Raw genomic sequence first — 57671 nt, forward strand, 5'->3', positions numbered from 1 at the left:
TTGAAATCGCATAAGGAAATTACCTATGCGCACGATAAAGTGGCCAATTTAAAATTTATACCCACATCGGTAATAGACGGCAATGTGCACGAACTGCTTTCGAACAACCGAATAAACACCTTGATAGAAGACCTAAGGCAAGAGTACGACTATGTCATCCTCGATACCCCGGCCGTGGGTCTGGTCTCCGACTTTTTATTGCTGTTGGATGCCATAGACATCAACCTATTTGTGGTTCGAAGGAACATCTCCAAGGTTCATTTTTTAAATGATTTGGAGAATTTAGTCCCAAAAAACAAAAAGAAGAAGAGCTATATCATATTCAACGATGCTCTTGCAAATAATCATAAATATGGTTATGGTTCTAAATATGGTGTAAACGAAGAAAAACAATTGGTTGACAAGACATTGTCGATTTGATGACATATATCTTTTACTTCTCTAAGTATTCAATTCAATAAAAAGAATGATAAGTAGGCTAATATTTGATTCAGACTTAAGAAAGTTTCCTGAATATCTGTTTTTATTCATTTTGTTGAGTTATCCCCTATTTTCATTCTTCTCATGGGAATTTTTAGAACTGGATACTATGAAAGCATTGGGTTTGGTATGTGTATCCCTCGTATCTATTAAACTAATATTGATTTATAAATCCAATGAAACCTTGTCGGTACCATATTATCTTATCTTCTTTGGTCTTTTTACAGGTTATACGATTATTTGTGATATGTTCAAAACACAAATTTTTGAAGGCCGGGAGTTAAAATATTTTTATTCGGAACCTATATGGTTAACCTTTATTGCTTTAATTATTGTTGAAAATGTAAGCTATCCCCATAAACTAATGGTGATTGCAAAACACGTTCTAGGTTTCACGCTGGTGATTGCTGCAATTGTTTCCGTTATACAAGTATCCAACCCGCTATTCTTAATTAATAATGATGTATTGATAGATGGTCTTCCTTTTGAGAGGATCAAGCAATACTACGAGAATGCTACTGTAAGCGATGTTGGGTCAAGGGCGAATTTAAGCAAGGTCAATAGGTTTTTGGATGGTTATAGGTTATCTATTTTTTCGTATATAAGTGAACTTTCAGTGGGGATTGATACAGTGGCCATTTGTAGTATTTTAATCTCATGGAAACCTATAAAAGTAGTCAATACGGGTGTGGCGGCTTTATCAACAACCATCATTAGTTTCTTATCTAGCTCGAGGTGGATCATGTTAAATTGTGTCATCTGTATTAGTCAAATAATTTGGTCCAGTAAGAATAGGCTTCTAAGTCTTTTTTATTTTTTTATTTCCCTTGTCTTCTTGATTTTATTTTCGATAGCTGTGGCTTCTTATATGGGGATGGATGTTGAAAAGTATTTTTCTGAAAGATTGATGTCGGATAGCGCATTGACTAGATTGCTTGCTTTTGAGGTTTTTTTTAAAGTGTTTCCCGATAACCCCATTTTTGGGACAGGTGGAGTGGATACCGAAAAAATGATACGTCTAATAGGGGGTAGGAGTTCTCAAATACATGTAGGGTTTTTGAAGCTCTTATACTACTATGGTTTATTTGGTGGTACGCTTTATTTAAGTTTTATGGTTTCATTGTTAACGAGGCTTTATAAAAGGGCAAAATTCTCAGGTTTTTGGGGTGGTTTCTATGCCCTTTTAACGTTTTTTGTCGCCAATCTTACCCTTGTTGAATTTAGTCTTTTTTATTACGGGCCTCTACTGGCTATAATTTTTTCCAATCATTTTTATCGGAGAAAGAAGTTATGTGAGGGTGGGGAGAGCTTTGGTTTAAGAGAAAGTATTGACAACTTATCGATATCAGGATGACTGGATTTGTTTCTAAAGTTTTTAGTAAAATTCTACGCTTTATTAATCGAGGTCATCAGAGATCGGTTAAGGCCAAAAAGAATATTATTGCATCCTTTCTTATTAAGGGAATCAGTATTCTTATTGGCTTTTATATGGTTCCTTTGACCATAGGTTACGTGCAGAAAGAACAATACGGAATATGGTTGACGATTTCGTCTGTGGTTGCTTGGTTTGCTTTCTTGGATATAGGCCTTGGCCATGGCCTTCGTAATAAATTGTCCGAGGCTATAGCCAAAGGCGAATGGAAAAAAGCCAAAATTTATGTTAGCACCACATATGTCATTTTGGGGATTATTTTTCTTTTGATTTTTGCACTTTTTTTTGTCGTTGAGCCATGGTTGAATTGGCAAACAATATTAAATACCCAATCTGTTGAACAGGGAGAGTTGAGGTTAGTGGCTATAACTACATTTTTGTTTTTCTGTGTGAACTTTGTTTTACGACTTATTGATTCTATTTTCTACGCTTTTCAAAGGCCGGCTTTTAAGGGGTTTATTAATTTAATGAGCAACGTTCTAACGCTTTCAATAATAATAATCCTTACTCATACGACTGAAGGTAACTTACTTTACTTGGCACTCACCTTAGGAATATCTCCTATGGTTGTCTTGTTTGCAGTAAGCCTTTTTATGTTTAATAGTGAGTTTAAGTCGATTGCCCCATCCATAAAATACGTTAAGAGAAGTTATTTTAATGATCTTATTTCATTAGGCGTTCGTTTTTTCTTGGTCAACATATCGGTGGTGATAATTTTTGCTACTGACAATATGATTATAACCCAGTTGTTTGGTCCGTCCGAAGTACCTGCCTATTCTATTGCTCATAAATATTTTGGCTTAATAACAGTGGGCTTTTCGTTTATTTTGGTACCCATGTGGTCGGCTTATACCGAGGCATATGTGAAAAATGATATTGATTGGGTACTCTCTGTGGTTAATAAGTTGAAAAAGGCATGGATGGTATTAGTGGTCATAGCTATAATTCTATTGGCTATTTCTAAGCCTTTTTTTAAGTTATGGGTGCCGGAGATAGATGTGCCTTGGCTCTTGAGCGTAATGATGTGTATATACGTAATCGTATTGTCATGGGGTAATATTTTTGTGAACTTTGTGAATGGTGTAGGTAAAATCAGGCTTCAAATGATAGTTGGTATTATCGGCACCATAGTCAATATACCTCTTTCGTATTTTTTTGGTGAAATCTTGGGTTTGGGATCTGCGGGTGTAATTGGTGCCAGTATTGTAAGTATTGCTTACGGACCGGTATTGGCTCCTATCCAGTTCAAAAAAATTATTAAAGGAACAGCGTCTGGGATTTGGAATAGTTAGAAGAAAACAGGTTTAAATAATTTAGGATATGCGCATATTATGGTTTTCAAATACACCTTCTCTTGCAGCTAAAAAAGTTTCAAAAAATACAGATGGAGGAAGTTGGATAGAATCTTTGGAGAAAGAGCTTGCTTCGTTTCCAGATATTGAATTAGGCATTGCTTTTAAAAGGCAGGTAAGTTCCCTTGAAGAAATTAGGGTAGAAGGGTCGAGAACAAGGTATTTTATGGTGCCACAGTATCCAATAGGTAAATTTAAACAGTGGGTTGACCGTTTTCTGATAAGGCCTCCGTCGCGTAAATCACTTCCTCATTACTTAAAGGTCGTCGAGGATTTTAACCCTGATCTTATACTCTTTTTCGGAACAGAGTTTGATTATCCGCTTATTATCCCCAAATTAAAAGTACCGTCTATAATATGGTTTCAGGGTAACTTGACCGTTTATAATGAGATGTACGAAAATGGAATTAGAATTAAGGATACATTTACTTCTGAGACAATTAAGCGGTTATTAAAGTGTCATACTATTTATCACGAACATAAGCTGTTTGTTCGTAGAGTAGAGAGAGAAAAGGAAATTTTTTCGATTGCTGAGAATTTTATTGGTAGAACTGATTGGGATAGGAGACTTGTACGGGTTATGGCCCCAAAGGCAAACTATTATCATAGTGAAGAAGCTCTACGGGAATCATTTTGGAAATACCAATGGAAGCTTCATGAAGGACGAGAAAAATTCGTTGTTTCGACAGTAATAAGAGGCCAATTGTATAAAGGCCTTGAAACTGTTTTTAAAAGTGCAATTTTATTGGAGAACCTTTTGCCCAAGAGAATAGAATGGAATGTTATTGGTATAAAAGATGGTGTCCCTTATGCTAAAGCGGCCAAAAAGAAGGCAGGATATACCAAAAAAAATACGAGCGTAAAATTATTGGGGCCTAAGTTTGGGGATGAACTGGTACGACAGTTAATCGCCACGGATGTTTATGTCCATCCATCGCATATCGAAAACAGTTCAAATGCTATTCAGGAAGCCATGCTTTTAGGAATGCCTGTAGTAGCTACCAATACAGGGGGTACGCAAAGTATAATGGACGATAATAAAGAAGGTCTTTTGGTTCAAAGCAAAGATTCTTATGCTTTGGCAGGAGCCATCCTTGAATTGTTCGAATCTCCTTCTAGAGCTGTTGAATTAGGGAAAAATGCTCGTTCAGTTGCGTTAAAACGTAATGATAACAAGAAAATATGTAAAGAACTTATAGCAACATTCAATGAAGTCATTGCCCAATACGGACAATAGGATTTCGAAGTTTCACTCGGAATAATATAGCTTTAGCCCATAACCTCTGGGGACGTCGGGGATTGTAAAAAGAAGTATTTGTTCGGTAATTATTAGAACAACCGAATATATTAAATGTTAATAAAAAAGGAAATGAGTGGAAAAGGAAATGCGAAGGGTAATTCAATTGTTTTTTTGGGGGATACGGGTTTTCCAAATGGATGGGCTGCGGTCCAACGCGTTACCTTGTTGGGAAGGTCACTAATTAATGTAGGATGTGAGGTAAGGGTGGTATGTCGGCTTGGGGTGTGGAAGAAAGATTTGAAGACAGATTATGGTAAAGAAGGCGTTCATGAGGGTATCCCCTATAAATATACGGTCGATAGTCCTTTTAGGCCTGATAATTCCTTCGTGCGGAAATATCAAAAAGCAAAAGGTTTGGTTGGTGAGTTTTTCTATCTAGTTGAATTGAAGAGAAAGGGAAAACTGGACGCCGTTATTCTATCTACACTAAACTTCAATGACTCCCTTAGATATAAAATATACTCCATTATAATGGGCTTTCCAATTGTTTTTAATTTTGTGGAAATGTCTTCTGCACTCAAAAGAAGGTCTTCATTATCAATGAGAATCTCTGATTGGTTAATGGAAAATTGGCTAATCAAGAGATTTGATGGTGTAATGCCAATTAGCGATAAACTTTACGATTTTTATTCGGATTTGGCGCCGACTAAACCAATATTGAAGGTGCCGGTTATTTGCGACTACAATAAGTTTTCTGGAATAGATAAATCTGGTTCGGAGCCGTATTTTTTATACTGTGCAAGCATTCAATTTAAGGAAGTTGCGGAATTTGTCTTGAACGCTTATCAATCGTCGAAAAGTTTGGAAAAGGTTAAATTATACCTTTTGATTAGCGGAAAGCAAATAGAAGAAATCTCGGCTTTTCAGAAAGATATTATTAAAAGATTTCCCCTAGGTAACGTAAAACTATTTTCCAATATCCCTTATCAAGAATTAGTACAGCTTTTTATTGATGCGCAAGGCCTTCTTATCCCCTTAAGGCCCAATGAAGAAGATGCAGCAAGGTTTCCTCATAAAATAGGGGAGTACCTGGCAACTGGTAATCCTGTGGTGACAACAAGTGTGGGGGAAATTAATACGTATTTTAAAGATGGGGTCAATGCTTTGGTTTCCAAGAATTATGATGTCAAGGAATTTGCCTCCAGGATGGATTATATACTTGATAATCCGAAAGAAGCTAAAATTATTGGAAAACGGGGAAAAGAATTAGGATTGAAAACATTTCATTTTGACAATTATGGTGAAAGCATTAAAAATTTCATTCGTGATTTGTTATAGCTAAGTTTCTGATTTTGGGTGTTGTGTTACTTTAACATAAGTTCCAAGGCATGGGTAATCATTGTTTGATTGGTTTTAAAACATGATTTATGAGGGGGGTAATTGTTCTCGAAGGGTGTCGTTCTTGCAAATGACATTAATTATAGTGTTTTTATAAAATGTAAAGTAGCATATGAAAAAAGTTCTAATCGATATTTATCACCTGCCCCAATACAATATGTTCCGGAACACGATCAGGAACTTTGACCCTTCGGAGGTCGATATCTACTGCGTCAACCGGGGAAAGCTCTTGCCCGTAATCCAGTACGAACTTCCCGAATACAACATCATCTGCATCGGGGATTACAAACACAATAAGGGCATGTTCTCCATGGTCTTTAAGATCATCCTGCCCCGCTTGCTAAAGTTGTTCAAATTGATCAGGCCTTCCAAATACAGGTACGTGATCACCGCCCACTACCAGGCCAATTTTATTGCAAAACTAAAGGGCATACCCAATGTGGCCTTTATCGACGATCCCAGGCGCTTTGTATTTCCGCTTTTAAAATTCTCGGCAGACGAGGTCTACCTGCCCCCATTTGAAAAGAAGTTCGAAGGGGTAAAGTATTTCAATGCATTGAAAGAGTGGTCGTATTTATCGCCCAGGTATCTGAAACCCGAGGCCTCCGCCTTGGACGAGTACGGTCTGGAACCCAAAAACTATATCTTCATCAGGGAGGTATCCACCGAAACTTCCAACTACCTGTCACAAGATCAAGGCGCTATTCTGTCCGTGGCGGATCAATTCCCAAAAGACCTAAAAGTGGTCCTTTCCTTGGAGAACAAGGAATTGGTCGACCGGTTTCCGAAAAACTGGATCATTTTGAAGGAACCGGTTAAGGATATCCATTCGCTGATGTATTACAGCCAGGTGGTCATCTCTTCGGGGGATAGTATGGCCCGGGAAGGGGCCATGTTGGGCGTACCTTCCATCTATGCGGGTATTAGGGACATGCCCGCCAATGTGATCATGATCAAAAAGGGGATGCTCTTTAAACTCGAGCCCCCCGAAATTGTGGAAACCGTAGCGAAAATCAGGAATGGGGAAATGGCATTTCCCGAGCCCGATGTCTTTAGGCAAGGACTTTTGGAGGAATGGGACGATGTGACCACCCTTCTGTTGGATAAATTAAAATAAAGGAAATCAATCAAAAAGAAACAATATGGATATATCAATTTTTGGATTAGGGTACGTAGGATGTGTTAGCTTGGCCTGTTTGGCCGAAAACGGCCATCAGGTAATGGGGGTGGATGTGGTACCCCATAAGATCGACTTGATAAACAAGGGGAAGGCGACGATCATTGAAAAGGATATCGACGAAATACTTAAGTCCAACTGGGAAAAGGGCAGGATCTCGGCCACGCAGAACTTCAAGGAAGCCGTTTTAAAAACGGAAGTCTCCATTATTTGCGTAGGAACGCCCTCGGATGTACACGGGCATTTGAACCTGAACGCCATCTATGAGACGGCCGAGCAGATTGGCGAGGCCCTTAAGGAAAAGGAGGGCTTTCATATTGCGGTCATCCGAAGTACCGTATTGCCCGGGACCAACAAAAAAATCGGCGAAATTATTGCCGAACGTTCGGGCAAGGAGCGCAATGTGCATTTTGCGGTGGTCTCGAATCCGGAATTCCTAAGGGAGGGTTCCGCGGTCAAGGATTACTACAATCCCCCGGTAACCGTCGTTGGAACCGATAGCGAACAGGCCTCCAAAAAAATAGCCGAGATGTACCAGGGGATCAATGCCCCTATCAAGGAGACCAACATCGAAATCGCCGAACTGATCAAATACGTGAACAATTCCTTTCACGCCCTTAAGGTGTCCTTTGCCAATGAAGTGGGCAATATCTGCAAAAAGATGAACATTGATTCGCATGAGTTGATGTCGCTTTTCTGCATGGATACCCAGTTGAACCTGTCGCCCTATTACCTAAAACCGGGTTTTGCGTTCGGAGGTTCGTGCCTGCCCAAGGATTTGAAGGCCTTTAAGACCATGGCCCACGATTTTTATTTGGAAAGTCCCGTGCTCAACTCCATCCTAGATTCCAATGAAAACCAAAAGAACCAGGCCCTGGACCTGGTGCTTAACAGAAACAAGAAGAAAATTGGTATTTTGGGACTGAGCTTTAAAAAAGGCACCGACGACCTGCGCTACAGCCCTGTAGTCGAATTGGCCGAAAGCCTTTTGGGCAAGGGCTTTTCCATTGCCATCTACGACAAGAACGTAAACGTTTCGATGCTTTCGGGAACCAACAAGGCCTATATCGATAAGCACATCCCCCATTTATCGGACCTTATTTCCGATAACCTCGATGAAGTGCTGGAAGCTTCGGAAACGGTAATCATTTCGCACAACGAGCCGGAGTTCAAGGACATCAACCTTAAATATGCCGACAAGCATTTTATCGACCTTGTCAAGATCAAGGACAATACCCCAAGTGCCAACTACGAGGGTATTTGTTGGTAAATTGATTTGCCGCCCTTAATCTTGGGGGCGGCCCCGTTTATAGGTTCTAGTATCACCGTCCCACGAAAGGGAAGGGTGTTCGGTCCTATTAGAAAGGTCAAAGTTTGTTGTAGACCTCGAGGTACTGATGGGTCATATGTTCAAGGTTGAAATGTGTCTTTATTCTTGATTTGCCCTTTTGCCCCATTTCCGATGATTTTTTAGGGTCGTCTATCAATTCGAGTATTTTATCGGCCAAGATCTGGGGCGATTTTGGGGGGATCAAATAGCCTGTTTCATTGTTGATGACTATCTCGTCGGTGCCCCCTCCTCTTGTGGCAATTACAGGTTTGCCGAGGGCCATATATTCTAATATTGAATTGGAAATACCTTCTCCGTGCAATGTACTATTGGTGCAAAGTACCCCAATGTCGATAGTGTTTACGACAGATTCAATATCCTGTATGGCACCGGTAAAAATCACCTTGTCTTCGATTGCTTTGGGCACAAGCTTTTTGATTTGCTCGAGGTTGGTCCCGCTTCCTATGGCCAGAAAAGTAATGTCTTCACGCTTTGCCAGAACGATTTTTGCCGCCAATATATAGGTTTCGTAATCCTTTCGGTTCGCAAAGGCCGCTATTTTAGCAACAACCTTTTTGGTCTTTATATTGTATTTTTCCTTTATAGCCCGGGTTTCTTCAAGCCCTTGGGTACGTCTGAAGTCAAAACCGTTCTTAATGGCGGTGCTTTTTGATATCGGGGCCCTGTAGGCCTTTAGGCCTGCAGATGAATTGCCGATGATCAAATCGGAAAACACAAACGACAACTTGGCCAAAAGGAGTTCCTTTTTCCAAATGCTACTGTAGTTGGGGGCTTTGGCAATGTTTCCGTTAACAAGTTTTGTTCTGCGGAGTTTGCAAACGGGTATGGCATATAAAGAACACATGGTAGACCAGGAATGGATGATATCCGGACCAAATTCTCTGCAAATTCGGAACAACTTGAAAAAAGGGGTAGGGGCGTATTTGGGCTTCCTCTCGATTACATGAACTTTTACGGCCAATTCACCAATAATCGCATACTCTATTTGGTTCTTGAAGATTACTATTTCAACGGCTATGTCTTTTTCATGTAAAAGTCCTTTGACCAACTCCAGCATTCGCCGCTCCTTACCACCTTTTCTAAGATTGTCGATTAAAAAAAGTATTCTCATTTCAGGTCTTCCAATTAATTGGTTAAAAGTGGTAAATAGTCGGTTCTGGCAGAAAAAAGGGAAATATAGCAATCTCTTTGGTTAAAATCATGCTATCCCACATTATAATTGTGCAAAATATAGAGCTGTTTTTTGCCTTTATTACAAAGACGCCAAAAGCTATGCATTAATATGGGTAATTGCGCTAATTATTTAGATTAACCAAAGTCTAAACGCTATTTTAGTAACAAATTATTTTTGTTCATGAAAGAAGGAGTAAAGCATGTCGTTTTTCTTGGGGAAACCAGGTTCCCTTACGGTTTGGCATCTGTTCAGAGATTGATTTTAATGAGTAAGGCTTTGCTCTATGCCGGCGCCAAGGTCACTGTGATATGTAGAAAGGGCGGGTGGAATGAGAATCAATACCCTGAAATAGATTACAAGGGGGTATACGAAGGAATAAACTATATCTACACTTCAAAAAGTGTTTTGAAACCAAAGGGTTTTCTGAAAAGAAATATTAACAAGCTTAAGGGGATTTACGGGGAGTATAAATACATCAAAAACTTACGGGCGCGTAACGATATCAGCGTTGCTATAGTTTCCAATAGAAAGTTGGTACATGTGCTTCGATTTTTGTTGTACTCCAAAATTTTCGATTTTCCTGTGGTAACCAATTTGGTGGAAATGGCCTCTGCCATGGATGGGAGATCGACGCTTACCAAAATTAACGACTTTTTTCTCGATAAATGGGTTTATAGGTTTTTTGATGGAGCAATGCCTATTAGCGACAAACTGGTGTCTTACTATAGTAAAACTGCTCCCCGAAAGCCATATTTGAAGCTCCCGATACTATGCGACTATGAGAAGTTCGACTTGCCAAAAACAAGCGAGGCCCCATATTTTCTTTACTGCGGAAGTATTAATTACATGGAGGTAATCGAATTTATCTTGGAATGCTATAAGGCCCTGGACAGTACCGAAGCAAAGATGTATATGATCGTAAGTGGTGGTACGGAACGGGAAACCCGCGAATTGCAGGATAAAATTAATTCCCGGTTTAAAGACGAACCTGTTCAACTCTATACCAATATTCCTTATGGGAAACTAGTGTATCTATATAACCACGCCATCGCCTTGCTTATTCCTCTAAGGCCTACCTTACAGGATACTTCTAGGTTTCCACATAAGATTGGTGAATATTTGGCTTCGGGTAATCCCGTAATTACCACAAATGTAGGAGAGATCAAGAATTATTTTCAAGACAAGGAAACGGCTTTAGTGGCAAATGCCTTTGATATTGCGGATTTTACGGAGCAAATGAAATTTGTGCTTAAGGAGCCTAGAAGGGCTAAGGAAATAGGTAAGAACGGGAAGAAGCTAGGGCTTAGTAATTTCGATTATCACATCCATGGTTCGAGAATGATGGAATTCATCGATAAATTACCAGTAAGCAAATGACGGGATCAGCGTCAGACCGATATGGATTCTGAATAAATTCTTTCCAATTCCGCACTTACTTTTTCCGGGGTAAATCGGTTATGGGCGTAATGAATATTGTACTGCCCCATGGTTCTTATACGCTCTTGGTCGTTTACCAGTAAGCTGACTTTTTCCGTAATCTGTTGCGGGTTTTTCATTTCGACAAAATAGCCCATTTGCCCATCTTCAAAGAAATCTTTGATTCCACCTACGTCGGTAGAGATGACGGGCAAGCCTGTGGCCATGGCCTCCAATATGGAGCAGGGAAGCCCTTCACCGTGATAAGAAGGCAATAGGTAAATGTCCGACTCATAAAAAACGTCGGCTTTGTCTTTTCCGGTTATCCAGCCCAATAATTCCACTCCTTTCATTTTGCGCGATTGAACGTATTCCGTTACCGCAGGCAGTTCCCCTCCGGTACCCGCAATTTTTAATTTTAATTGGGGAAACCTTTTTTGAAGGACCTCAAAACTCTCCAAGGCTTCATAGATACCTTTGACCCGTTCGATACGGGAAAGGAATAAGAGGGTGATCCCGTCATTTTCATGGTTCGATGTTTCGGCCTTCTCAAACTTGTTTTCCATCTGAAAAAAGATGGGGTCGGCGACGGTGGTTATGGGGTAAATGGGCTTCTTATACCCGTATTTTCCCAATTGATCGGCAAATTCCTTTCCTAGAACGATCATAGAATCGGCTTTGCCAAAAGTGGCACGAAACCAAGGTAGGATCTTTTGCGTTGTTTTTTTCTCGAATTCCCACTGCCAACCGTGCCAAAATACGGTCATTCGCGTACCGGTCAGCCGACATATTAATGCAAAGACACTATCCCTAAAGAACGACTTCATGTTCATGGAGGGGTTGAGGTGCACCAAATCGTATTTGTTTTTTTTGAGTTTTCGATAGAATTTCCAAAAATCGGAAACTAGTCTAGTTATGACCCGTAGCTTTCCCTCTTTTTTACCTTGTGCCCCGTAGAAGAAAAAGTCTATATCGCTCGTGAAGTGATTTAGCAATGAGGCGAAATAGGTTTGCTTTCCCCCTGGGGTCGAAAGATTGGGCGAATGTATAAGTATCTTATTTTTCATGGCTCACTTTTATCTTGGTGGTCAGTTGAAGGTTTCCGGTCAGTTCAATTTTGCTATAAATGACCGAAGTAGGTTGTTTTTGTAAAAAGGAAGGGGAGAACCAGCCCAGGAGAGGACTTTCCGAGCCCCTCAGGACCTCGGTCTTTAGGCGTTCGTCCAAAAGTATGCTTACCGTCCGTTCGCCGGGATGCGCTATCGTAAATCGGTCGGGAGCCTCCTGTTGCACCGTAACATCGGGGTGCAGGTGCAGCGGATATTCATAGACATGGGTTTCGTCGTTCGCTACCTTTAGGTCGTCGATGATCGTAATGCTATCGTTTTTTTTGTCGAATATATAGGTCCTCGTATGCTTGACACCCTGTTGATCGTACCCGTTGTGGCTTCCCTTTAACACGATTTCTTCTGGGCTATCCTTAATTTCCAATACCTCGGCCTGGTAGTGGTTGAGCCACAGGCAGGGACCTCCATTGACCGATTGGTCCAAACCGTCAACGCGAATGGTGTTGTGGGCCAGGGTTCCCTTAAAATAGGCCCTCCATTCGGGAAAGGAATGGTAGGTATAGGTGCCGGGGTCTACGATGTAGGGTTTTCCGTCGATGTTGAGAAAGAAAGACAGGGCGTCGGCGTGGCCATGGGCGGCAATGGAGAGGTAGCCCAAGGGGGCGATGTCGACGTGCAAGTATACCTCGCGGGCATCGCCTCCCTTTTTTATAAGAAAATGCCCCTCGTTTTTGTACAGCCGTGTTTCCGGTTCCGTTTTTTCGGGAAGGGCAAGGCTGTCGAATACACCCTGTCCCTCCTCGCCGAACAACACCTGGTTCTTCAGGTCGAATACCCGTCCCTTGGCCTTGAATTTGGGGTCGTTGAATACGATGGCCGCCGAGGTGAGCAAAGACCTGAAATTGTTGAAATGGGTTTCGTCGGTGGGGAGTGAAATCACTTTGCCGTCGTCGTCGTCACCGTAGTAAGGTACGTTGCCGCCCATGTCCATCAAATGGTAGATGTAGTCGAAAATGGATTGAAGCGTTTGCCTATATGCTTCACTGAAGCCGTGTCCCGATCGTTCCCCGATCAAAAAGGCAATGAGGAAGAAGTCGGTAATAAACTGGATGTATTCGGAGGCCTCTTCCTTGTTGATCCCATTGGCCGAATGTTGTTTTACGATTTCCTCTTCCAAAATGGCCTGGCCTTTTTTGATGTGCCGATCACTGTCTTTGAACGACCAATAGCAGCCGGCAATAAAGAGTCCGCTGGCCTCGGCTATCAAATGGTTGTTCGACGAGGAGTATTTCGATTCGTAGCGGTAGGCGTGCCGGGCATGCAGTTCGATCAGGGGAAGCCAAGTCGTTTCTACAAATTTCTTGAATTCGGAATCGCTTGCCATCAATTCGTTGGCCTCGATCATTTCCCAGCAGAAGACCCAGTTGATGATCCTGATGTTAACTTCGATGTTCGAATACCAGTTTACCCCGTTCAAATAGGGGTTGGCTTCCTTCCATTCCTCTATATGCCTAACGAAGAGGTCGAGGTATTTTTTTTCCTTGCTTTGTTGGTACTTAAGGCAGATGTGCAGGAGGTATTGCAGGCGGTTGACTTCCCAAACGACCTTTACATTGCCGTTTTTTCCGCTTCGGGTATCGATGTCAAAGGAAAATTTTCGGGGAAACTCCTTTCGAGTTGTCAAGTCCCTGTGCCAGTCAATGGACTTTCGGTAGTTTAATCCGTGCCCGAAAATGGAATAGTCGCGAAGCGTAATTTCCCGCTCCGTCTTGGGTAGAAAGAAAAGCGTGCCGGGCAAACGGTCTATGCTGCCCTTGGGCAAATGGCTCATTTTAGACCGTTGGTCCCATTTCTTTTTTAGGGCGGTCCGTACCCGGTAAACGATCTCGGGCGGCGACATGGTCCGTATTCTGCTCAAATACCAATCAAGACGGCTTTTCTTCTGTTTAATTCTGGCTTTTGGCAATTTTTTTGTTTTGTAGGTTAAAGATTGTAAGGGGCAAGAATATCTGCCTCTTCACGTTTTTCATTTCAGATGGCTAATTTAAAGGTGATTAATGGAATGGGACATGCTTTTTTAATATATACTATTAAATTTATGTTATTAGGGGTAAATGGTATCCAATTATGAAAATTTGGAAGGGGATGGAAACTTTTCGAACCGGAAATATAAAATTGGTGAAGGGAAATAAGGCATTTAATCCAAATGTTGCAACAAAAATCATGTGATTTTTTTGTTCAGGGAGTTTTACATTTGATGAAGAAGGTCCTATGACCAAGGATGATCGATTTAGGTTTGAAGGCTTTGGTGTAGGCTAACATTGTCAATTATTGGCTTAAGATTCTAAAGAGGTAATTCCGTTCGTCGATAAAACCATAAGCCTTGCGGCTTTTTTTTGGGGTTTTTTATGCCTTTCGTCGAAAATAGTAAACATCTCGACGTTTTTACCGTTAAGATTGGGAATCCTGTTGTCTCCAAATCTTACATTATGGAAAACGTATGCGTTAGGTGTTATAAAATTCAAATGGTAGTAGTATTGGCTCTTTTCTTTGCGCTTTCATTTTCATGTTCCGATGAGGACGTGCAGCAAGATGCGATTGTAACGTCCGATGATCCTGTAAGCGTATCGTCAATAAATATACCTGCCACGGAAACCGATTCCGTGGATCAAGAGCGGGACGATACCTCCCGGCTTCCGGATATTCCCAACCTTCCGTGTTCCACGGGTAGTAAGGCGGCCGATGAAAGTGGGGCCAAGGTATGGTGTTGGGACGATGTTTCCGTGCCCGACGAGGGTTTTTTCGACGACCATAAATTGTTTATAAGCAATCATTGCAGCCCTGGTATGGTCAAGGCGACCGATGGGCGACTTTACTTTAAGGTGAACCCGACCACCCCGGAGGCTCCTTCGTCCTGTGGGGATTATAACTATAGGGCCGAGATACGGGAGCATCCTTCGGATGTCGACTATCCCATAGGTACCGAACAGTGGTGGGGCTTCGATTATAAATTCGGTGATGATTATGTGGCCGATGAATTACCTTGGATACTTTGGCAGACCCACGGCAGCTTTAGCAACCCTTCTAGTCCCATGACCAACTTACAACTTGGGCCGACAAACTTTGAGGGCAATGTCAACCCGGTAGGTGAGTTGTTTGTCGTCAACAATACCCCGGTGACCGGTAGAAAGTTTACCCCGGTAGGAATTGTACCCAAGGCCGGCCAGACCCTAAAGATCGTTATCCACTTGGTCTGGGGCGACGAAAGCAACGGCCTCTACGAGGTATGGGTCGATGGAAAGCAGGTCTACAAAAAACAGGAACGCACGGTCTATTCCGAAAAGCCTTACGGTGGCTATTGGAAAATAGGGATTTATAAGTGGCGCTGGAAATTGGATGAAAATGTAAGGGCCTCTTCGGAAAGAAACATATCGGAACTGAATACTTCGATCGGTACCCTGCGTACCATTATGCGCCGACCGGGCGATGCCGATTACGGTACCGACGCCTATTCGCTGGTGGTTTCCGATTAAGCCTTCCACAGGGATCCCCGAGAATAAGACACCCCTAGGCCGAATCGGGGGTCAGGTTAATGCTCCCTTTTTATAAGTGAAAAACTGGAACTCATCTTGTTATAGGTATACCAAACGTTAAAGTTAAGTGCATTTCGTCGATTATTTGGGTTGTTTGTCGACCATTTGAGCAACTAATGCCGTATATAGCGGCATAATTTTAAGTCGTTGAACTCCCCAGAAAGCACTACTTATGAAAATACGCCAAACTAATACCTTGGCCAATCGCCTATACTTTATTATCATTACTTTTTTGATGATTTTGTCCTGTAGCAAGGATGTCGACACCCTGCGGGAAGCCGTATTGGACAAGGATGCCCCGGAACTCGTTGAGTCGGGGGAAGACGCCGAAGATCCTTCGGACATTACGGAGGAGGAAGGTGAAGCCTTAAACGAGGACGAGGGTACCGGCGATAAGATCGAATATGAAACCCGTGTAGCCGTATTTAGCGCAATCCAAGATGCCTATCTGCAAAACGGAAAAGGCTACGACCAGTCGCTTGTTCGCTTGGAGGAAGGTCGTAGAACGAGTTACCTTATGTTTGATTTAAGCCCCTTGGACTCCATCGGTGGAATCATCGTCGAGGCCAATTTGGAGTTTGTCGTGACTACGGATGACGGGGACGGCGAAATTATCGTGTTCAAAGGGGAGTCGAACGATTGGACGGAAGACAGCCTTTCCGAAGCCTCGGCACCCGATATGGGAGTCGCCTTGGGCAGTGTGGATCAACCATACCGCGTAAATACCGAAGTGCGGATTCCCTTGGATACCTTGGGCATAGAACCGGGGTATACCAGCCTTGTATTGGATCATAAGGACGGGGACGACTTGGCCTTCGCCTCAAAGGAAAGCGATAAGGGAGGGAGCAAGTTGGTCGTGTCTTACGAGGTGCCCGTTGGAACGGAAATACTGGATTTGGAAAGTCTCGGCCTTACCGAAGGAAATGGCGAAGATCCCAATGGGGAAGAAGAGACAGTGGACGAGACACTTGTCGAGGAAGAGCCCGCCCAAGAGGAAACCAGGGAAGAAGAACCTATAGGGGAAGAAACGGTGGACGAGACACCTGTTGAGGAAGAACCTGCCCAAGAGGAAACCAAGGAAGAAGAACCCGTTGATGGGGAGCCTGTCGAGGAAGAAACCGTGGAGGAAGATCCTATTGTGGAGGAGCCTGTCGAGGAAGACCCTGTCGAGGAAGGGCCCGTTGAGGAAGAGAATCCCGTAGAAGAGGAAGACCCTGTCGAAGAAGAGCCTGTCGAGGAGGAGCCCATTGAAGAGGAGCCTACACCTCCGGTAAGTCCGGCCAACGAGGCGCCGATAGCCGTTGCCAGTGCCACGCCCAACAAGGGGTCCCTGCCCTTGAAAGTTAACTTTAACGGGGGCAATTCGTCGGATGACAAAGCCGTGGTTTCGTACCAGTGGGACTTTAAGGACGGCCAAACCGCTACATCCCAAAATCCGGAGCACACCTTTACCGAGGCCGGAACCTATGAGGTCGTATTGCAGGTAAGGGACGAAGAGGGACTTTCCGCTTCGGATCAGGTTGTTGTTGAGGTTTCGGCTCCCGAAAATGAGGCGCCCACGGCAAAGATAGGTACCAATAAAAAGTCGGGCGAGGTACCCTTGGAGGTTCGTTTTACGGGTAGCGGTTCGAGTGATGATCACGGTATCAAGAGCTATGCATGGAACTTTAAGGATGGAAAGACCTCAAGCTCGGCCGACCCCGTGCACACCTTTACCGAGGCCGGAACCTATTCGGTCGAACTTACCGTAACCGATGAAGAAGGACTTACCGATAAGGCGAGCGTATCGATAACCGCCGAGGAACCCGAGAACGAAGCCCCGGTATCAAAACCCTCTGCCAATACCCAAACGGGCGAGGCCCCGGCCGAAATCCGTTTTACGGGCAGCAATTCAACGGATGATAACGCGGTTACCGGCTACAAGTGGGATTTTGACGACGGATCGACTTCTACGGAGGCCGATCCCAAGCACACCTTCGATACACCTGGAACCTATTCGGTGGAGTTGGAAGTGGTCGATGAAGAGGGCCTAAAAGATACGGAGCGCCTTACCATTACCGTCAATGCACCGGCGAACGAGGCCCCTGATGCCAAGGCTTCGGCCAGTGTGCTTTCGGGCGAGGCCCCCCTAAAGGTCGATTTTACCGGAGGGAACTCCAGCGACGATAAGGGTATCGTAAGCTATTTTTGGGATTTTGGTGACGGAACCTCCTCAAGCACCGATCCTTCCCATACCTTCAACAATCCGGGAACCTATACGGTAAAGCTTACGGTAAGCGATGAAGAGGGGCTTCAAGATACGGCCTCCCTTACCATTGAGGTCAACGAGAGTGTGTCACAGGGAAACTTGCCTTGCGGCACCGGTAGCGGTCCTGCGGATCAAAGTGGCGCCAAGGTCTGGTGCTGGAACAATACAAGTGTTCCGAGCGGTGGTTTCTTTAGCGACCACGAACTCTTTATCAGCAGCCATTGCAACGACGGAATGGTTACCAAATCGGGCAGCCGTCTTCGCTTTAAGGTAAATCCGACTACCCCCGATGCTCCCTCATCGTGTGGCGACTATAACTATAGGGCCGAAATACGGGAGCACCCGGCCGATGTCGATTACCCCATCGGTACCGAACAATGGTGGGGCTTTGATTATAAGTTCGAAAGCGGCTATAAGGCGGATGAGCTACCTTGGATTCTATGGCAGACCCATGGTAGTTTCAGTAGTCCTAGTGAGCCTATGACCAATCTTCAATTGGGGCCAACTAACTTTAATCGAAATAGTAACGCTGTAGGGGAACTTTTTGTCGTAAATAATGCGGCGCGGGGCGATTATCGTGCGTATGTGCCAACAGGTATTGTACCTAGATCTGGACAGACCCTGAAAATAGTGATCCACATGGTGTGGGGAGATGGAAGCTCTGGAAAGTTCAGGGTGTGGATAAACGGGGTAAAGGTGTATGATAGAAATGAAAGAACGGTATATTCCCAACGACCATATGGCGGATACTGGAAGCTGGGAATCTATAAATGGCGTTGGAAGGACAAAGAGAATGTGGAAGCTTCCGCTGCACGGGGCATAACCGAATTGAATACCTCCATAGGTACCTTGCGGACCATTATGCGACAGCCCGGGGATACCGACTACGGAAAGGATGCCTACAATTTGGTGGAGCCCGATTAGCAGTTTTAAGGGGCTAGGGGGCAAAAATAGTCACCTTATCCAAGAACTTTTATGGGCCTGGCTTTTTAAGCAAGGTCGAAGACATAACATTGACGATACCGAAATAGTGTCGACTATGTAGTTGCCCTGATTTTATTAAATTAGGCCTCAATTCTGTTTCAAGGGCTACCGATTTCTTTGGGCTTATTGATTTTGATGCTGAGTATCCGAAAATATACAAAGGCATAGAAGCAGAGCCATATCGGTACAACGGGGATCAGGTAGCGCCCCCTGCCGTCCAACAGGGTATGGCCGCCTAGGTAGATAAGACTGATCGCCATAAGCACGACCAGTTCTTTCGGGATCGTCCTAAACCGGGTCACGGCAGGGTAAATGCCCAAAAGGGCCAAGACCACGATAAATATGTTCGGAATCAAATAGCCTAGGGTATCCAGGTTTTGCAAGCGATAGGAGAATGGGAAATGAAAGAAAATACGCGACACGTTGGCTATCGTGTTTTTGAGGTATTTTTTTGGGTGCTTTTTCATGTTTTCGATAGCCTTCGCTTTTAGAATACTATCTTTTTCGATCCAGGTAAGCGAGTCTATACTGCTAAAAAGGGCTTCGTGGTTTTTCTTTAGTACATCCATGTTCGCCACGACCTCACCACGTCCTGTAGGCGTATCACCGTTCAAGACATGCCGTCCTGAAAACCAATTGCCCCATTCGTTTTCAAAGGGCGTGGCCCGCGAATAGAGGGTAATGCCCCCATGGGTGCCCAAGTAGAAAAACTTGCCCGTTAGTTGATAGTTATGTATAACATAGGGACTCAACACGGCCATCGCCCCTAACAAAATAAAGGTAAGCCCTTTGAGTCGATAGGCCTTATAGGTCCTTTTCCAAAAGAGGGTAGTTAGGCAGAGCGACAAGGCGGCGAGTATGACGTAGGCGAATATAATCTTGGTCAAGGCCAAGTAGCCCAGTAGGAAGAGGGCGATCACAAAGTGTCTTTTGTACTTGCCTTCCTTATGGTACCAGGCGATAAAATGATAACAGAACCCAATCAGCAATAACATCATCAACGATTCGGCATACATCAGGTTGGCCCACCGCAGTAGGGGCGGATAAAGACCGAACAAATAGGTCAACACCAAGGCCGGTCTGTCGGGAACGTACCTCCGCAAAATCAATAAGAGGTATACGGCGGCCAAGGACAAGAACAGGATGTTGACCAGGCGCATGTAAAAAAACGGGATGTCGAGCGCAATCGGAACGGATAGCAAAATCGGATAACCCGGACCGTCTAGAATATTGGGGTTGGTGGCATCGGCATAAAAGCCTTGGGTAATGTTTTTGGCGTGGGTATAAAAATGATTTTCATCTGCTATGGTACGGGTTGAATAAGTCGAGGGTCTTGATAGTATAGCAAGGCTTAAAAGTAGAAATAAAGGCAGTAGTACCTTGAATAAACGTTTTGGTCGAATCTGGGTTTTATACATGGTTAGGGCGTTGGTTCTGTATGGTTTTTTTTAAGATTTGGGAGTTCAAATGAAACAACTCGTCAAAATACCGTTTCTTCTGCAGGGAGATAAAGCCCAGTCCCAAGAGTTGGATCGAAATGATCATGGTTATTCCACCGACAATAAAGGAGTAGGGGCGCTGTCTGAACACGTCGGCCACCGCCAGTGAAAAACGGTCTTCGAAGCCCTGGGCCAGTTCCGCGGTCATGGGGTAGGCGTAGTAGGTATTGATAAATATCCATACAATGATATAGATGGAAAGCAAGAAGACAAAGGTACCCAGTATCCAGAAGAACATGTAGGGCCTAAAGATGAAACTGTTGGCAAGTCCGTTGAAAATACCCATTACGATCCTAAGGCTCGAGGTCCGGGCCTTGCCCAGTTCGCGCTGTGCCGACCAATCGAGGTGGGCCGGGATCTCGGTTACCCTTGCCCTTAAGATATAGGCCTTGAGCAAAATTTCGGAATTGATATCGAAGGTACTCGATTTGGTATTGAGCGAACGGATAAATTCGCCTTTATAGGCGCGTACCATACCGGTAAAGGTACAGATGTCAAGTCTCGAGGCGGCCCGCATCATGCGGTTAACCGTTTTACTGAGCAAAAGCCGCAAACGCGGTACGGCCGTGTTTTTGCCTCCCTTCATATAGGGGGATGCGATGACCATGTCGGATTGGGTCTCGGTGATTTCGGCCAAAAGCTGGCCCACGTGTTCGGGGGCGTAACTCAAGTCGATGTCCAGTACGATCACATAGTCGCCGTGGCTGTTCCTAAAGCCAGTTCGCAGCGCATTGCCCAGGTTTCGATTGACGATATGGTGGTGTGCCGTCAGGTTGGGGTAGGTTTGGGCGAGGCCGTCGGCCAATTCGCCCGTACGGTCCGTACTCCCGTCGTTTATGATCAGCACTTCCCAATCATAACGCTCGTTTAGCGTATCGAGATAACCGTAGAGGGTCGCAATATTTGTTTCGATGATCGCTTCCTCGTTAAATGCGGGCAATATGAGGGTGACAAGTGGCTTTTTGGGGTCGGCCTTGCTTATATCTGCTGCTACCATGTTTGATTCGGTTTTAAAAGGGGGAAGTTCTTACCGTTTTTTTATGCGGTATAATAGGATCCTATTAAGACAAAATTAGGAAAAATATACCGGCATTGTATTGGAATATCGCTGAAGAGATACTTCTTGGGGACGAACAAAGTAACCTCGCTTTTATTTGGGTACGTTAACCGTTTTGAGCATTTTTTCTTCCTTGATCTTCGCCACATGGCCGTTCATATCGGTCAGGGTAAAATGCTTGGCCAATTTTTTCATCACTTTCTTAAAGATGAACACCTTGCGTTCGCTCGACACGTTCATGCCGGGGAAGAAGGCCAGACTCGAAATCTGGTCGCCGCCGATCAGGTCGAGCGGATGCAGCAAAAAGCTGGGCTCGGTCTTGGTGACCTTGCATAAAAAAATGGCGATGTTCAGGTAGAGCATCATCAAGGGGGTCGAGATGTTGCTGATATAGATCAGGTAGCTCAGGTGAAAGGGAATCCTGAACACGGGCATGGTGGTCACCGGCAGCTCGATTAGTTTTTGGTCGTTTTTTGTTTTCCAGTAATAGGGCTTGAGCCTTCGAAAACCGTCGGAGAATTTTCCGAAGATTTCCTTTCGGTCTTCCTTTTCCTCCTTCGAAAGGTTCGAGGTACTGAAATAGTACAGCCGGGCCAAGGGGCCGATAACGGTGGGCAGGGTAGAGGCGTCGTAGGCATAGCCCTTTTCGGCCAATACCTCCAATAAGGTGCCGCTCCAGCTAAAGCCCGGTCCCCTAAATCCGGTGGGGGCCTTGCCCGTTACCTTGTGTATGATGTCGTGTGCCGTGTCGATCTCGGCCTTCATTTCCTCCTTGGTGTACAGGTGGAGCCATGTCTCGTGTTTGAACGAATGGTTGGCTATATCGTGGCCCGCGTCGGCAATTTGCTTCAGGTATTTGTGGTTCTTTTCGAAGGCCGCATCCTGTCCGACGATAAAGAACGTGATCTTCAAATTCAGTTCGTCCAAAACCTCCAATACGTGGGGCACAAAGATATCGAGGTAAGAGGGGTAGTCTTCCCATCCCTCTTCCCCGTGTATTTTCATATAAGACCACTGGTTGTCCATATCCAGTGAAAGACTCAAATAGGGTTTGCTCATCTTAGGGTTTTAAAAAATTTCAACTTCATTCTTGTTCAAGCTCTTTTTTAAAGCCTTCCATAAATCGTTTTACGTGGCCCGCCACCGAATTGTTGTTCAGGGTGTCGTTGACGAACTGCGAGGTGTTGAGCACGTAAAAATCCTTGTTTTTTGTTTTTATCTCCGGTATGTTTTCCGAATAGTTCAGTACCTGTAGGGGCTGTACCCTATAGGCCTTGTGAACATGGGCCGAAACGATCGTCTTGGGGTCGAAGTCGGGATAGAGCCGCGCTACGCCTTCGAGGAAAATGGACTTGAGTTCCTCGTCCGATTTTTTCCAGAAAGGATCGTTTCCGCTGATATACTTGGGAAAATACGTCAGGTGTTTGCCGGCCGTTTGGTCGGGGTCTACCAGCGAGCTCATGCCGATTACCCCTGTAAAGGGAATTTCCTTATCGGCGATGTTCAGTACGTAGTAGGGCGACAGTGAGGTTTCGGTTACGAGTACCAGGCAGATGACCCCAAGATATTCGACCGGAACGTCGGTTTTGGAAGCCTCGAACAGGGCGGGGTCCGCAATCTTTTCGATCACGTTCAAGGGGGTGGTTGCGATTACCTTGTCGAAATATTCCTCTACACCGTTGTTGGTGATGATCACGCCGCCATTTGGGCCGGGTTGGATCGCTTCCACCGTACAGTTCAGTGCAACTTCCGAACCCTTTTCGCCCAGTGATTTTTGCAGGGCGTCGAAAACGGTCTTGTAGCCGCCTTGCACATAGCCCATATGCTCTTTCTGGGCGGCCGAACTGCGGGCCTTGAAGAGTCGTTTGATATAGGTCCATATAAAGACGGCCGACACTTTTTCGTGGTTTTCGCCCAGCTTGGCCAGGAGCAGGGGCGACCAGAATTTTTCATAGGTGCGCCTTCCGCCCATCTTGATCAGCCAGTCCTTTACCGTGATCTTTTCCAGTTTTTTCCAATCCTTGATCTTGGATCCGTAGAAAATGGTAAAGGCCAGCATGGCCTTGTCCCATAGGTTCAGGGCGGGAAAAAGCAAGAATTCCTTGGAGCTGCTGATGGAGTAGAACTTTTTTTGAACGTAGTAGCCCGTATACGAACGCCTCCAGCACAATTGGTCGCCAATGCCCAGGTCTTCGATCAGTTCGATCAAAAAGGTATCGGTGGGCAAGATCACATGGTAGAACCTGTCCCATGTGAAGATGCCATAATCTTCGTGGGTAGACAGGCCGCCCATTTGTCGGTCGCTTTCAAAAACTTTTACGGTGGCATTGTTCTTTGCGATCTCATGGGCCAATGTCAGTCCCATGAAACCGCCTCCCACGATGCCTATCTTCATGATGCCTCTACCTTTGTTGAAGTAACTCGTTTTTGCCATTCGAAGGTGCGTTTAAGACCCTCCCTCATCGAGGTTTTGGCCTTGACGCCCAGTATGCGTTCCGCTTTGGAGGTATCGGGTACCCTGCGCATGACGTCTTGGTATTTGCGGCCCGCTGAAATTTCGTTGTAGGGAATCAGCTTAATGGTCGAATTGCAGGGTTCGCCCGCGATTTCCTTGAGCATTTGGGCCAGTTCGAGGATGGTGATCTCCTCATTGGCCCCGATGTTGAATATTTCGCCGTTAGCCTCCGGTTTTACCGTGGCGGCATAGATGCCTTCGACGGTATCGTCTACATAGGTAAAGGTACGGGTTTGGAGTCCGTCGCCGTGAATGGGAATTTCCTTGTTGTTCAAAATGCAATCGATGAAGACCGACTGTGGTCCGCCCCACCAAGATAGGTGTTGGTTGGGGCCGTACGAACCGAAAAACCGCAGCAGGACGACGGGTATGCCGTAGTCTTCCATATAGGCCAGGGAAAGGTGTTCGTCGTAGAGTTTCGATACGGCGTAGCCCCAGCGGGGTACCTTCGAATCGCCGATCACGCAGTTGCCGTCTTCGACAAAGGGCAGGTCGGGGTTCATTCCGTATACGTCGGAGGTAGAGGCGAGTACGAACTTGCAATCGAGGCGGCGGGCCAGCTCCAGCATGTTCTCACTGCCTTTGGTATTGATTTTTAAAGTGTCCACGGCATTGCCGTACCTCGGGATCTTAAAGGCGGCCAAGTGGACGATCACGTCGATGTCGCTGTCGATTCCCTGAAAGGTCGTCTGGTCTAGGATGTCTTTCTCGATAAACCGGAACCGATCGTGGGTCAGGTATTCGTGAATGTTCTCCATTCGGCCCATCGAAAGGTTGTCGATACCGATAACTTGATGGCCTTCCCTAAGAAGTTTGCCCAAGAGGTTCGAGCCCAGAAAGCCGGCTACCCCTGTTACTAAGATTTTTTTTGAGTCGTTTGTCATGTGGTTTGGTCTGTTTCGGTTAAATCATCCTTTACTGGTCGGGCTGGTAAATTCTGACAAACCGCTTATTGCGGATTTTGATTTATAATGGTTAAACGTGTTTACAAGAACGAAAGTAAGGGTAGGGGGTCAATTTTTACAAAATACTAGATGAAATACAAAAAACGATGCACGTGTAGCAAAATCACGGTCTGATCGATAAATTGACAGGGGGGTGACGGCCATGAATATACAAAAAATAAGAATGTCGAACCAAATGGCCCAAGGGCGTATATCGGTCTTGCTTTCAAACGTTGTCGTAGAAACAAGGTTTTGTTTTAAGAAGAAGGGACGATACTTCCTTGAAAATCACAAAGTGAGCCCTTGTTGTACAGGTTAAAGGTTTGTTAAAGGTTTGTTAATTTTTATGGGTGCCCCGTATGCCCAAATTGCACTTTTCCAAATTTTTGACAGCGGTTGATCGTCGATTATTCAACATAGTTGGAGTTGCACTTTGGATTATATATTTTAGGTGACACCAGCATTGGTCGACCTGGTCAAGGCCGCTTTTTAACTTCTGAAATAGTCTTATTTTTAGCCAATCAAAAGTATCGGTGGCCTTGGGTAAAAAAATCAAAACGATGGTCTTTTTAGGTGTAAATACCGTATTGATTCTAGGCTTGTTGTGCTTTTTGTTGTTGGATGGATCATGCTTGGGATGGGCCGGTGATAAAGTGGGGTGCCCGCTTTTTGCCAACGCGGGCAACTTTTGTTCTACAAAGGGCAGTCTTTGTGGTTAAGGAAGGTGTCTTATAAAAAACTGTTGAATGAGCATAAAAGGTTCTTCTTTAATAATACCGATATCGATCGTTGTTCACTTGATCATCATCAACGGAACATTGTATCTTTTGACCCCCGATACCTATACGCAGAACCTCAATGCCCTGTACTACAATTTTTCGTGGCTGTTGATCACCAACGCCCTCGATTTCTATCCCACCAAGCGAAAGGAGACCTTTTTTACCAACATACACAAGATGCTGAACCTGTACACCTTGTTCGGGCTGTGCTATTTCGCCATTTTCGGCTTCAGCAATACCGCCAAGGGGTCGACCCTGTTCCATGTAGAGGTCTTGTTGGTAATCTTTCTTTTGCTTACCCTCTACCGCATTTTCTTTTACTGGGCAATCAGAAGGTACCGGTTTCACGGGGGGAACTTTGTCAATGTATTGGCCATTGGCCGGGACAAAAACCTGAAAAAAATTAGAAAGGTCTTTGACGACCCCTACCTCGGCTACCGCTACAAGGGCTTCTTTGACGACAGTCCCTCCAAAAGCCCCACTTATTTGGGAAAGGTAAAGGACGCCTTTGATTATGTGGCCAAGAACAGCATTGACGAGATTTACTGTATGGCCTCCAAGTTTTCGCAAAAGGAGCTGCAGCGCCTTATCGATTTTGCCGATAACAACATGATCAAGCTCAAGGTAATCCCTGATAACAAGGAGGTCTTTACCCGGGCGATGACCTTGGAAATGTTCGATGAGATTCCCGTGTTGAATTTCCGTAGGCAACCCTTGGATACCGACTATGCCAAAATCGTAAAGCGCATGTTCGATTTGTTCTTTTCATCCTTGGTCATTGTCTTCGTACTGTCGTGGCTGGTGCCCCTTATGTACGTGTTGATCAAGGCGGAGTCGCCCGGACCTTTGTTTTTTAGGCAAAAGCGGCACGGCTATAAAAAGAGGGTTTTTTGGTGCTACAAGTTCAGGTCGATGGCGCCCAATGCCGAATCCGATTCCAAAATGGCCACCAAAAACGATATGCGGGTCACCAAGATCGGCAAGTTTATCAGAAAGACCAGTATCGACGAGCTGCCCCAGTTCATCAATGTGTTTTTGGGCGATATGAGCGTGGTAGGGCCACGCCCGCATATGGAATTGCATACGGAGGACTACCAGGGTTCGGTAGATAAGTATCTGGTACGCCATTTTGTAAAGCCCGGTATCACAGGCCTGGCCCAAATTCGGGGCTACCGGGGTGAAGTGGAAAGAAAGAGCGACATTCTTAACCGCATCCGTTTGGACGTGCTCTACATTGAAAAATGGACGCTCTCCCTCGACCTGCACATTATCTTTAGTACCATGCGCAACGTATTTGCGGGAGAAGCCAAGGCCTATTGATATGGAAAAATGGTATGTCTTACAGGTAAGGGCCGGCTATGAAAAAAAGGTCGTGGAAAGCTTGCGAAAACAAGGAATGCAGGTATACTGCCCCTTGGTAAGGGAGGTGCGTATATGGAGCGACCGCAAAAAGACCGTTGAGGTTCCCCTGATCAAATCGTACGTGTTCCTTAAGTGTACCGAAAAGGAGCGCAACCGTGCCTTTGCGGTTCCGGGAGTGCTGCGCTACCTCTTTTGGTTGGGCAGGCCGGCCGTAGTAAGGGAAGGGGAGATGAAGGTGCTCAAGGAATGGGTAGAAGAGGACAAGGTAGACGATGTGGCCTATGCGAAGTGGAAGCCCGGTACCAAGACCGTCATCGAAAAGGGCCCCTTAAAGGGGCGGGATGCCGTAGTACGGTATATAGGGGGCAATAAGGTGTCTTTGGTCTTGGAAGATCTGGGCCTGGTGGTTACGGCTAAACTAAAGGAATTCGTATGAGAAAGGTCGGCGTCGTTCATCCATGGGTTTGCCCTTTCGAATAGATATGATATACGGAGGTTTTCCTTATGGGAAGGTTTCCGGTTTTTTTTGCCCTGTAGGGCTGGTCGCCCCCTGGGGCGGACCCAAATTAAAGTCGTTTTGTTTGTGTGTCCTCTGTGACAGGCAACGGCGGAGCCGTACCTAAACGCAAGGCAACGGCGGGGCGACCTTAAAAGGCAAAGCTTGGTTTTACGAATAGCATTTTGAAATTGATCAGAGAAGAAGATACCGTACAGGTTATGGGATACCCCGTGTTCAAGGGAGATTTGGCAAGGGTGGACTGGTCGGTCGCAAAGATGACCGTCAATACCATCAACCAATATTCCTATTGTATAGCGGAAGAAGACCCCGGGTTTAAAACGGCCCTAAAGGAATCGGGTATTCTGTTGCCCGATGGGGTGGGCATTACCCTGGCCTCGCGATGGCTCAATGGCGAGAAAATAAACAAGATAGCCGGGGCCGATATTCACCAATACCTCTTGCAATACCTGCAGGAGACGGGGGGGCGATGTTTTTATATGGGCTCTTCCGAACAGGTGTTGGCAAAGATTGTGGAACGTATCAAAAAGGAGTATCCCAAGGTTAGGGTAGCTACCTATTCGCCCCCGTATAAAACGACGTTTAGCGCAGAAGAGAATACCGCCATTATCAATGCCATCAATGCCTTCTCGCCCGACGTGGTGTTTGTGGGCATGACGGCGCCCAAACAAGAGAAATGGGTGGCCCAAAACCAAGACCTGATCCAAAAGGGGGTCATTTGCTCCATTGGGGCCGTATTCGATTTTTATGCGGGTACGGTACAGCGGCCGGGCAAGGTGTGGCAAAATTTGGGCCTGGAGTGGCTGGGCAGGTTTGTAAAGGAGCCCAGGCGCATGTTCAGGCGCTACTTTTATTACGGGCTGGTCTTTGCCAAGTATTTGGTCGCTTATAAGACCGACAAAAAAGGTGTACAGGTCGATTGAACCCGTTTCAACGGCCTTGCCAAAGCAATTTATATAGATGTCAACAGCACAAAGGGTTATAAAAAATACCGGCTTTTTGTATGCCAAGATGGGGATCACCATGTTTATCTCCCTCTATGTTACCCGTTTGGTGCTCAATGCCCTGGGGGCCTCCGACTTCGGTATTTTCAACGTGGTGGGCGGGGCCATAGCCATGTTGGGCTTTTTGCATGCGGCCATGTCGAGCGCCACCCAGCGCTTTATGTCCTTCTACGAGGGACAGGGCGATAAGGAAAAACAGAAATACATTTTTAATGTAAGCACGGTACTGCATTTGGGCATCGCCCTCTTGTTGGTCGTGGTCTTGTTGATCGCGGGCTACTTTTTCTTTAACGGCATACTCAACATTCCGCCAGATCGGGTGTTTGCGGCCAAGGTCATTTATGGGGCCTTGATCCTGAGTACGGCCTTTACGGTGCTGAGCGTACCCTATGAGGCGGTCTTGAATGCCCACGAAAACATGCTGTATTACAGCATCGTAGGGGTGGTGGAATCGTTGTTAAAGCTGGCAGTGGCCCTGGTTATCGTCTCCTATGCCGGAGACAAATTGGTGTTGTACGGCATTCTGATGGCGGTAATCCCTTTTATTATCAGGACCATTATGCAAATATACTGCCATAAAAAGTACGAAGAATGCGTAATTGCCCCCAAACGCTATTTTGAAAAGGGCCTGATGAAGGAAATGACCTCCTTTGCGGGTTGGAGTTTTTTGAGCTTAACTAGCGGCATGGTGACCCAGTATGGTATGGGGCTTGTGTTGAACAATTTCTTTGGCGCTGTGCTCAATGCCGCCCAGGGTGTTGCCAACCAAATATCCGGACAGTTAATGGTGTTTTCGAATAATATGTTAAAGGCTGTAAGTCCCGTAGTGGTTAAAACAGGGGGGGCTGGCGATAGGGTTAAAATGCTCGATACATCGCTTTCAAGCTCAAAATTTTCAATTTATATGGCCGCCTTTTTTATGATTCCCTTTATGATTGAAGCGCCATATGTCCTAAAAATTTGGCTAAAGAATATTCCCGAATGGGCGATTGTATTTGTAAGGCTACAGTTATTGAGGGTGCTTTTAGAGCAGTTTACCCACCCTTTGATAATCAGTATTCAGGCACAAGGTGATATTAGGAGCTTTTCTATATACACAAGTTTGGCGAATATTGTGCCACTCTTTCTGACATGGTGCTTTTTTGAGATGGGCTACCCTCCCTACTTTCTTTATGTTTCATGGATTTTTATGTGGGCAATTGTAAAGGGAGGTCTAATTTTGCATTTTGCCAAGAGTAAGTGTGGGCTTTCATTTTCAATGTTCAACAAAAAGGTGGCGTTGCCTGGCTTTTTTACTTGTGTATTGATGGTATTCACCGGTTTATTACCGGTTTTTTATTTAGAAACTGGGTTTCTAAGGTTGGTTCTGGTAGGATGTATTTGTTGGGGAACCTTCATTCTTTTACAGCATTTTATATTTTTGGATAAATCTGAAAAAAAAGTAATTAAAGCCTTGTTCCTTGCAATTAAGCAGAGGTTCGTTCGTAGTTGATCGCGGCGGCGATTTAAGCCTCGATGTTTTATTTATGGCTTTGCAAAGGCGAAAATATTTAGAACGTGTTTTTTGAAAAAAGTGGGGAGCGAGTTGCTTGTATTGTAATACTACTTTTAGGAGGAAAGTATAGGCTTCATTTTTTATTTCCGATTATCTAGGCAAATGTAAACGGGAGGATTCATCCTGTGGCACTCTTAATATTTTAAACCTAAATGAATAAGACGACGATTTTGGCAATTAAGGCATGTAAAAAGATATACCAAAGCATTTTTAATGGTCCAAGTATGTCCAAACCCGACTGCGAACAAGATGCGGATCGGGCCTCTGATTTGATCTATAAGGCCTTAACCAAGGATGGGCCCTGTATGATCGCCCGTTTTGGAGCTTTTGAATTAACTACGGTCGTTAACTATCTTGGGGTGAAAAAACAGGATCGAAATATTCTTAAGTTTATAAAGGGGAGAAGCATCCAATGGTGGTGGAACAAAAAAACCTTGTTTCATATGCAAAACAACGCAGGCTTTTTCCCCCCGACGGAAGAAAAGATCGCCCAGTTCTGTGAACTGATGTTGGCCGATATGAAGGGCGTGGACATCTTGGGCAGTTGGGTGGCCAACGAGCAGTATGTGGTGGGGCAAATGAAGGCCCGATTGGTCCATCTCCGCCTCTTGGAGCCTTTCTATGCCACCAAGCCATGGACCCGGGCCTTGCAAGGAAAAAAGGTATTGGTCGTCCATCCCTTTACGGAGACCATCGCCCGCCAATATGAACGACGTAAACAACTGTTCGCCAACCCCGATGTTTTGCCCGAGTTTGCCTCCTTGGGCCTGATCAAGGCGGTACAGACCTTGGGCAAGGGCGACGATGCCTTTGCCGATTGGTTCGCGGCCCTGGAATGGATGAAGGACGAGATCGACAAGCACGACTACGACATCTGTTTGATCGGCTGCGGGGCCTATGGCTTTCCCTTGGCCGCCCATGTTAAGCGCCAGGGCAAAAAGGCCGTACATATAGGGGGCGCCCTGCAACTGCTCTTTGGGATCAAGGGCAAACGTTGGGAAGATCCGCGGTACGGGGTACGGCAATGGGGCATTCCCGAAGGTTTTTATACGGATTTAATGAACGAATACTGGGTACGGCCGGGGGAAAAGGAAAGGCCCAAGACCGCCGACCAGGTCGAAGGGGCTTGTTATTGGTAAGCACATGAAGTATTTAAAAAGAATAGTATACATCCCCTTGGGTATCTGGGAAGGCGTAAAGGCCTTTTTAAATCGCCACGCCCGGGATGTGGAAAACCGAAGGCGTTTCCCCAAGGCCATTATCGATAAGGGGGCTACCTTTACCTCCGATGTGACCATAGGGGAAGGCTCTCATGTTTTAAGCGGTTGTACCGTGAATCACAGCTGTATTGGCTTTTATACCTATATCGGCCGTAATTCTCTATTACAGAATGTGACCGTAGGCAATTATTGTTCTATAGCCCATGAGGTAAATATGGGTCTAGGTCGTCATCCCATTGATTTGATGACGACCTCGCCTTTGTTCTATAGAAAACAAAATACATTTCGAAGGACCCTGGTCGATAAAGATTTGGATTTTGAGGAATATGCCCCGATCAATCTTGGACATGACGTTTGGGTAGGGGCCCGGGCCCTGATTATGGACGGGGTAACTGTAGGCACGGGTGCCATAGTGGCGGCCGGGGCGGTAGTGACCAAAGATGTGCCCCCCTATGCCATTGTCGGTGGGGTGCCTGCCAAAATCATTAAGTACCGCTTCCCGGAAGTGGAAAGGGAGCGGCTTTTAAAATCGGAATGGTGGAACTTAGCGCCCGAAGCGGCATTAAAAATGATGAAAAAAGATATTTATTTTAAATAGATATACTATGCGCCATGATAATCGGGCGTAGTTAAAAGAATTTTATGAAAATTAGCGATGCCGTTCCATATTTAATGTTGATAGCCTCTGCGCCTGCCATATTGCAAGGGCTACAGCTAGAGACTACCGAATTAAACATTATTTGGTGGAGCATCTTTACCTTTTTTTTATGGATGGTGATGCGGTATAAAAAGTACTTCTTTACGGAGACTTCCTTGCCGCTTTTGATCAAGGTCTTTTTGGGGATGGTGGTGTTTCAGGCCGTTCACGGCCTGTTTCTGGCCCAGGGCTATTGGGATTATAAGGTATTGGTACGTAATATTTTTATTTTTTCCTTGCCTCTAACCATTCTTATTTTTACTTCCCCCCTTTTGTTGCGCAAGACCTTACACGTTTGGTTCCTCTACGCCACACCGGCCTTTTTTATACTCCTCCCGTTAATGAATGCCCACGCCGTAGGCATGTATTGGGTGCCGGTCATGTTTATGCTCCTGTTTATAAGCGCCTTGCCCAAAGGGCAACAGGCCTTTTTATTGTTGCTTTTGAGTTTTGTCTATGTCTTTAGTTCCTTAGAGGCCCGTTCCGCCATGATCAAATATACCGTGGCCCTATTGCTGGGCCTAAGCGTTTATACCGGCATGTACCGCTTTAGGGAGTTGTTACAGGTAATACATAAGGGTCTAATGATTCTTCCTTTTGTGCTTTTGATTTTGGCTCTTACGGGTGTTTTTAACATCTTTAAATTGGACGAATATGCCAAGGTCCTTTCTGATGTAGAAGTGGTCGAAGCTGATGATGAGGCAAAGAAAGGGGTGTTGACAGCGGATACTAGGACTGAACTTTATGTAGAGAATATTGCCAGTGCCTTAAAGCATAATTACTTTTGGCATGGGCATTCCCTGGCCCGAGGCCATGAATCTGAATTATTTAAGCATGTGGATTTGTACGGTAGGGGGGAAAGGCCCTCTTCTGAGGTATCTATCCTCAATATCTTTACCTACTTCGGAATCTTTGGGGTACTGGTCTACTTTGGTATTTTTTATATGGCCTCTTATAAGGCCATGCTCTACTCCAACAACAAATACATGCGGGTATTGGGTGTCTTTGTCGCCTTTCGCTGGGTCTATGCCTGGGTGGAGGACTTTAGTAGTTTTGATTTGAATTATTTATTGATTTGGATTATGATCGGGATGTGTTATTCCACTAGGTTTAGGGGCATGAGCAATAGTGAGTTTAGGCTCTGGGTACGAAAGGTTCTATGGCAACGCAAATTAGTTTTACAATAAGGATACGGGAATGATTGTCATCATATACAAGGCATTGCGCAAAATAATTTTCTGGGTACAAAATCGGGTAAATAAGCTGGTAACCCTATTAATACTAAAAGGCAATAATGTGGGTTATGCTAAATTTTCAACCAATGGAATTCCCTATGTCATGGTAGCCCGGGGTGGAAAAATGAGTGTTGGAAATCATTTTTCAATGAATAACGGTATTAACGGGTCGCCGAATGGGTGCAGGGGAAAATGTGCCTTTTTTGTGGATAAAGATGCCGTACTAACAATCGGTGAAAACGTAGGGGCAACCCAGGCTACCATACGCTGTCATTCTAAAATTACCATAGGAAATTATGTTAACATTGGAAGGGGGGCAAAAATTTTTGATACGGATTTTCATGCTCTGGATCCTAAGTTAAGGTCAAGCAAGGACGATCTTTTACATCGTAAAGAAGCCCCAGTGGTCATTAAGGACCGTGCCTTTATTGGGGCCTATTCCATTATCTTAAAAGGGGTCACCATTGGGGAAAACGCCATTGTAGGTGCGGGTTCCGTCGTTACCAAATCCGTCCCCGACAACCAAATCTGGGCCGGGAATCCGGCAAAATTTATAAGAAGTATATAAATGAAAAGCATTGCTGTATTGTTAACGGTCTTTAACCGCAAGGAAAAAACGCTAAAGGCCCTACAAAAGCTATTTGCCAATGAAATACCCCCCAAGTATGGGGTAGAGGTATTTATGGTAGACGACGGCTGTACCGACGGGACGCCCGAAGCCGTGGCCGACCGGTTTCCCCAAGTGCATATTGTTGAGGGTAACGGGCAGCTATTTTGGAACCGGGGCATGCACCTGGCCTGGGAAACCGCGGCCCAAACCAAGGACTACGACTTTTACCTCTGGCTCAACGACGATACCTTTCTTTATACCGATGCCCTGGCCCATGTGTTGGAGTGCTCCGAAGAAATGGGGCACAAGGCCTTAGTAAGTGGTTTTTTATGTTCCGAGCGGGATGCGAACAAAACTACATACGGGAGTTGGGTGAATGATAAAATGATCGATCCCATTGGAACGATTCAAAAGGTAGACATTATTAATGGGAATGTGGTTTTGGTGCCCAAGGTGATTTATAAGGAGGTAGGGCAATTGGATCCTGTCTTTCCCCATGCCATTGGGGATTTTGATTATGGTTTACGGGTGCAAAAAAAAGGCTATACCTGCTATACGACCAAAAAATATGTAGGTACTTGTGAAAACAACCCCAAACTGCCCAAATGGTGCTATGCCAGCACTCCCTTTAAAGAACGTTTGAAAGCCTTGTACTCGCCTTTGGGCTATGCCCATCCCAAGTATTTCTTTATTTATGAAAAAAGAAATTTTGGTTGGCCAAGGGCTGTAAAACATTTTGTAACCATTCATTTACGCGTATTGTTTCCCCAATTATGGACATAACCCCACCCTTTGTTTTTCAGGTAGATTCGGATATTGTACAGGACGTATACAAACATCGTGACAATTTTAAAATTGTGGTTGATGAAACTAGTAAAGATTGCTCTACCTGTGCGATTTATTTTAGTAGCAACGATATCTACTACCCCAATGAGGAAGCTGTGTTTAAAAAGCGTATTGTGGAAAAGGATGCCTTTGAATGGTACGGTACCCGTATTGCTACTGCCTACAAGCATATTTTTATACGGGATGTCTTTAAGCAATGGTATTTGGAAGGCATTAACAGCGACTTAAATTCCATTGAAAAAGTAGCGGCCTTTTTAAGGAAGGAAACAGCAGGTTCTAAAATAATTACTTTGGGCAGTTCCGCCGGAGGTTTTGCCGCAGTACTTTTTGGCTCCTTGCTCTACGCTGACCGAGTATTGGCTTTTAATGCCCAATTTGAAGTTAAAACATTGTTGTCGACGAGTTCGCCAAGTATTGATCCAATCCTGTTTAGGAAAAAAGATACGGAACTGTTTAAGTACTTCGATATAAAGTCAATGATTAATGGTCAAGTGCCTATCTATTATTTTTATTCCAATGCTAGCGAATGGGATGTAAAGCAGTATAGACATATAAAGGATGTGGGCACTGTTTGCTTGATTCCGTTTAAAACGGGACATCACGGTATCCCCTTTATAAAAAATGCCTTACCCGTTGTAATTAATCTTGATGATGATAAATTGAGGGAACTGTCTGGGCGTACCCATCATCCAATAGTGTTTAGTATAAAGATGATCGGCCTTTTTGAAGTGATAAAAGGGGTTTACGGGCAAGTTAGATCCAGGTATTTACGAAGAAAGTGATTTTACAATGGTGTGGAACCGTAACAAATTGTAGGTGTGACAAAAAAAAGAAAAGTTTTGGTGTTTCATCCGGCTTTGGCCCCTTATCGCATTGATTTTTTTAATGCCTTGGCCGCTAACTTTGATGCAACATTTTATTTTACAAATGCCAATCTTCTTGACCAACAATTTGACCAAGATCGTTTGAGAGGGCAATGTGAATTTAAATTCAACCTGCTTGAAAAAGGCTTTCAAATAGGAGGCAGGCAAGTTAGGTTAGGTATTCGAAAAATAATAAAGCGAGAAACGCCCGATGTAATCATCTGTAGTGAGTACAGTCAAATTACGATGTCTGTTTTGATGCTTCGCTATACAATGCGACTCTCTTATAAAGTATTTACCATTAGCGATGATAGTATAGCGCTTTCAATTGAAAGAAAAGGAATTAGGAAATTTCTAAGAGATCAAGCTTCAAAGAGTATTGATGCCATTATTTTTCCCAGCGATGCCGTTGGAGAATGGTACCGTCAAAATGTGAACGGTAAGACCAAGTTGTTGACCTTGCCTATAATTCACGATAACGGTGTATTCCGATCCAAATTGGCAGAAAGCCTGCCCCAGGCACAAAACTACCTTCATAAATTTCAATTGATGAATAAGAAAGTATTTCTGTTTGTGGGGCGACTTGTAGATATTAAAAATGTTGATTTTTTAATTAGGGCCTTTGCCAAGAGTGGGGTGGGCGAAGAAACGGTGTTGGTTGTTGTGGGCAGTGGTCCGGAAGAAAAGAATTTAAAAAATAGGGCCAGGTCTTTACGACTGGAGAACGTTTGCCTATTTCCGGGGCGTTTTGAAGGAAACGATTTATTTGCTTGGTACACTATAGCCGACTGCCTTGTTTTACCCAGTTATCAAGAGCCATATGGTGTGGTCGTAAATGAGGCCTTATTGGCAGGATGTAAGGTGCTTTGTTCGAATAGGGCCGGCTCAAGTGATTTGGTCAATGCAAAGAACGGTTACCTGTTCGATCCTTTTGAAGTTGATGAGTTGTCTTCCTTGATTGCCAAGGTTGATAATGGGTTAATACCAAAAAAACAGCTAAGTGGTCTAAGGCCCGATTTAATGCGATTTTCTTTAAAAGACAGTATTGCAAATATTATTAAGGGCATTGAAACAAGTTAGGCAGATATCAAACAAATAGATTATAGGGCGAACACTTCTATCTTAATTGGTTGAACAGGAAGAATGTATCTTTTATGAAGGAAAAAAATAAGGTTTTGTTCGTTTTGCATCTGCCACCACCGGTTCATGGAGCCTCGGTAGTTGGTCAAAACATTCAAAATAGTAAATACATTAATTCTACATTTTACAGTAGGTACATTAATCTATCAGCTTCTTCGAAAGTAGAGGAAGTCGGGAGTTTGAGTATAAAAAAACTATTGTTTTTAATTTCAAATTGGATACATTGTATCTCTGCAATTATACGTTTTAAACCCACATTGTGTTACATTACTCCTACTTCCGATGGTTGGGGTTTCTACAGGGATTTTCTGTTGGTACAATCTATTAAGTTGTTTGATGTAAAAATAGTGATGCACTTTCATAATAAAGCATCCAAACAATGGGTCGAAAGGGGGATAAACCGGTGGCTGTTAAAGCATTTTTTTAAAAATGTGAAAATAATCTTGTTAGGGAAAGAACTATACGAAGAGAAGTCTTCTTTTATTAGTGAAAATGATGTTTTTTTCTGTCCAAATGGAGTACCTTCTGTAAATGATAAGATTTTAAAAACCAATAAAAAAATTGATAAAACAAGATTCCTCTTTTTGTCCAATATGATGGAGTCAAAAGGGGTGCTAATACTTTTGGATGCTTGCAAGGAGCTTTATCGAAGGGGGTATGATTTTAGGTGTGATTTTGTTGGGGGGTGGAAAGATGTAACAGAAGAGTTGTTTCAAAATAGAATCAAAAAGTACAACCTGCAAGACAAAGTGTACGCACATGGCCCTAAGTATGGTGATGAAAAAAAGATGTTTTTTGAAAATGCCGATGTCTTTGTTTTTCCAACATATTATCATGGAGAATGTTTTCCATTGGTTTTGTTAGAGGCTATGGATTATGGCTTGCCGTGTTTGTCTACGGTAAATGGGGCAATTCCATCTTTGATCGATGACGGGCTTACGGGTTTTACCGTACCTCAGAATGATTTAAATGCATTGGTGTTAAAAATGATCTGGTCTATTGAAAACCCTGAAAAGATGATAGAATTGGGTGTTTTTGGAAAGGAAAAATTTGAAAGTTATTTTACCCTTGAACAATTTGAGAAAAACTTAACATCAATTTTTCAAGAATGTATAAAATCTTAGTAAATGCATATGCCTGCTCCCCACATACGGGTAGTGAACCGGGGATGGCCTGGAATTGGTGTGTGCATTTGGCCCGGCACTGCGAACTGCATATCATTACGGAGGGTGAATTCAAAGAGCATATTGAAGCAGCCCTATTGCAACTCCCCGAAGCAAAAAACATGCACTTTTACTATAACCCTGTTTCGGATAGGGTACGTAAAATGTGTTGGAACCAGGGCGATTGGCGGTTTTATAGGCATTATAAAAAATGGCAGTACAGTACCTATCTGATGGCTTTGGAACTGATAGGTCAAAAACAAATAGATATCGTTCACCAACTCAATATGATTGGGTTTCGAGAGCCCGGGTATTTGTGGAAAATTAAAACTGTACCCTTCGTTTGGGGCCCCGTAGATGCCAAGATGGCCTTTCCAACTGCCTATTTGGCCCAAGCCGACTTAAAAACAAGAAGTCTATTAATTTTAAAAAACTTCATTACCAAGTTACAGTTACAATATTCTAAAAGAGTACACCAGGCTGTAGGGAAGGCATCGGTGGTAGTGGCAGCTTCCTCCAATTCAAAACAAAACTTTAGCGACTATTTGGGTACTGAAGCTTTTCTATTAAATGAAACAGGTTGTCGTGTAAATGATATACCCTTTCAAGAAAAGCCCGATAAAACCACATTGGACTTATTGTGGGTAGGTAAAATGGATTTTAGGAAACAGTTGAACTTGGCCATTCAAAGTTTGGCTAAAGTACAGTCTCAAAATATTAAGCTACATATTGTCGGGGGTGGTGATGCCGGACCTTATCAAAAATTGGCTGTGCAATTAGGTGTCGAAAATTATTGTATTTGGCATGGAATGTTGCCTCATGACGAAGTACAGGCAATGATGCAAGATTGTGATTTATTGTTTTTTACCAGCGTGGCGGAAGGTACACCCCATGTGGTATTGGAGGCTTTGGCAAATAGTTTGCCGGTGCTTTGTTTTGATACCTGCGGCCATGGAGATTCAGTAAATGACAAAGTAGGTGTGAAAATACCCCTCACTTACCCCTCGGATTCTATTGAAAAATTCGCTGAAAAGATAACTTTACTATTAAAAAATCCTCAGGTATTGGCGCAACTGTCGAGGAACTGCGGTGTCCGTCAAAAGGAGTTGTCCTGGGATAATAAAGCCCAACAAATGTTGGGCTTGTATAAAAGGGTCGTTACGGAAAAAGCTAAATAATACTCGTCCAATCCAGTTCGTGTAGGTCGGAGTATTCCCAATTGCCAAAGCGGCCAAAGGGGATAACACCATGGGCCTTTAAGGTTTCCAGGCTTTGTACCGACTGTGGGGCCTCGACCAATTCCAAGGGATAGCCCATGGGCGAAAACAGTTCGCGTGCAAACTGCAGGTCCTTTATTTCGGGGATCAGTTCCTGTACCCGGGCCTGAATCTTTTCGGTAGTGGTTTGGCCGTACACATCGCCCCGTATCTGGGCCATAAGCAGGGAGTCGCTTACCGAAAACAGACGTAGGATCTCGGAGTTGAGGTCGCAATCGTAAATGATCTTGTTTTCCTCGAAGCCTTCGGTATAGGTAAAGAACTTAAAATAGGCGGCCGCGCTTTCGTGGTCGTGGTCTTGGGGCAGGCCGCAATGCCCCAGCAAATGGTGAAGGGGTATGGTAGAGATCAGGTGCTCGTAGGCAACGGTGTGCCCGTCCGTATGCACCTCCCTTTGTTCGACATCGATTCTTTGAAGGTCGCTAAAGTTGAGTACCTCGGGCCGCAGGTGCTCTACGGCATATTTGAACAGCGATTTACCGTTGATATAGCCCACCCGGGTATTGCCCTTGTTCGATATGTAATGCCGGTTGATCTTCGATTGCACCTGGCTAAAGGACCGGTGCAGCATGGTGGGCCCCCATTGTTTTAGGCCGAGGCACAGGTTACGGTCTACCCCCTGCTTTTCGATCATAAAGTCGGCAAGCGAGCCCTTTTTTACCGCTTGCAGATCGGGGTCGAAATTGGCCAGGTCGGAGAAGCTGACCGTAATGGGATTTTGTTCGGGGACCCCCTCAAAAAGGTCCGATTGGTACAGCTCCGATTCCTGCACCGGAAAAATGGGCAGGGGACTAAAGGAAACACCATCGTGGTCGATGGTGAATATGGGATCGACCCTTTCGTCGCGTAGAATTAAAATGTCGTCGTGGTCGTTGTTCTTAAGTAGTTTGTGGTAGGCTATCAATGAGGCGTAGCCATAACCCAATAAACAATATTTTACCTTGACTTGTTTTTTGCCCATAAGATTCAGATGCTGGTTTTGTAATGTGTTCTTGGTCTGTTTTGAAGTAGTAGAGGCACGTTCTATGGTTGAATTTGGGCGCTAATATAAATTGCTTTAACAAAAAAAAGCCCATCTTTCCCGATAATCTGTCCAAAGCACGGATTTTATGGATGAAATCTTGGTCGATGTCGATCATGCCTTGGCCGATTTGATCGTTTTCAAGATTTTTGCACGAACCTCGATCGTTAGAGGGGTTTAAATGAGATGATTAGTATATATAAAAATGAAGAAGATTTTACTGAGTGCCTACGCCTGTTCTCCCTATAAGGGGTCGGAATGGTCCGTGGGCTGGTCCTGGGTTTCGGGGCTTGCCAAAAAGGGATACCGGGTATGGTGCCTGACCAATGTGGAAGACCTGGAGGATTGCGAAAAGGAAAAACGGGCCCTAGGTTTCGACAACCTGGTCTTTGTGCCCGTAAAACTGCCCTTCGGCCTCGACAAGCGCTGGTTGGACAACAACTCCAAGACCATTTACGCCCATTACTACCTGTGGAAGCGAAGGGCCGCAAAGGTGGCCGAGCGGCTGCATGCCGAACACCGTTTCGACATTGCCCAGCACGTGAGCTATGGCAGCTTTCAGCAGGGCAGCCCCCTGTACCGGCTCGAAAACTGTAAGATCATATTTGGCCCCGTGGGCGGTGGCCAAATGGCCCTGCCCATCTTTAAGCCTTATTTTGGGGCCTCTTGGCGTATCGAAATTATACGGAAGTACGTGTCGGACTTTTTGATGAAGTACAACACCTCCTTGAACGAGACCTTAAAACGGGCCGACCTTGTCTTAACGGTCAACCAAGAGACCGAAATGCTCTTAAAAACCTCGAAATACTATCGCGAGGGGCGCGATTTTTACCTAAGCGACTCGGCCTTGCCCAAGCAGTTCGCGAACATCGAATACAAGGAAAGGGAACAGGCCGATTACCTGCGCCTATTGTGGATCGGTAGGTTCTTGCCGCGCCGGGGCCTGCAACTATCGCTCAAGGCCCTTTCCTACCTTCCCGAGGACGTGCCCTATAAACTGACCATCGTGGGCGACGGGGAGCAGAAAAAGTCGATCGCGGGATGGATGGAGCAATACGGCTTGGACGCCTCTAAAATCGACCTGTTGGGCTGGGTGCCCTATTCCGAAATACACCAACAGTACGAGAACGCCGATGTGATGCTGTTTTGCCCCCTACGCGATACGGCGGGCTTACAGGCTACGGAGGCCATGGCCTTCGGCCTGCCCATAATTACCCTGAACATCAGCGGTATGCGAACCATCGTGCCCCCGAGCTGTGGCATCAAGATCGATCCGAGCACGACCGACGGTACGGCCCAAGACATGGCCAAGGCCATTGAAAAAATGTACCGCGATCCCGAGTTTAGGAAAAAGGCCTCCAAGGAAGCCTATAAGACGGCCATGGGCTATACCTGGGAAGCCAAGATCGATGAGGTGGCCTCGCGCTTCTATGGGGATTGACCTAAGGGGCTTGGATGCCTTTGCGTTATGGAATCCTTAAGAATTTGTGGAAATGTATGAAGTAAAATAGGCCCTCCCCTAGTAGGGATCTTGAAAAATACAAAACCAATTGAACAACATACTTTTTTCACAAGAAAAAAGTATGTTTACGGGCTAAAACGGTGAGCGGACAGGGTTTAGCCCCTCCCAGTTGGTCCCATAACGAAACCTGGCTTTTCGCTGAAAAAGACGGACAAGAAAATTTAAAGTTTACGATACCAAGGAGCAAATTATTAAATAAGCTATGAACATAAATACACAGAAGGAGAGGGTGGCCAAACAAATTTTGGCGGAGGAAAAACCGATCAATGTAAAGGAATTGGTATGGGGCTACCTGCGCTATTGGCCGTGGTTTCTTATATGCGGGATAGTGTTCATGACGGGGGCCATTATGTACCTAAAGATGAACAAGCCGGTGTACCGGGCGGTGGCCTCGGTGATCATCGAGGATGAAAAGGGAAAGCCCAAGAGTTCCGGTTTTGGGGGCTTTTCCGATTTGGGATTGATGGAAGGCTTGAGTACCAGCAGTATCGAAAACGAATTGGGCCTGATGAGGTCGAGGCGGCTGATGACCAATGCCGTAAAGGCCCTGGGCCTGAACGTGGTCTACTATACCAAGGGGGAGATCATGGGCATTGCCAGCGATATGTTCCCGGTTAAGGAACTCTACAAGCAAACCCCCTATAAACTGCGCCTGGTACGCTTGGACGATGCAAAATTAAGCCAGGCGATAAAGCAGGAGCAAAATGTCTTGGAGGTGACCCTGCTTTCCGACGAAAAAATGATAATCGAGCAAATCGACGGTGACTACAAGGCCACCCACCAAGTGGGCGACGTGGTCAAATTGGGTTTTGCCGAATTTATAGTGGAAAAAAATAGCGATGCCCCCACTCCGGCAACTGAGGGCGAAGAGGAAGGGGTCAGCGGGTTCAAGGTCAAGCTTTTGCCGGTACAGGCCGTGTCCAACAATTTGCGTGCCCAGTTGTCGGTGGCTTTGGTAGACGATAATTCGACCCTGATCCAATTGGCCATCAACAACCAGGTACCCGAAAAGGCGAGGGACATCTTGGACCAATTGGTCTTCGAATACAACCAAGAGGCCATAGAGGACAAAAACCTTATTGCCCGCAATACGGCCTTCTTTATCGATGAGCGCCTAAAAATAATCAATAGCGAACTCGACTCGGTCGAGAGCGGAAAGGAACAGTTCAAGACGGTCAACAAGCTGACCGATATACAGACCGAGTCGTCCATCATCATCCAGAACGTAAGCGACTACAACAACAAACAGCAAGAGATCGCCACCGAATTGGAAGTGGTCAACGCCATGATGAACCATGTGGGCTCCGACGACCTTGGCCTGCTGCCCGCCAACATGGGCGTTGGAGGTATGTCGATGTCGCAGTTCGTCGACGAATACAACCGCTTGGTGCTCGAGCGCAACCGCCTGCTCAAGGGCGCCACGGAAACCAACCCCTTGGTGGTCAACCTGAGCAACCAGCTTAGGGAGATCAAGGAGAACATCAGGCAAAGTTTGATCAGCACGCGTTCGAACCTGCGCATTACCCGCGACAACCTGCGAAGGCAGGCGGGTATCCTGGGGTCCCAAATTTCCGAAAAGCCCTCCCAGGAACGGGAGTTCAGGGGCATTGAGCGCCAACAGAACATCAAGGAGTCGCTCTACCTCTTTCTCTTGCAGAAACGGGAGGAGAATTCCCTGTCCTTGGCCGCCAAGGCGCCCAAGGCCAAAATCGTCGACGAGGCTTATACCTTGGGGGCCCCGGTTTCGCCAAATACCAAAACGGTGCTGGGCCTAGGGCTTTTGGGAGGCTTCTTGCTGCCGTTTCTGGTCATTACCGGTAAGCGGATCATGAACGATACGATCAATACCCGGGAAGATATCAAAGACCGCACCGAGGCTATTGCCATCTTGGGCGAGGTGCCCCATATCTCCACCGGGGAGCCCACCTTGGTCTCCGCCGACGAACGGTCGATACTCTCGGAGTCGTTCAACATCTTGAGTGCCAACCTCAACTACATCATGTCAAAGGAGGAACTTGGCGGAAAAAACAAGTGTATTTATGTAACCTCTTCCGCCCAGGGCGAAGGAAAGACCTTTACGGCCATCAACCTGGCCATGACCTTGGTCGAAACGGGCAAAAAGGTCGTTCTGGTCGGAGCCGATTTGCGAAACCCACAATTGCACAGGCATGACGACAGCGGTATTTCGGAAGAAGGCCTGAGTACCTATTTGAAGTACGGCCAAAAAAGTATTTTTGAGTACATCGCCAACACCAACCTGCACCCCGAATTGCACGTACTTCCGTCGGGGCCCATTCCCAACAACCCGATCCAGTTGCTGCGAAGGGAGAGTTTCGGCCCTATGTTGGAAGAGCTCAAGGAAGTCTACGACTACGTGATTGTCGATACGGCGCCCGCCATGATCCTGGCCGATACCTTTTTGATCAATAGGTTTGCCGATATGACCCTCTATCTGATCAGGGCCGGGAAGTCTAAGAAGAAGGTGTTGGAGTTCGTACTCGAATCGACGGCCGAGGGCAAGCTGATCAACCCGATATTCCTGTTGAACGACGTCAATCTGGCCGATGCCGCTTACGGCTACAAATACGGTTATAAATACGGGATGCAAAGCGAGACCTCGAAGTGGGCCGCCTTATCCGATAAGATAAAATCGATATTCACCAGGTCATAGACCTTGTACGGCGGGTTTTGGGCCGCGGTTGGCCCGAAGTCTGGAATGGTTCGTGTTTTTAGCTTAAATTAGGGCATGAATTCCATCTTGATCCTTTTTGCCCACCCGAAATTCGAACAGTCAAGGACCAATAAGGCCTTGGTACGGCGGATCGAATCGGTCGAAGGCCTTACCTTTCACGACCTGTACGAGCGCTATCCCGATTTTCATATCGATATTTCCTACGAGAAAGAATTGCTGGCCGGTCACGATATAGTGATATGGCACCACCCCATGTACTGGTACAGTTGTCCGCCCTTGCTCAAGCAATGGATCGACCTGGTTCTCGAATACGGTTGGGCCTACGGGCCCAAGGGTACGGCCCTTAAGGCCAAAAAGTGCCTCAACGTGATCACGACCGGGGGTACCCGTGCCCTCTACTGTGCCGAAGGCCGGAACCATTACTCGGTAAACGAGTTTTTAAGGCCCTTCGAACAAACGGCCCGCCTTTGTGGTATGGAATACCTGCCTCCCTTTGCCGTAATGGGGACCCATGAGCTCACCGACGCGGAGCTCGAACGCGAAACCTGTAAGTACGAAAAAACGATTAGGCTACTGCAGCAAGGGGGCTCTTCATCCGATTTGAAGGCGTGTGACCTTCTCAACGATGTTCCCGACCTTAATTGATATGTTATGACCGAAAGTATACTCTTTAATGCCATCGTTTTTCTGGCGGGTGCCGTTATCTGTGTGCCCTTGGCCAAAAAAGTGGGCCTGAGCTCCGTGCTGGGCTATTTGTTCGCCGGGGTGCTTATCGGGCCGTACCTGTTGGGCTTTGTGGGGGAGGAAGGACAGGACATCCTACACTTTGCCGAGTTCGGGGTGGTGATGATGCTCTTTTTGATCGGCCTTGAGATCGAGCCCAAAAATTTCTGGAACATGCGAAAGACCATTTTGGGCATGGGCGGGGCCCAGGTTATCGGTACCATGCTCCTTTCCTTCCTGATGTTCGACCTGATGGGCTTCGACTGGAAGGTCTCCCTTACCATTTCCATGGCCGTGGCCCTGTCGTCAACGGCCATCACCCTGCAGACCTTAAAGGAAAAGGGACTTTTCGAGACCACGTACGGGGCCTCGTCCTTTTCCATTCTGCTCTTTCAGGATATTATCGTAATCTTTATGTTGGGGGCCCTCCCCTTGTTGTCGAATATCGATGAATCGGCCTTGGGCGCCGAAGTCGAGGCCGATCATGCCAGCTTGTTGGACAATTTGCCCCTGGGCTTGCAGACCTTGGCCATTATTCTTTCGGTGGTGTCGATCGTGGTGGCCGGTAGGTACCTGTTCGTACCCATGCTGAGAAAGGTGGCCAACACGCGGGTGCGCGAACTGTTGACGGCCTCGGCCCTGCTCATCGTTTTGGGCATATCCCTACTGATGGAACTCGTAGGCCTGAGTCCGGCCCTCGGCGCCTTTTTGGGCGGCGTGGTCTTGGCCACCAGTGAGTTCAAGCACGAGCTCGAAAGTACGCTCGAGCCCTTTAAGGATCTGTTGCTCGGCCTTTTTTTTATGGCTGTGGGCGCCTCGATCGACTTTATGGTGATCAAGGAAAATCCCTTGGGCGTCGGTGGGGTCTTGATGGCGGTAATCGCCTTGAAGGCGGTGGTCCTGTTCTTGGTCGGGGCCCTTTTTAGGTTAAAGCTGGATCAGCGGCTTTTACTGACCGTAGGCCTTGCGCAGATCGGGGAATTCGCCTTTGTATTGCTGTCCTTTGCCTTTCAGTTGAACATTTTGAGCGCCACCCAAATGGACACCATGCTGGTCGTTACGGCCTTGACCATGGTCATGACCCCTATTTTGGGCATCTTGAACGAACGTTTGGTCTTGCCCAGGGTGGGCACCAAGGAATCGGAAAAACGCCCCATCGACCATATTGCAAAACAGCACAAGGTGATATTGGTGGGCTTTGGCCATTTTGGTAGCACGGTGGGGCGCTTTCTGCGTTCGCACGGTATCGAGGCGACCATCCTCGACTTTGATTCGAACCGGGTCGATCTGTTGAGAAAAATGGGGTTCGAGGTCTACTATGGCGATGCCACCCGCATCGATCTGCTCGAATCGGCGGGTATTGCCGAAGCCAAGATCCTTATTAGCGCCCTCGACGATCCCAATAGTACCCTAAAACTGATGAAGATGGTCAAGAAACGCTACCCCCACCTTGAGTTGATGGTACGCGTCAAGAACCGATATGAGGCCTTTGAACTTTTCGACATGGGGATCGAAAACGTGTATAGGGAGACGCTCGATACCTCGGTCAGGTTGGCCAGTGATGTATTGAGTAAAATGGGGTTTCGAAAGTACACCCTATACCGTCAGGCACAAAACTTTATCAAGCTCGATGAACAGAGTATGCGGCGCCTGGCCAAGGAGCGTCCCAAGGACGAGAAAGAGTATATTTTTAGGGTCAGGGAAGAAATCGCCCAACAGGAACGCGTTATGGAGGAAGATTGGCAAAGGGGAATCTACCAAAACGACAACCATTGGGACAGCGAACAGATGCGCCTGGCCGACGAGGCGACCAAGAAAAAAACCTGAGTTTTCCCGCGAAAGGGAAGCCCACGCACGGGCATATGAACAAAAAAACCACCAACAGGCGTTGGTGGTTTTTCATTACATGGCAGTTAGTTTGGTCAATAGCCATTGTTGTCGCTTCCTAAACTCGGATTTCTCTGAAGTTCAGGGCCTGGTAAGGGCAGCAACATGTGTTTCTGTTCGATTTGTTTTCCTTGCTCGGTGGTGTGGCCCACGGCGCTCACGAAAGAGATGCTTCCCGGGGCATCGGATACCGGAAACTGTCCGGTACGGACGATATCGAACCAGTTCCTGAATTCGAATACCAGCTCCCTGTGCCTTTCCTTCCACACTTCCTCTACAAAGGCATCGGTACCCAAACCGGATAGCTCGCCCGAAAGGGTCGCCGGGTCGGTGGTCCAATAGGCCCTGCTTCTTACTTGGGTCAAGTAATCGACGGCATCGGCGTTCACACCGCTCGACCGGGCAATGGCCTCGGCGGCGATCAACAAGACATCGGCATAACCGTAAACGGCAAAATCTTTGCCCGAATTGGCGGTCTCAAAAATGGCCGTGTCGTCGTGCCATACAAAGGGGGCGGTTTCGAAGGTCTGTCCGTCGGGAACAAAAGTGCTATGGAAGAACTGCCTTTCCTGGGCCCTTAGGTCGTTGGTAGGGTCGTAGAAGTCCAAGAATTGGTCCGATGGCTGATAGGCCCCGTTGGTAATGTCGTACAACACTTCCGACGCAAGGGCGACGGGGTAGGAGTACCGGGCGTAAACGGCCGTTCCGATTTCGGGATCGTACTCCTTGATGTAGATGTGCTCGGTGGCCGAGGCATCGCTCTTTCTTATCTTGTTATAGGCCGAATTTTCGAAATCTACCTCACCGGCCACCTCATCGTGCTGGACGAGGGCGTAGGAGCCGTACTCGCCATTGATGATGTCTTGGGCCACGGCGGCCGCATCGGCATACCTGTCGGCGTTCAAGGGATTGCCGCTCATGGTAAGGTATACGTCGGCCAATAAGGTAGCCACCGCACCGGCGGTTACCCTCTTGCCGTTGTCCACCATGCTCACCTTGGGCAAATTGCCCTGTTCCAAGGCTTCGGTAAGGTCGGCCTCGATCAAGGCGTATACGTCGGCAATGGGGCTTCGCTCCAAATACAGGTTGTCGAGCGATTCGTAGGGCTCGGTGGTCAGCGGTACCGGGCCGAACCAGCGTACCAAATAGTAATAGGCGAAGGCCCTGAAAAACTTGGCCTCGGCCAACAATTGGTTCTTTTCCGTCTCGCTGAGGTCAGGGGTCTCGGGAATGTTCTTGATGGCGTTGTTGGCCCTGGAGATGCCCAAGTAAAGCTCCCTCCAACGGTCTTGCAGATAGGTGCCGATGTTGTCGCCGTTAAGGGTCAGCTGTTGGGTGTTGCTTACGTGCAGTTCCTGGCCCGCATATTCGTTGGTGAAAAAACCGCTCATGTAGGCACCGAGCATCAATGGGGTTCCGCTGTAGACGCCGCCGTCGGTCAGGCTGGGGGCCCCGGTTCGGTACAGTGAATTTACGGCACTATAGGCGTGGTCGGGTTCTGAAAAGAATTGCTCCGAACCCAATTCGCTCAACGGCTCTTCCTCGAGGAAATCGTCACAAGAACCCAATAAAACAAGTCCTATTAAACAAACTATATATTTAATTTTCATGATGTTTTCTTTTTAAGCATTAAAATTTAAGGCTGCATCCCAAGGTGAACGTTCTTGGTTTGGGGTACTGGAAGAAGAAAATATTCTGTCCCCATTGGTTGTCTCCCCATGAAGAGGCTTCCGGGTCGTAGCCTTGGAAATCCTTGGAGTGGATGACGAAGGCGTTTTCGACGGTAGCGTATACCCTAAGGCTGTTCAGTCCGATAAGGTCTAGGAACTGCTGGTCGAAGGTGTAGCCCAGGGAGAAAAGGTTGCCCCTGATGTACGACCCGTCTACGACCCAATGGCTGTCGACCTGGCTGTTTTGGCCGGCATAGGCCTGGTTCCTGATCTCTTGAACCATGGTGTTCTGGTTGTCCTCGGTCCACCCGTCGTAAAGGATGGTGGCCAAGCCGTTGGCGATACCCGAACGGTCTTCGGTAGAGTGGTAGTATTGCTGCATGATGTCGACACCGGCAACAAACTGGATGTCGGCCGTTAGGTCAAAGTTCTTGTACCTGAAATTGTTGATAAAACTTCCGGTAACATCGGGAAGGCCCTTTCCGAGGATCTTTTTGTCGGCAGACCTTTTGGCCTCGCCGGGTACGGCACCGACCAACGCGGCCTCGGCGGCCTCATCGGTTTCCCAGGTTCCCAAACGCTCGTATCCGTAGAACGAACTCAACGATTCGCCTACGCGGAGAATGGTCTGGCTACCGGATACCCAAAAAGGTCCGGGTTCGATATCCTCATCGTTTTCGCCAAGGCTTTCAATGGTATTCTTGTTGTAGTTCATGTTGAACGACGATTCCCATCCGAAGTCGGTACCGCGGACGATCTCACCCGTAATCATGGCCTCGATACCCTTGTTGGAAACGGAGCCGATATTGTCCCTTACCGAGGTAAAACCGGTGGTATAGGGTACGGGTCTGTCGAGCAATAGGTCTTTGGTCAGCTTGTCGTAGTAATCGAACTCCAGGCGCAGGCGGTGGTCCAAGGCGGCCAAGTCGATACCTATGTCGAACTGGCTGGTCTTTTCCCATTCCAGGCCTGGGTTGGCCAAGCGGTTGACCGAGCTGGCGCTAACGCGGGTTCCGTTCAACAGAACGGTGCCCGAGGAAACGGTGGCCAAGGAGCTGTACGGAGGTATTTCGGTGTTACCGGTGATACCGTAGCTACCGCGGAGTTTCAATCGGTTGATGAAGTCTACGTTCTCCATAAAGGATTCCTCGCTGATGTTCCAACCCGCACCGATCGAGGGGAAGAAACCGTATTTGTTGTCCTTTCCGAACCTCGAAGAACCATCGGCCCTGCCCGTAAGGGTAATCAAATACTTGTCGTCGAAGCTGTAGCCGGCCCTCACGAAATAAGAGTTGAGCGCCCATGACTCGGTACTTGATTCGGGGGCACTTGGGTTGCTGGCCGACCCAATGTTGTTGTACCTGAAAAAGTCATCGCTGAATCCGCGTGCGTAGATGTTCGAAGACTCGTAGTTGCGTTCCTGCCAGCTAAGGCCCAACATGGTGTTGATTCGGTGCTTGCCGAATTCCTTGTTGTAGGTCAGGTAGTTTTCTTGTTGCCAGTAGGTACTCTTTTCGTTGAATATCCTGGCATAGCCATCGGGAGAGGAGATGTTGACCAAGTCCCTTGGCGAGTATTCCTTCTTGTTCCTGATGTTCTTGTCAAAACCGAACTGGCTCCTGAAATCGAGTCCGGGCAGTATGGTAAAGTTGACATAGAAGTTTCCGAACAATTGGTTTCTTTCCCAAAAACGCTCTTGGGTCTCCAATACGTGTACGGGGTTGGCCATAGACTCGAGGTTGTAGGCGTCTTCGATCATCTGGCTATTGCTCCACGTACCATCGGGAAACTTGACCGGGAAGATGGGAGGCATTTCGATCATGGTTCGTCGGGGCATTTGGTGCCCGCCACCTTCTTCGAATTCGGTATCCTTTACATCGTTCACCATAAGGTTGACCCCCATTTTCAACCAGTCTTTCGGGGTTACGTCGTAGGCGATCTTACCGCTGATACGCTCCAATTCGTTGTTCAGCATAATACCCTCGACATGGGAGTAGTTCAAGAACACGCCCACGGACGACTTTTCGTTTCCTTGCTGTACCGATAATTGGTGGTTGGTAGAGAAAGACGTTCGGGTGGCCTCGTCTTGCCAATCGGTATCGTACAAGGGGTTCCCGTTTTCGTCGAAGAGGTTGGGGTCGTTGGTGGTAAATACCGGCGCGGGCGAATCGGGTCGGTACTTGGGCGTGTTTTCCATACCCGTTTTAACGACTTCGAGCCACTCTTCCGAGTTGAGCAGGTCCATTTTCTTGCGTATATGGCCTACACTGATAGAACCGTCGTATCCGATGGTGACCTTGCCTTCCTTTCCGCCTCTTTTGGTGGTGATCAACACGACACCGTTGGCGCCCCTGGCACCGTAAATCGAGGCCGAAGAGGCATCTTTCAAGACCTCCATGCGTTCGATGTCGTTCGGGTTGATGAACTTGATGTCGTCCATAACCACCCCATCGACAACGTAAAGCGGGTCGGAAGACGAGTTGATCGTGCCCACACCGCGGATGACGATACGGGGCGAACCGGTCGGCGAACCCGAGTTGAGGAAGACGTTTACACCGGCCACTTTACCTCGCATACCTTGCAGGGCATTGGTTACGGGAGCCTTTAAAAGGTCTTCGCTGTCGACCGCACTTACCGCACCGGTCAGGTCCGATTTTCGTTGCGTACCGTAACCGACCACGACCACTTCTTCAAGGGCGGCCACATTTTCTTCCAAGGTAACGTTGATCGTTTGCTCGTTCTGTACCTGTATCTCCTTGGTGGTAAAACCGATGTAGCTGAAAGAGAGCACATCGCCGGTATCGGCCATGATGCTGTAGTTGCCGTCAAAATCGGTAGCTGTACCTTTTGAAGTGCCTTTGACCAAAACGGTAACCCCGGGTATGGGCGTTCCGTCGGTATCGGTCACCTGACCCTGTACCGTAAACTGTACATTGGTCTTGATCAGTTCGTTGATTTTTTGCGGACTCAACACCGATGGTGTTTTGTCGACCTGGCCGTTCAAGAGGTTTTCGATTTTTTCCTTGATTTCCGGACTGTCTTTGGGAAATAGGATGATCTGGTCGCGCACGAAGCTAAAGTCTATGTTCGAACCTTCGAACAGGGTTTCCAACACCTCGGTAACGTTCTTGTCCTCAACGGTCAGCGATCTTTTCTTATATACATCGATAATGCTGTTGTTGTAGAAAAAACTATAGTCACTTTTACGCTCTATTTCATTCAATATCTTTTTTAACCTGACGTTGTTCAGTTCCAAAGATATGTTCTGGGCATTGACCTCGGAGGCGAACAATTTGCCCAAGGTAATGGCCACTAAGACGATGTATATTTTCATTATCCTTATAATAGGGACCTTTGAAAAAAAATGATCCTTTTTTTTCATAATTTTGAATAGTTTAAGTTGTTTAATTACTAGGTAGTTAAATAATTTTTTTGGGAGGGAAGTGTTGCCGCACTTTCCTCTTTTTTTAGGTTTCTATTTCTTCATATACAAGGTGATTTGATTATTGTTCTTTTTATACAAAATGGGCGATGAAACCTCAAAGAGGTCCATGATCTGTTCAATGGTGAGGTTGTCGAAGACTCCCGTGTACTTGTAGTTCATTATTTCGGGCGATGCCACCGATATCGAAACCTTGTGCCTTCTTTGTAGGTCGCGTATAACTTGGTGAATGGGCGTTTCGTCGTAAATCAATTTGCCTTCCCGCCACGAGGTCAGGTTCTGGGTATCGACCCGGTCGATGATTATCTTGTCCTCGTTTTTGTCGTAAGTGGCGCGCTGCGAGGGGTTGAGTACCACGGTTTTGTTGTCTTTTTCCTCGACCACCCGAACCTTGCCCGATACCAGCGTAGTCTCCACGTTTTGGTCCTCGGGATAGGATTTGACGTTAAAGGTGGTGCCCAAGACCTGGATCTTCATGCCGTTGTCGGTCGAGACGACAAAGGGCCTGTCGGCATCGTGGGTAACGTCGAAAAAGGCCTCGCCCCTAAGGCTGACCTCGCGAACCTCGTCAGGGAAGGATTTCGGAAATGAAATGGAAGTATTGGCATTAAGGGTGATCATGGAGCCGTCGGGCAGTTCTATGGTCCTGTTTTCGCCAATCGCCGTGGCCGTTTCGATCAGGGCCAGTTCGGGGGTATGCGGGGCATTCCCGGTCTTTAGGTACAAAAGGGATAGGGAGACCAAGACCAAGACCAGGGCGGCATAGCCGGTCAATTGATAAATTTGAAATCGTTTTTGCCTGGCTTTTTGGGGAGTGTCCGATTCGGTATCCCGCAACAGTCGGGCCACATGGTCCGCCTTCATCTTGTGGTAGCGCTGCTGTTGTTCGGGGTTTTTGAGCAACCACTTGATGACTTCCTGCTTTTTAGTGCCCGAAAGTTTTCCCTCTACCAAGGCTTTTATATCCCTTTTATTCATCTTTGATCTGAAGTCAGTGTTTGACATCTAGACGTAAAAGTTTAGGGTACCCCCTAGTTGAACCAAAAAAAATTAGAGAAAAAGTAAGGACAGATGCTCCTTAAGGGCCGATTTAAGTTCCCTTAAGGCCTTTGTAATATGGTTTTCGACGGTTTTCGTTGAAATTTTCAGTTCCCTTGAAATTTCTTTGTGGGCCATGCCCTCGAACCTACTTTTCATAAATACCTTTTTGCATTTGTCCGGTAAATGTTGAATGGTACGGTCGACCAAACGATGCAATTCGTTGGCGATGATATCGGAGGAGGCATCGTCGGCCAAGGCACTATAGTTGAGCCAAAATTCCTGCTGGTCGGCACTGAGTTCCTTCGATAGCTTGTTTTTTCGCGTTCTCAGGTAATCGAGGCAGGCATTTCGCATCATGCGGTAAATGTATGCGGTGTAATTGGTGGTAATGTTGATACTGTGCCTCCTTTCCCAAAGCTTGATAAGTACATCGTGTACGATCTCTTCGGCATCTTCCTTAGACGCTATATAGCTGTGGGCAATGACAAAAAGTTTCGGCTTAAAAAAGCCGTACATGATATTAAAATCTTCTTCGCCCTCAAGGTGGGGGGAGGAGTACGTTTTTGCATTATGAGAAAATTCTGGCATCATAATTTTGGAAAACGGAAGATTTTGCGGTAGCAATTTACAAATTCTTAATTTAGAAACTAACATTACTTTTTCCGCCCGATACCATGGGCCGTCTGTACACGTTCGATGTGGGCCGGCGAAGTGACACGTTTCTAGGGACTTGTTTTCCAAATCTTCAACAGGGGCAAGGGGGCGCCGAAACGGTTTTTTTTTGATTTTTTCGGAAAGGGCATTTTCTATCCCTGTCGGCCAGTATGGAAGATTGTGGCCGAACGGAGGTGGCAAAACCTAGCTACCGGGTATAGCAAATCGCGTTCGGTAGGGATGTTTTTAGCGGTAAATCGGCACCCGGCCTTGATATTGGAAGCCAACTATAATGTGTGAAAATGTTGCAAATGTTTAAGCTGTGTTTGAAAATACCGCCAAATTCTTAAATTTAGTTCCACAGTTGTGAAGACTTTTGAAAGGCAAGGCGTCTGCTTCCCGCACATTCCCGAATGGCCGATACGGGGAGTAAGTCTGGCAGCCGTAAAATACTATTAAACTCGTTAATCAACACACTACTATCCGAATTTAAATACTATGAGACTTACTGGAACCTTAACTACCCTGTGCATCGCACTGACAAGCTTTGCCTTTGCGCAAAATCCGTTGAATTTTGGAAGCGATGTACTATCGGCCGACCCCTCTGCCCATGTTTGGAACGATGGCCGGTTGTACGTGTACGCCTCCCACGATGAACCGTGCCAAGAAGATTTTTGGATGAAGGATTGGCGTGTTTTTTCGACGGACGACCTTATAAATTGGACCGACCACGGGGCATGTTTGAACGTCAATCAAATTTCATGGGCCGACAATTATGCCTGGGCGCCCGACGCAGCGTATAAGGACGGGAAGTATTACTTCTGCTTTCCTGCCGGAACGGGCCATAAAGACCGCGTGAACCCCGAAAAAAGCACGAAATGGATGGGAATAGGTATTGCGGTAAGCGATTCCCCGACAGGTCCGTTCGAAGATTATATCGGCGCTCCGCTGTGGACCGACCCCTATGCCAACGATCCCTGTCTTTTTATCGACGACGATGGTACCCCATACCTTTATGTCCATGCCATGGGGGCCGATTACAAGGTGATAGAATTGACCAATGATATGAAGGCGGTAAAGGGCGATTTTTATAAAATGGATATGGGCGGCTATGAACCCAAGATGGAAGGTCCCTTTATTTTCAAGCGAGGCGATAAGTATTATTTTACCATGGCCGAAAACAATCGCGACCTAACCTATTACATGTCGGATTCGCCCAAAGGTCCCTGGACGTACAAAGGCCTGATCATGGAACAGGAACACGAAAGTAACAACCATGCCTCCATGGTCGAATACAAGGGGCAGTGGATCTTGTTCTACCATAGGTGGTACGACACCAATGGGGCCTGCGGGAAACAGAAAAGACAGCGCAAAATAAGTGCGGAGTACCTGTACTTCAACGAAGACGGAACCATACAGCCGGTCAAAAGGACCGATGAGGGCCTGGCAAGTACTCCGCGTAAATAAGGGTTTTAATAGCTTACCTTAAAGATAGACCCGCCGAAGTCGTCGCAGACGTAGAGGGCGCCATCGGGTCCCTGTGCCAGTCCGCATGGGCGATGTTTCAGGTTTCCTTCGGGCTTGGCGAGGTCCATTCCCGCGAAGTTGTCGATAAAAATTTCCCAATCCCCTTCGGGCTTGCCGTCCTTAAAGGGAACAAAGGCAACGAAGAAGCCTTGTTTCAGCGTAGGCGATTGGTTGTGGAATGCGATAAAGGCCCCGTTCCTATACCGTTCGGGGAACATGTTGCCCGTATAGAAAAGCAAATCGTTGGGACCCAAGTGGGCGGGAAAGGCCACCAAGGGGGCAATGGCGTCTTCACCGCCTGTTTTTTCACCATCGCCACCGTATTCGGGGGCGAGTATCCGGGCCTTCTTTATGGGGTCGTAATAGGTGTAGGGCCAGCCGGCGTTGTCGTTTTCCCTTAGCTCATAGAGCGTTTCGGCGGGTAGGTTTCCATCTTGTTCCTCGGTAAAGAGGTCGGGGTAAAAGTTGTGCAGTCCCCCTCGGCCGTGGTCGGTGGCGAACAAGGAATTGGTCTCGAAATTCCATGCAATACCGACCGAATTTTTGAGTCCCGTGGCATATCGGGAACCGTCGCCAAAGCTTTGGCCGGGGGTATCGGCCCTAAATTTCCAAATACCGCCGGCAGAATCCAACAAGGTACAGGGCATTAGGCCCGTTTCGTTTTCCTGGTCCCTGCAGGCATCGTTCCAAGAGCCTACGGTGACATAGAGGTTGCCCTCGCCGTCGATCGTAAAGGGTTTTGCATTGTCGCGCCCCATATCGATGAGGCCGTCCACGATTTTTTCGGGATTGTCCGTATCCAAAATTTCGTGGCCGTCATTCAATTGATATCGGAATACCGCTGAATTCGACGACGTGTAAAGGTAGTCTTCGGTGGCCAATATCCCGGTGCCGGGCAGTTCTCCGAATGGGATCTGCTCGTCAATGCTACCGTCATTATCCTTGTCCTTGAGCAGGAGAATGGCCTTGCCGTCCTTTAGAACGGACCGGTTGGCATAGATATCGCCATTGGCCGCGACGGTCAAATGCCTGACCGCACCGAGGTCCTTGCCGATCTCTTCTACCGAAAAGCCTTCGGGAACCTTTAAAAAGGTTTCGTTATGTGATGTTTTGGCCTCGCTTTTCGCTTCGTTCCTACATTGAAGGTTTAAGGTGGCAAGGGCTACGGTGGTGGCCGCAAAGAGCAAATTACGGCCGGGAAATGCTATTTTCATAAAATGGGCTTTGGTTTGGTAAGCGCCAAAGTTACCATTTCAATCGCACTTTTAGGCGAAGAACTTTCTAGCATGGTCCATTTTACGCCTAGAATTGGGTCGGGCCAAGGGGGGACGCTGTCCATGGCGATGGTACAACCTTGGTTTTGGGCGGGTTATGGTCGGTTTCCTTTCTTGGTGCGTAATGCTTATTTTTGGGCATCACCCTTACCGGGTAAGGGCGAGCAAACCAAAAACCAAAAAAAAATATGATCAAAAGGAGTATCGCATGGCTTTTGTTTCTATGCGCCATAGGTGGCCCTGTTTGGGGCCAGAAAAAAAAAGGAAGGACCGAGGTTCCGAATATCGTCTATATTCTTGCCGACGATTTGGGATACGGCGATGTAAAGGCCTTTAATCCCGACGGAAAAATTCCCACGCCCAACTTAGACCGAATGGCTGCCAACGGCATTCGGTTTACCGATGCACATACCTCGTCGGCCGTGTGTACGCCAACGAGATATGGAATTATGACCGGGCGTTACAATTGGCGCTCCCGATTAAAAAGTGGTGTGGTAAGCGGGTATTCCAGATCCTTGATCAAGCCCGGTCGTACCACGGTGGCCGAGATGCTCAAGGCCCAGGGCTATAGTACTGCCTTTGTAGGTAAATGGCATTTGGGATGGGATTGGGACATTACCAGCGACGAGCCCGATGCGGTGCTCGACAAGCTCAATACCATTGCCGAGGTCAACTACGGGACTCCCGTGAAAAACGGCCCGAGTACCCATGGTTTTGACTATTCCTTTGGTTTTTGCGGTTCCCTGGATATGGCGCCCTATGTCTATGTCGAGAACGGCCAGGCTACCATGGTGCCGACCCGGACCACCATTTCGGTCGATGAAAAGGGCTTTTGGAGAAAAGGGCCTACTTCCGACGACTTTGATCACGCCAATGTGTTGCAGGACCTGACCGACCGAGCGGTGGACTACATCGTCAGGAAGGCAAAGGACGATGCTCCCTTCTTTCTCTATTTTCCCTTACCGGCACCGCACACCCCCATTTTGCCCACTACCGAATTTTTGGGAAAAAGCAATACGAATA

General features: G+C 46.4%; 43 protein-coding genes (2 of these 43 running past the window's edge). 29 read left to right on the plus strand and 14 right to left on the minus strand.

Translation table 11 applies throughout. From position 1 onward, the window contains the following. The 7 genes from BUB37_RS15195 to BUB37_RS15225 all read left to right on the plus strand — a co-directional run. Positions 1-420, plus strand: the 3' end of a protein-coding gene (locus BUB37_RS15195) for a GumC family protein (protein WP_170863172.1). It extends 1986 nt beyond the left edge of the window; 420 of the gene's 2406 nt are visible here — the last part of the coding sequence; its start codon lies off the left edge, out of view; it ends in the stop codon at positions 418-420. Positions 421-589: 169 nt separating this feature from the next. Then, positions 590-1834 carry an O-antigen ligase family protein gene (locus BUB37_RS15200; protein WP_170863173.1) on the plus strand — a complete coding sequence of 415 codons (1245 nt, stop codon included), beginning with the start codon at positions 590-592 and terminating at the stop codon, positions 1832-1834. Continuing rightward, complete coding sequence (locus BUB37_RS15205) at positions 1831-3204, plus strand: lipopolysaccharide biosynthesis protein (protein ID WP_072994681.1); 1374 nt, start codon at positions 1831-1833, stop codon at positions 3202-3204. Before BUB37_RS15200 ends, BUB37_RS15205 begins: the two co-directional genes overlap by 4 nt. 28 nt (positions 3205-3232) lie before the next feature. Beyond that, positions 3233-4501 carry a glycosyltransferase family 4 protein gene (locus tag BUB37_RS15210; protein WP_072994682.1) on the plus strand — a complete coding sequence of 423 codons (1269 nt, stop codon included), beginning with the start codon at positions 3233-3235 and terminating at the stop codon, positions 4499-4501. A 132-nt stretch (positions 4502-4633) separates the two neighbouring features. Continuing rightward, positions 4634-5842, plus strand: a complete 1209-nt coding sequence (locus BUB37_RS15215) for a glycosyltransferase (protein ID WP_170863174.1) — start codon at positions 4634-4636, stop codon at positions 5840-5842. A gap of 172 nt (positions 5843-6014) precedes the next feature. Next, entirely contained in the window at positions 6015-7019 is a 1005-nt protein-coding gene (locus BUB37_RS15220; RefSeq protein ID WP_072994684.1) for a DUF354 domain-containing protein, read from the plus strand. Between the two features lie 25 nt (positions 7020-7044). Further along, positions 7045-8349 (plus strand): nucleotide sugar dehydrogenase, encoded by a 1305-nt coding sequence (locus tag BUB37_RS15225; RefSeq protein ID WP_072994685.1) that lies wholly within the window; start codon positions 7045-7047, stop codon positions 8347-8349. Between the two features lie 97 nt (positions 8350-8446). Here the strand turns inward: BUB37_RS15225 and BUB37_RS15230 are convergent, their stop codons facing one another. After that, positions 8447-9541 carry a glycosyltransferase gene (locus tag BUB37_RS15230; RefSeq protein WP_072994686.1) on the minus strand — a complete coding sequence of 365 codons (1095 nt, stop codon included), beginning with the start codon at positions 9539-9541 and terminating at the stop codon, positions 8447-8449. A 243-nt stretch (positions 9542-9784) separates the two neighbouring features. Between BUB37_RS15230 and BUB37_RS15235 the strand changes: the two genes are divergently transcribed. Beyond that, positions 9785-10981 carry a glycosyltransferase gene (locus tag BUB37_RS15235; RefSeq protein ID WP_072994687.1) on the plus strand — a complete coding sequence of 399 codons (1197 nt, stop codon included), beginning with the start codon at positions 9785-9787 and terminating at the stop codon, positions 10979-10981. Between the two features lie 11 nt (positions 10982-10992). Here the strand turns inward: BUB37_RS15235 and BUB37_RS15240 are convergent, their stop codons facing one another. Both BUB37_RS15240 and BUB37_RS15245 read right to left on the minus strand, forming a co-directional pair. Beyond that, positions 10993-12087 (minus strand): glycosyltransferase family 4 protein, encoded by a 1095-nt coding sequence (locus tag BUB37_RS15240; protein WP_072994688.1) that lies wholly within the window; start codon positions 12085-12087, stop codon positions 10993-10995. Continuing rightward, positions 12077-14053: an alginate lyase family protein gene (locus BUB37_RS15245; RefSeq protein ID WP_139278121.1), complete on the minus strand. Its 1977-nt coding sequence runs from the start codon at positions 14051-14053 to the stop codon at positions 12077-12079. The genes BUB37_RS15240 and BUB37_RS15245 overlap by 11 nt, the downstream gene beginning before the upstream one ends. Before the next feature lie 559 nt (positions 14054-14612). Between BUB37_RS15245 and BUB37_RS15250 the strand changes: the two genes are divergently transcribed. Together BUB37_RS15250 and BUB37_RS15255 are read left to right on the plus strand one after the other, a co-directional pair. Continuing rightward, on the plus strand, positions 14613-15620 hold the full coding sequence (locus BUB37_RS15250; protein WP_170863175.1) for a heparin lyase I family protein: 1008 nt from the start codon (positions 14613-14615) through the stop codon (positions 15618-15620). A 232-nt stretch (positions 15621-15852) separates the two neighbouring features. Next, the gene (locus BUB37_RS15255) at positions 15853-18852 is read left to right on the plus strand and encodes a PKD domain-containing protein (RefSeq protein WP_072994691.1); all 3000 of its coding nucleotides are present in this window, start codon (positions 15853-15855) and stop codon (positions 18850-18852) included. 158 nt (positions 18853-19010) lie between these two features. On the opposite strand, the gene BUB37_RS15260 is transcribed toward BUB37_RS15255, so the two are convergent. From BUB37_RS15260 to BUB37_RS15280, 5 genes are all read right to left on the minus strand, one after another. Next, positions 19011-20330, minus strand: a complete 1320-nt coding sequence (locus BUB37_RS15260; protein WP_072994692.1) for a glycosyltransferase family protein — start codon at positions 20328-20330, stop codon at positions 19011-19013. Continuing rightward, positions 20323-21408: a glycosyltransferase family 2 protein gene (locus BUB37_RS15265; RefSeq protein ID WP_072994693.1), complete on the minus strand. Its 1086-nt coding sequence runs from the start codon at positions 21406-21408 to the stop codon at positions 20323-20325. Before BUB37_RS15265 ends, BUB37_RS15260 begins: the two co-directional genes overlap by 8 nt. A 153-nt stretch (positions 21409-21561) precedes the next feature. After that, positions 21562-22527 carry a polysaccharide deacetylase family protein gene (locus BUB37_RS15270; protein WP_072994694.1) on the minus strand — a complete coding sequence of 322 codons (966 nt, stop codon included), beginning with the start codon at positions 22525-22527 and terminating at the stop codon, positions 21562-21564. A gap of 25 nt (positions 22528-22552) precedes the next feature. Next, positions 22553-23902 carry an NAD(P)/FAD-dependent oxidoreductase gene (locus tag BUB37_RS15275; RefSeq protein WP_212635303.1) on the minus strand — a complete coding sequence of 450 codons (1350 nt, stop codon included), beginning with the start codon at positions 23900-23902 and terminating at the stop codon, positions 22553-22555. Beyond that, a complete protein-coding gene (locus tag BUB37_RS15280; protein WP_072994696.1) occupies positions 23860-24867 on the minus strand; it encodes an NAD-dependent epimerase/dehydratase family protein in 1008 nt (335 codons plus the stop codon). The genes BUB37_RS15275 and BUB37_RS15280 overlap by 43 nt, the downstream gene beginning before the upstream one ends. Before the next feature lie 806 nt (positions 24868-25673). Between BUB37_RS15280 and BUB37_RS15290 the strand changes: the two genes are divergently transcribed. From BUB37_RS15290 to BUB37_RS15350, 13 genes are all read left to right on the plus strand, one after another. Continuing rightward, entirely contained in the window at positions 25674-27026 is a 1353-nt protein-coding gene (locus BUB37_RS15290; protein WP_072994698.1) for an undecaprenyl-phosphate glucose phosphotransferase, read from the plus strand. Position 27027: 1 nt separating this feature from the next. After that, the gene (locus BUB37_RS15295; RefSeq protein ID WP_072994699.1) at positions 27028-27504 is read left to right on the plus strand and encodes a UpxY family transcription antiterminator; all 477 of its coding nucleotides are present in this window, start codon (positions 27028-27030) and stop codon (positions 27502-27504) included. A 245-nt stretch (positions 27505-27749) separates the two neighbouring features. Further along, positions 27750-28508 (plus strand): WecB/TagA/CpsF family glycosyltransferase, encoded by a 759-nt coding sequence (locus tag BUB37_RS15300; RefSeq protein ID WP_212635304.1) that lies wholly within the window; start codon positions 27750-27752, stop codon positions 28506-28508. Positions 28509-28545: 37 nt separating this feature from the next. Further along, positions 28546-30081 carry an MATE family efflux transporter gene (locus tag BUB37_RS15305; protein WP_072994700.1) on the plus strand — a complete coding sequence of 512 codons (1536 nt, stop codon included), beginning with the start codon at positions 28546-28548 and terminating at the stop codon, positions 30079-30081. Positions 30082-30368: 287 nt separating this feature from the next. Continuing rightward, the gene (locus BUB37_RS15310; RefSeq protein ID WP_212635305.1) at positions 30369-31283 is read left to right on the plus strand and encodes a hypothetical protein; all 915 of its coding nucleotides are present in this window, start codon (positions 30369-30371) and stop codon (positions 31281-31283) included. Between the two features lie 4 nt (positions 31284-31287). After that, positions 31288-31962 carry a CatB-related O-acetyltransferase gene (locus BUB37_RS15315; protein WP_094766747.1) on the plus strand — a complete coding sequence of 225 codons (675 nt, stop codon included), beginning with the start codon at positions 31288-31290 and terminating at the stop codon, positions 31960-31962. A 44-nt stretch (positions 31963-32006) separates the two neighbouring features. Beyond that, positions 32007-33248, plus strand: a complete 1242-nt coding sequence (locus tag BUB37_RS15320; protein ID WP_139278122.1) for a hypothetical protein — start codon at positions 32007-32009, stop codon at positions 33246-33248. Between the two features lie 451 nt (positions 33249-33699). Further along, positions 33700-33864, plus strand: coding sequence for an acyltransferase (locus tag BUB37_RS21800; protein WP_212635306.1), 165 nt, complete (start codon positions 33700-33702; stop codon positions 33862-33864). After that, on the plus strand, positions 33865-34689 hold the full coding sequence (locus BUB37_RS15330) for a glycosyltransferase family 2 protein (protein WP_072994704.1): 825 nt from the start codon (positions 33865-33867) through the stop codon (positions 34687-34689). It abuts the gene before it with no gap. Beyond that, positions 34680-35534: a hypothetical protein gene (locus BUB37_RS15335; protein WP_072994705.1), complete on the plus strand. Its 855-nt coding sequence runs from the start codon at positions 34680-34682 to the stop codon at positions 35532-35534. The genes BUB37_RS15330 and BUB37_RS15335 overlap by 10 nt, the downstream gene beginning before the upstream one ends. Before the next feature lie 36 nt (positions 35535-35570). Next, positions 35571-36695 carry a glycosyltransferase gene (locus BUB37_RS15340; RefSeq protein ID WP_072994706.1) on the plus strand — a complete coding sequence of 375 codons (1125 nt, stop codon included), beginning with the start codon at positions 35571-35573 and terminating at the stop codon, positions 36693-36695. 74 nt (positions 36696-36769) lie between these two features. Beyond that, positions 36770-37879 (plus strand): glycosyltransferase family 4 protein, encoded by a 1110-nt coding sequence (locus tag BUB37_RS15345; RefSeq protein WP_072994707.1) that lies wholly within the window; start codon positions 36770-36772, stop codon positions 37877-37879. Further along, the gene (locus BUB37_RS15350; protein ID WP_072994708.1) at positions 37864-39096 is read left to right on the plus strand and encodes a glycosyltransferase family 4 protein; all 1233 of its coding nucleotides are present in this window, start codon (positions 37864-37866) and stop codon (positions 39094-39096) included. Before BUB37_RS15345 ends, BUB37_RS15350 begins: the two co-directional genes overlap by 16 nt. On the opposite strand, the gene BUB37_RS15355 is transcribed toward BUB37_RS15350, so the two are convergent. Continuing rightward, positions 39089-40156 (minus strand): hypothetical protein, encoded by a 1068-nt coding sequence (locus BUB37_RS15355; RefSeq protein WP_072994709.1) that lies wholly within the window; start codon positions 40154-40156, stop codon positions 39089-39091. The two genes, BUB37_RS15350 and BUB37_RS15355, sit on opposite strands and share 8 nt — an antisense overlap. Positions 40157-40421: 265 nt before the next feature. On the opposite strand from BUB37_RS15355, the gene BUB37_RS15360 reads away from it, so the two are divergent. The 4 genes from BUB37_RS15360 (at position 40422) to BUB37_RS15375 (ending at position 46980) form a co-directional block, all read left to right on the plus strand. Further along, positions 40422-41657 carry a glycosyltransferase gene (locus BUB37_RS15360; RefSeq protein ID WP_072994710.1) on the plus strand — a complete coding sequence of 412 codons (1236 nt, stop codon included), beginning with the start codon at positions 40422-40424 and terminating at the stop codon, positions 41655-41657. Between the two features lie 283 nt (positions 41658-41940). Next, entirely contained in the window at positions 41941-44409 is a 2469-nt protein-coding gene (locus tag BUB37_RS15365; protein ID WP_072994711.1) for a GumC family protein, read from the plus strand. A gap of 75 nt (positions 44410-44484) precedes the next feature. Beyond that, positions 44485-45075 carry a glutathione-regulated potassium-efflux system oxidoreductase KefF gene (gene kefF / locus BUB37_RS15370; protein WP_072994712.1) on the plus strand — a complete coding sequence of 197 codons (591 nt, stop codon included), beginning with the start codon at positions 44485-44487 and terminating at the stop codon, positions 45073-45075. A gap of 6 nt (positions 45076-45081) precedes the next feature. Next, on the plus strand, positions 45082-46980 hold the full coding sequence (locus BUB37_RS15375) for a monovalent cation:proton antiporter-2 (CPA2) family protein (RefSeq protein ID WP_072994713.1): 1899 nt from the start codon (positions 45082-45084) through the stop codon (positions 46978-46980). Between the two features lie 95 nt (positions 46981-47075). Here BUB37_RS15375 and BUB37_RS15380 read toward each other — a convergent pair whose 3' ends face one another. The 4 genes from BUB37_RS15380 to BUB37_RS15395 form a co-directional block, all read right to left on the minus strand. Continuing rightward, the gene (locus BUB37_RS15380; RefSeq protein WP_072994714.1) at positions 47076-48650 is read right to left on the minus strand and encodes a RagB/SusD family nutrient uptake outer membrane protein; all 1575 of its coding nucleotides are present in this window, start codon (positions 48648-48650) and stop codon (positions 47076-47078) included. A 19-nt stretch (positions 48651-48669) separates the two neighbouring features. Next, a complete protein-coding gene (locus BUB37_RS15385) occupies positions 48670-52044 on the minus strand; it encodes a TonB-dependent receptor (RefSeq protein ID WP_244526853.1) in 3375 nt (1124 codons plus the stop codon). Positions 52045-52185: 141 nt separating this feature from the next. Then, positions 52186-53130 carry a FecR family protein gene (locus tag BUB37_RS15390; RefSeq protein WP_072994716.1) on the minus strand — a complete coding sequence of 315 codons (945 nt, stop codon included), beginning with the start codon at positions 53128-53130 and terminating at the stop codon, positions 52186-52188. Positions 53131-53202: 72 nt separating this feature from the next. Then, positions 53203-53784 (minus strand): RNA polymerase sigma-70 factor, encoded by a 582-nt coding sequence (locus BUB37_RS15395; protein WP_072994753.1) that lies wholly within the window; start codon positions 53782-53784, stop codon positions 53203-53205. Positions 53785-54345: 561 nt separating this feature from the next. Here BUB37_RS15395 and BUB37_RS15400 point away from each other — a divergent pair. Next, a complete protein-coding gene (locus BUB37_RS15400) occupies positions 54346-55314 on the plus strand; it encodes a family 43 glycosylhydrolase (RefSeq protein ID WP_094766750.1) in 969 nt (322 codons plus the stop codon). 5 nt (positions 55315-55319) lie between these two features. On the opposite strand, the gene BUB37_RS15405 is transcribed toward BUB37_RS15400, so the two are convergent. Next, positions 55320-56588 carry a PQQ-dependent sugar dehydrogenase gene (locus BUB37_RS15405; RefSeq protein ID WP_072994717.1) on the minus strand — a complete coding sequence of 423 codons (1269 nt, stop codon included), beginning with the start codon at positions 56586-56588 and terminating at the stop codon, positions 55320-55322. A gap of 248 nt (positions 56589-56836) precedes the next feature. Here BUB37_RS15405 and BUB37_RS15415 point away from each other — a divergent pair, with 248 nt between their 5' ends. Beyond that, positions 56837-57671, plus strand: the 5' portion of a protein-coding gene (locus BUB37_RS15415; RefSeq protein WP_094766751.1) for a sulfatase family protein. Its footprint extends 731 nt past the window's final position; the window shows 835 of its 1566 coding nt (coding positions 1-835); its start codon is at positions 56837-56839; the stop codon falls past the right edge of the window.

The organism is Pseudozobellia thermophila, from assembly GCF_900141855.1.
Taxonomy (GTDB): Bacteria; Bacteroidota; Bacteroidia; order Flavobacteriales; family Flavobacteriaceae; genus Pseudozobellia; species Pseudozobellia thermophila.

Excerpts from the sequence above, each read along its gene's own strand:
- BUB37_RS15400 (WP_094766750.1), top strand. The coding sequence starts at position 54,346 with ATGAGACTTACTGGAACCTTAACTACCCTGTGCATCGCACTGACAAGC.
- BUB37_RS15280 (WP_072994696.1), bottom strand. The coding sequence starts at position 24,867 with ATGACAAACGACTCAAAAAAAATCTTAGTAACAGGGGTAGCCGGCTTT.
- BUB37_RS15255 (WP_072994691.1), top strand. The coding sequence starts at position 15,853 with ATGAAAATACGCCAAACTAATACCTTGGCCAATCGCCTATACTTTATT.
- BUB37_RS15320 (WP_139278122.1), top strand. The coding sequence starts at position 32,007 with ATGAAAATTAGCGATGCCGTTCCATATTTAATGTTGATAGCCTCTGCG.
- BUB37_RS15375 (WP_072994713.1), top strand. The coding sequence starts at position 45,082 with ATGACCGAAAGTATACTCTTTAATGCCATCGTTTTTCTGGCGGGTGCC.
- BUB37_RS15250 (WP_170863175.1), top strand. The coding sequence starts at position 14,613 with ATGGTAGTAGTATTGGCTCTTTTCTTTGCGCTTTCATTTTCATGTTCC.
- BUB37_RS15200 (WP_170863173.1), top strand. The coding sequence starts at position 590 with ATGAAAGCATTGGGTTTGGTATGTGTATCCCTCGTATCTATTAAACTA.
- BUB37_RS15310 (WP_212635305.1), top strand. The coding sequence starts at position 30,369 with ATGTCCAAACCCGACTGCGAACAAGATGCGGATCGGGCCTCTGATTTG.
- BUB37_RS15270 (WP_072994694.1), bottom strand. The coding sequence starts at position 22,527 with ATGAGCAAACCCTATTTGAGTCTTTCACTGGATATGGACAACCAGTGG.
- BUB37_RS15295 (WP_072994699.1), top strand. The coding sequence starts at position 27,028 with ATGGAAAAATGGTATGTCTTACAGGTAAGGGCCGGCTATGAAAAAAAG.
- BUB37_RS15265 (WP_072994693.1), bottom strand. The coding sequence starts at position 21,408 with ATGGTAGCAGCAGATATAAGCAAGGCCGACCCCAAAAAGCCACTTGTC.
- BUB37_RS15205 (WP_072994681.1), top strand. The coding sequence starts at position 1,831 with ATGACTGGATTTGTTTCTAAAGTTTTTAGTAAAATTCTACGCTTTATT.
- BUB37_RS15220 (WP_072994684.1), top strand. The coding sequence starts at position 6,015 with ATGAAAAAAGTTCTAATCGATATTTATCACCTGCCCCAATACAATATG.
- BUB37_RS15360 (WP_072994710.1), top strand. The coding sequence starts at position 40,422 with ATGAAGAAGATTTTACTGAGTGCCTACGCCTGTTCTCCCTATAAGGGG.
- BUB37_RS15230 (WP_072994686.1), bottom strand. The coding sequence starts at position 9,541 with ATGAGAATACTTTTTTTAATCGACAATCTTAGAAAAGGTGGTAAGGAG.
- BUB37_RS15395 (WP_072994753.1), bottom strand. The coding sequence starts at position 53,784 with ATGATGCCAGAATTTTCTCATAATGCAAAAACGTACTCCTCCCCCCAC.
- BUB37_RS15335 (WP_072994705.1), top strand. The coding sequence starts at position 34,680 with ATGGACATAACCCCACCCTTTGTTTTTCAGGTAGATTCGGATATTGTA.
- BUB37_RS15290 (WP_072994698.1), top strand. The coding sequence starts at position 25,674 with ATGAGCATAAAAGGTTCTTCTTTAATAATACCGATATCGATCGTTGTT.
- BUB37_RS15330 (WP_072994704.1), top strand. The coding sequence starts at position 33,865 with ATGAAAAGCATTGCTGTATTGTTAACGGTCTTTAACCGCAAGGAAAAA.
- BUB37_RS15240 (WP_072994688.1), bottom strand. The coding sequence starts at position 12,087 with ATGAAAAATAAGATACTTATACATTCGCCCAATCTTTCGACCCCAGGG.
- BUB37_RS15235 (WP_072994687.1), top strand. The coding sequence starts at position 9,785 with ATGAAAGAAGGAGTAAAGCATGTCGTTTTTCTTGGGGAAACCAGGTTC.
- BUB37_RS15345 (WP_072994707.1), top strand. The coding sequence starts at position 36,770 with ATGAAGGAAAAAAATAAGGTTTTGTTCGTTTTGCATCTGCCACCACCG.
- BUB37_RS15405 (WP_072994717.1), bottom strand. The coding sequence starts at position 56,588 with ATGAAAATAGCATTTCCCGGCCGTAATTTGCTCTTTGCGGCCACCACC.
- BUB37_RS15365 (WP_072994711.1), top strand. The coding sequence starts at position 41,941 with ATGAACATAAATACACAGAAGGAGAGGGTGGCCAAACAAATTTTGGCG.
- BUB37_RS15210 (WP_072994682.1), top strand. The coding sequence starts at position 3,233 with ATGCGCATATTATGGTTTTCAAATACACCTTCTCTTGCAGCTAAAAAA.
- BUB37_RS15260 (WP_072994692.1), bottom strand. The coding sequence starts at position 20,330 with ATGTATAAAACCCAGATTCGACCAAAACGTTTATTCAAGGTACTACTG.
- BUB37_RS15355 (WP_072994709.1), bottom strand. The coding sequence starts at position 40,156 with ATGGGCAAAAAACAAGTCAAGGTAAAATATTGTTTATTGGGTTATGGC.
- BUB37_RS15385 (WP_244526853.1), bottom strand. The coding sequence starts at position 52,044 with ATGAAAATATACATCGTCTTAGTGGCCATTACCTTGGGCAAATTGTTC.
- BUB37_RS15380 (WP_072994714.1), bottom strand. The coding sequence starts at position 48,650 with ATGAAAATTAAATATATAGTTTGTTTAATAGGACTTGTTTTATTGGGT.
- BUB37_RS15350 (WP_072994708.1), top strand. The coding sequence starts at position 37,864 with ATGTATAAAATCTTAGTAAATGCATATGCCTGCTCCCCACATACGGGT.
- BUB37_RS15275 (WP_212635303.1), bottom strand. The coding sequence starts at position 23,902 with ATGGCAAAAACGAGTTACTTCAACAAAGGTAGAGGCATCATGAAGATA.
- BUB37_RS15225 (WP_072994685.1), top strand. The coding sequence starts at position 7,045 with ATGGATATATCAATTTTTGGATTAGGGTACGTAGGATGTGTTAGCTTG.
- BUB37_RS15315 (WP_094766747.1), top strand. The coding sequence starts at position 31,288 with ATGAAGTATTTAAAAAGAATAGTATACATCCCCTTGGGTATCTGGGAA.
- kefF (WP_072994712.1), top strand. The coding sequence starts at position 44,485 with ATGAATTCCATCTTGATCCTTTTTGCCCACCCGAAATTCGAACAGTCA.
- BUB37_RS15215 (WP_170863174.1), top strand. The coding sequence starts at position 4,634 with ATGAGTGGAAAAGGAAATGCGAAGGGTAATTCAATTGTTTTTTTGGGG.
- BUB37_RS15305 (WP_072994700.1), top strand. The coding sequence starts at position 28,546 with ATGTCAACAGCACAAAGGGTTATAAAAAATACCGGCTTTTTGTATGCC.
- BUB37_RS15390 (WP_072994716.1), bottom strand. The coding sequence starts at position 53,130 with ATGAATAAAAGGGATATAAAAGCCTTGGTAGAGGGAAAACTTTCGGGC.